Source organism: Streptomyces sp. CNH189, assembly GCF_000527195.1.
On record NZ_AZUS01000003.1, the window covers coordinates 112,769 to 167,471 of the forward strand.

Here is a 54,703-nt window from a genome sequence, read left to right on the forward strand (position 1 = left end):
TGGGGGCAAACGCCGTGGTGATGGACGCGTTCAACACGGACGTGCGTCCGCTTCTCCGGGAGGTGCGGGAGGAGATGGGGCTGGATGCCGATCCCATGGCGGCGTACGCGCGGTCGGGGTGGGCGGAGAGGATCGTGGCCGAGCGGGTGGGGGGTGCGCAGGCGGGCTGGGGGGCGTAGGCGTCTGCCGGGTTTCTGTTTCGTCGCCGGGTGCGGGTTCGTGGGGCTGGTCGCGCAGTTCCCCGCGCCCTTGGAGACGTGTTCTGCTCACCCCCTTTTGTTCAAGGACTGGTTGTCATGGTTCACCGTGAAGTTGCTGCTCTTCTCGCCCGGTCGCATCGGCTCGGGAGCGATCCCCGGAACACCAACTACGCCGGGGGGAACGCCTCCGCCAAGGGGCGGGAGGTCGATCCCGTCACCGGGGGCGATGTGGAGCTGATGTGGGTCAAGGGGTCCGGTGGGGATCTCGGGACGCTCACCGAGGGCGGGCTGGCCGTATTGCGGCTGGACCGGCTGCGGGCGCTCGTCGACGTGTATCCGGGAGTGGAGCGCGAGGACGAGATGGTGTCCGCGTTCGACTACTGCCTGCACGGCAAGGGGGGTGCCGCGCCCTCCATCGACACTGCGATGCACGGGCTGGTGGACGCCGCCCACGTCGACCATCTGCACCCCGACTCCGGCATCGCGCTGGCGTGTGCGGCCGACGGGGAGAAGCTGACCGCCGAGTGCTTCGGCGACACCGTGGTGTGGGTGCCGTGGCGGCGGCCCGGGTTCCAGCTGGGGCTGGACATCGCCGCCGTGAAGGCCGCCAATCCCCGGGCCGTCGGCTGTGTGTTGGGCGGACACGGGATCACCGCGTGGGGCGACACCTCCGAGGAGTGCGAGCGGAACTCGCTGCACATCATCCGTACCGCCGAGCGGTTCCTCGCCGAGCGGGGCCGGCCGGAGCCGTTCGGGCCGGTGGTCGAGGGGTACGGGGCGTTGCCGGAGGACGAGCGGCGGGAGCGGGCGGCGGCTCTGGCGCCGTTCGTGCGGGCGATCGCCTCGCAGGACCGGCCGCAGGTGGGGCACTTCGACGACTCCGACGCCGTGCTGGACTTCCTGGCGCGGGCCGGGCATCCGCGGCTCGCCGCGCTGGGGACGTCGTGCCCGGACCACTTCCTGCGCACCAAGGTGCGTCCGCTGGTGCTGGATCTGCCGCCGTCCGCGCCGCTCGACGAGGCGGTGACGCGGCTGGAGGAGCTGCACGCGGACTACCGGCAGGAGTACGCCGCCTACTACGAGCGGCACGCGGAGCCCGGCTCCCCCGCGATGCGCGGCGCCGACCCGGCGATCGTGCTGGTGCCAGGGGTGGGCATGTTCAGCTTCGGCAAGGACAAGCAGACGGCGCGGGTGGCCGGGGAGTTCTACCGCAACGCGATCAACGTGATGCGCGGGGCCGAGGCGGTGTCCAGGTACGCGCCGATCGAGGAGTCGGAGAAGTTCCGCATCGAGTACTGGGCGCTGGAGGAGGCCAAGCTGCGCCGGATGCCGCCGCCGAAGCCGCTGGCGACCCGGGTGGCACTGGTGACCGGGGCGGGCAGCGGGATCGGGAAGGCCATCGCGCGGCGGCTGGCCGCCGAGGGCGCGTGTGTCGTCGTGGCCGATCTGAACGGGGAGAGCGCGGCTCAGGTCGCGGAAGAGCTGAGCGGGCCCGACAAGGCCGTCGCGGTGACCGTGGACGTGACGGACGAGGAGCAGATCACCGCCGCCTTCCGGGAGGCCGTGCTCGCCTTCGGCGGGGTGGACCTGGTGGTGAACAACGCCGGGATCTCCCTCTCCAAGCCCCTGCTGGAGACGTCCGCGAAGGACTGGGACCTCCAGCACGCCGTCATGGCCCGGGGTTCGTTCCTGGTGTCGCGGGAGGCGGCGCGGGTGATGACCGCCCAGCGACTGGGCGGCGACATCGTGTACATCGCCAGCAAGAACGCGGTGTTCGCCGGCCCGAACAACATCGCGTACTCGGCGACCAAGGCCGACCAGGCGCACCAGGTGCGGCTGCTGGCGGCGGAGCTGGGTGAGCACGGCATCCGGGTCAACGGCGTCAACCCCGACGGTGTGGTGCGTGGTTCGGGGATCTTCGCGGGCGGGTGGGGTGCTCGGCGGGCGGCCGTGTACGGGGTGCCGGAGGAGAAGCTGGGTGAGTTCTACGCGCAGCGGACGCTGCTGAAGCGCGAGGTGCTGCCGGAGCACGTGGCGAACGCGGTGTTCGCGCTGACGGGCGGTGACCTCACCCACACCACCGGGCTGCACGTCCCGGTCGACGCCGGTGTCGCCGCCGCGTTCCTCCGATGAGCGGCGGGGTGGGGGTGTACGCGGCGGTCGACCTCGGTGCGTCCAGCGGGCGCGTCATGGTCGGCCGGGTGGGCCCCGGCAGCCTGGAGCTGATGGAGGCGCACCGTTTTCCGAACCGTCCGGTGCGGGTGCCGGAGGGGCTGCGCTGGGACGTGCTGGGGCTGTACGCCGGGGTGCTGGACGGGCTGCGGGCGGCCGGGGCCGTCGATTCGGTCGGCATCGACGGCTGGGCCGTCGACCACGGGCTGCTCGACGCGGACGGGGCGCTGCTCGGCAACCCGGTGCACTACCGCGACGGCCGGACGGACACGGTCGCCGAGAAGGTGTGGGCGACCGTGCCGGCCTCGGAGCTGTACGCGGCGACCGGGCTGCAGTACGCGCCGTTCAACACGCTGTACCAGCTCGTCGCGGCCCGGGGGACGCGGCAGTTCGCGCAGGCCGAGCGGCTGCTGCTGGTGCCCGACCTGCTGGCGTACTGGCTGACCGGGGAGCAGGGCACCGAGCTGACCAACGCCTCCACGACCCAGCTGATCGACCCGCGCACCCGTACCTGGGCGCACGGGGTGGCAAAGCGGCTGGGCATCGACCTCGGACTGTTCCCGCCGCTGCGCCTGCCGGGCGACCCGGCGGGGATGCTGCGGCCCGGGGTGCTGGAGGAAACCGGGCTGAGCGGGCCGGTGCCGGTGACGGCGGTCGCCTCCCACGACACGGCGTCGGCGGTGGCCGCGGTGCCGGCGGACGGCGAGCGGTTCGCGTACATCTGCACCGGCACCTGGTCGCTGGCCGGGCTGGAGCTGGACGAGCCGGTGCTAACCGAGGAGAGCCGGGCCGCCAACTTCACCAACGAACTGGGCCTGGACGGCACCGTCCGTTACCTGCGCAACATCATGGGGCTGTGGCTGCTCCAGGAGTGCCTGCGGGCCTGGGGTGAGCCGGACCTGGGCGCGCTGCTGTGCGAGGCGGCCGAGGTGCCGGCGCTGCGGGCGGTGGTGGACGCCGGGGACTCCGCGTTCCTCGCGCCGGGGCGGATGCCGGAGCGGATCGCCGAGGCGTGCCGCGCCACGGTTCAGCCGGTGCCGGACTCCCCCGCCGCGACCGTGCGCTGCATCCTCGACTCGCTCGCCCTGGCCCACCGCACCGCCGTCGAGGACGCCCAGCGGCTCGCCGGACGGACGGTGGACGTGGTGCACGTGGTGGGCGGCGGCACCCGCAACGCCCTGCTGTGCCAGCTGACCGCCGACGCCTGCGGGCTGCCGGTGGTGGCCGGACCGACGGAGGCGGCGGCGCTCGGCAACGTCCTCGTGCAGGCCCGCGCCGCCGGACGGGTCGGCGACCTCCCCGGCATGCGGCGGCTGTCGGCCGCCACCCAGCCGCTGACCCGGTACGAGCCGCGCGGCGGCACCCGGCCGTGGGCCGCCGCCCGCGCCCGGCTCGCCCGGGACTGACCGGGTCTCCCCCGTGCCGCCGGCCCCGCACTACCCTGCATCCCACCCGCCGATCGACCGGACGAGGAGCCGCGATGCGCGTCGCCCTGTTCCTGACCTGCGTCAACGACACGCTCTATCCGGACACCGGACGCGCCGTGGTGAAGCTCCTGACCCGGCTCGGTGTCGACGTCGACTTCCCCATGGCGCAGACCTGTTGCGGCCAGGCCCACTACAACACCGGGTACCGGCACGAGACGGAGCCGATGGCCCGCCGCTTCGCCGACGTCTTCCGGGACTACGAGGCGATCGTGACGCCGTCCGGGTCCTGCGGGGCGATGGTGCGGGAGCTGTACCCGCGGATGGGTGAGCGGGCCCGGTCCGAGGGGCGCGGGGACGGTCTCGCGACGGTGCTCGCGCCGGTGGTGCCGAAGACGTACGAGCTGACCGAGTTCCTGGTGGACGTGCTGGGGGTGACGGACGTCGGGGCGTACTACCCGCACCGGGTGACGTACCACCCGACCTGTCACGGGCTGCGCTCGCTGGGGCTGGGCGAGCGGCCGCTGCGGCTGCTGCGGGCGGTGAAGGGGCTGGAGCTGGTGGAGCTGCCGGGCGCGGACGAGTGCTGCGGGTTCGGCGGCACCTTCGCGCTGAAGAACGCCGACGTGTCGGCGGCGATGGGCGCCGACAAGGTGCGCAACGCCGAGTCGACGGGCGCCGAGGTGCTGTGCGCGGCGGACAACTCCTGTCTGATGCACATCGGCGGCACGATGACGCGGCTGCGGACCGGTATGCGGCCGGTGCACATCGCGGAGATCCTGGCGAGCACGGAGGAGGAGCCGGCCGTATGAGCGGAACGTTCGTCGGTATGCCCGCTTTCCCCGCGGCGGCCCGGGAGGCCGTGCGGGACAGCACCCTGCGCGGCAATCTGCGGCACGCCACGCACACGATCCGCGCCAAGCGGGCGCGGGCGGTGGCGGAGCTGGACGACTGGGAGCGGCTGCGGCAGGCGGGGAAGCGGATCAAGGACCGCACGCTGCGTCATCTCGACCGCTACCTGGTGCAGTTGGAGGAGTCGGTGACGGCGGCGGGCGGCACCGTCCACTGGGCCGCCGACGCCGACGAGGCCAACCGGATCGTCGCGGAGCTGGTGAGGGCGACCGGCGAGACGGAGGTCGTCAAGGTCAAGTCGATGGCCACGCAGGAGATCGCCCTGAACGAGGCACTGGAGGCGCAGGGGATCCGCGCATACGAGACCGATCTCGCCGAGCTGATCGTGCAGTTGGGCAGGGACCGGCCGTCGCACATCCTCGTTCCGGCGATCCACCGCAACCGCGGGGAGATCCGGGAGATCTTCACCCGGGAGATGGGCGAGTGGGGCCGTCCCGCCCCGGAAGGGCTGACGGACACGCCCGCCGATCTCGCCGAGGCGGCGCGGCTGCATCTGCGGGAGAAGTTCCTGCGCGCCAAGGTCGGCATCTCCGGCGCCAACTTCATGGTCGCCGAGACCGGCACGCTGGTGGTGGTGGAGTCCGAGGGCAACGGGCGGATGTGCCTCACCCTGCCGGAGACGCTGATCTCGGTGGTGGGCATCGAGAAGATCGTGCCGACCTGGCAGGACCTGGAGGTGTTCCTGCAGACCCTCCCCCGCTCCTCCACGGCCGAGCGGATGAACCCGTACACCTCGATGTGGACCGGGACGACGGACGGGGACGGTCCGCGTACCTTCCACCTCGTCCTGCTGGACAACGGCCGCACCGACACCCTCGCCGACGAGGTCGGCCGGCAGGCGCTGCGCTGCATCCGCTGTTCGGCCTGCCTGAACGTCTGCCCGGTGTACGAGCGGGCCGGCGGCCACGCCTACGGTTCGGTGTACCCCGGCCCGATCGGCGCCATCCTCAGCCCTCAACTGCGGGGCACGGGCAGCGAGATCGACGCGTCCCTGCCGTACGCCTCGTCGCTGTGCGGGGCCTGCTACGAGGTGTGCCCGGTCGCCATCGACATCCCCGAGGTGCTGGTGCATCTGCGGGAGCGGGTGGTGGAGGGCGGCGAGGCCGTCCGTGAGGGCAACAAGGTGCGGCTTCGGCCGGCGAAGGGGCACGCCGCCGAGCGGGCGGCGATGCGCGCGGCCCGCTGGGCGTTCACCCGCCCCGGGGTGCTGCGCACCGGCCAGCGGCTCGCCTCGCACACGCGTCGGCTGCATCCGCGCACCCTGCCGGGGCCCGGCCGGGCGTGGAGCGGGACCCGGGACCTGCCGCCCGTGCCGGCGGAGCCGTTCCGGGACTGGTGGCAGCGGACGCACGGCGGGAAGGGCGGTGGCTCGTGAACAGCAGGGAGCGGATCCTGGGCCGGGTGCGGCGCGCGCTGGCGGACGTACCGCCCGGTGAGGACCCGCCGGTCGAGCGCGGCTACCTGCGCGAGCACGGGGAGCGGACCGCCGAGGAGACGGTGGACCTGCTGGCGGAGAACCTGGCGGACTACCGGGCCGTCGTGCACCGCACGGAAGCCGGCGCGCTGGCCGGAGTCCTCGCCGGGCTGCTGGCGGCGCGGGGCGCGTCGACCGTGCTCGTGCCGCCCGGACTGGACGAGGGGTGGCTCGCGGCGGCCGAGGTGACCCGGGTGCCGGACGAGGGGACGAGCACCCCGCACGAACTGGACCGGGTCGACAGCGTCGTCACCGCCTGCGCCGTGGCCGTCGCCGAGACCGGCACCCTCGTGCTGGACGGCTCCCCCGACCAGGGCCGGCGCCGGATCAGCCTCGTCCCCGACCACCACATCTGCGTGGTCCGCGTCCCGGACCAGGTGGTCGTGTCCGTCCCGCAGGCCCTGGAACGCCTCGACCCCACCCGCCCGTTGACCTGGATCTCCGGCCCTTCGGCGACCAGCGACATCGAACTCGACCGGGTCGAGGGCGTGCACGGGCCGCGCACCCTGGAGGTCGTCCTGGTCCGGTGACCCCCCTCCCGGGGGTGTCGCTGCGTACACCCCCGGGACGGGCCCTGCGCCCCGTGTGGACCGCTCGCCTCCTCCGTAGCGTCGTGACCAGGGCACAGGGCGTGCCGGACGGAGGAGATGACGATGGTGCGCGACAGGGCACGGCACACGCCCGGCACGGAACCCGCCGCAGAGGCGCTGCGCCTGGTGAAGGTCACCAAGTCGTACGGCGCGGACGGCAGCGCCGTGACCGCCCTCGACGGGGTGACACTCGGCCTCGCGCGGGGCACGTTCACGGCGGTGATGGGGCCGTCCGGCTCGGGCAAGTCGACGCTGCTGCAGTGCGCGGCGGGCCTGGAGCGGCCGGACAGCGGGATCGTACGGGTCGACGGGACCGAGCTGACGGGTGCCGGCGAGACGGAGCTGACGAAGTTCCGGCGCGGGCGGGTGGGGTTCGTGTTCCAGCAGTACAACCTGCTGGAGACGCTGACCGTCGCGCAGAACACCGTGTTGCCGCTGAAGCTGGCCGGCCGGCGGGTGGACCGGCGGCGGGCCACGGAGATCCTCACCGCCGTAGGGCTCGGCGACCGGCTCGGACACCGCCCCGGCCAGCTGTCGGGCGGTCAGCGGCAGCGGGTGGCGATCGCGCGGGCCCTGGTCACCGAGCCGCGGGTGATCTTCGCCGACGAGCCGACCGGCGCGCTGGACACGCGCAGCGCGCGGGAGGTGCTGGAGCTGCTGCGGCAGGCGGTGCGGGCGCACGGGCGGACCGTGGTGATGGTGACGCACGACCCGGTCGCGGCCTCCTGGGCGGACAGTGTGCTGTTCCTCGCGGACGGCAGGCTGGCCGGGCGGATGGACGCGCCGACGGCGGACGCGGTGGCGGAGCGGCTGGCGCACCTCGGCGACGAGACGTCCGTGGGGGTGTGAGCGATGCTCGTACTGGCTCTGCGGTCGGTCCGGCAGCGGCCCGGACGGTTCCTCGCGACGCTGCTGTCCGCGTTCCTGGGCGCGGCGATCGTCATGACGTTCAACTCGATGCACGACACCGCCGGGCAGCCGGGCGTGGACCCGGTGAGCTCGGAGACTCTGCGCACGGCCGCCGGTGTGGTCGGCGGTTACGGGACGCTGCTGGTGTTCTTCGCCGTCGCCTCGGCGCTGACGGTGAACGTGCGGCAGCGGGCGGCCGAGCTGGAGCTGCTGCGCTGCTCGGGGGCGACGCCCGGGCAGCTCCGGCGGATGGTGGTGGGCGAGGCGGTGGCCGTGGCCCTGGTGGGCGCGGCGGTGGCGACGCTCCCGGCGGTGCTGGGCGGGCGGCTGCTGCTGGAGGTGTTCCAGGACACCGGGCAGGTGGCGGGGTCGGTGGATCATTCCTTCGGTGCCGTCGCGCTGTCGTCCGGCGTCGGCATCACCCTGGCCGCCTCGGCGGGTGCGGCACTGCTGGCGCTGCGCCGGGTCACGCGGGGGCGGCGCCCGCGGGGCGCGGGACGGCGGCGGCCGTTCTTCGCGTACGCGGCGCTGGTGGCGGGCGGGGCCGCGGCGTGCTCCACGTTCGCGTTCTCCGCGACGGACGACACGCTGATGGCGTTCCCGGCGCAGGGCGCGATCCTGCTGTCGGTGGGGTGCGCGCTGATGGCGCCGCGGCTGCTGACGGGCGTGCTCGGCCGGCTGGCGCCGGGCGGGGCGAGCGGCTGGCTGGCGGTGCGGAACCTGCGGCAGCGGGCCGACGAGCCGGCCGGGACCCTGATGGCGCTGATCCTGTTCACGGCGGTGTCCACGGCCACGCTGACCATGCAGGCGGTGGAGAGCGACGAGGTGGCGGCCTCCGGCCTGGTGAAGTCCGTCGACGCCAGGAACCTGGAGACCCTCAACTACACGGTGGTCGGCATCGTCGTGGTGTTCGTCTGCGTGATGCTGGTCAACGCGCTGTACGCGGCGACCACCTACCGGAGCCGGGAGTTCGGGCAGCAGCGTCTCGCCGGGGCGACGCCCGGTCAGGTGCTGGGCGTGGTGGGCGCCGAGGGGCTGGTCCTGACGGTCGTCGGGCTGCTGTTCGGCACCCTCGCGGCACTGGCCGGGATCGTGCCGTTCACCGTGGTCCGCACCGACGCGGTGCTGCCGGGGCAGCTGACGGGCGTGTGGATCGCTGTCGCCTCGGTCGGTGCCACGGCGACGCTGGGCACGCTCCTGTTCACGGCGCGGCGCGTGCTGCGCACCCCGGCGGTGCGGGCGGTGGGCGCGACCGCGTGACACAGCGGTGAGCAAGCGCTTAGATAGGTGTCCGGGCATCCTCGGGGTGCCCGGACACCGCCGTTCCCGCGCCCAGCCGGAGGCCGCAGTTGTTCACTTCCGTCGACGACGTCTCCGCGCGCCTCGCCGAGACCGGCTATCTCGCCTCCCCGGCGGTCGCCACCACCGTCTTCCTCGCCGCCCGGCTCGGCAAGCCGCTGCTGGTGGAGGGCCCCGCCGGGGTGGGCAAGACCGAGCTGGCCAAGGCCGTCGCCCGCGCCTGCGACGCCCGGCTGGTCCGGCTCCAGTGCTACGAGGGCGTGGACGAGTCACGCGCGCTGTACGAGTGGAACCACGCCAAGCAGCTGCTGCGGATCAGCGCGGGGAGGGGCGAGACGTGGGACGAGGCCCGCACGGACATCTTCGGTGAGGAGTTCCTCCTCCCCCGTCCGCTGCTCACCGCGATCCGCGGCGACGACCCCAAGGTGCTGCTGATCGACGAGACCGACAAGGCGGACGTCGAGATCGAGGGGCTGCTCCTCGAAGTGCTCGGCGACTTCCAGGTGACGGTCCCCGAGCTGGGCACCGTCGCAGCGACCCGGCGGCCGTTCACCGTCCTCACCTCCAACGCCACCCGCGAGCTGTCCGAGGCGCTGCGCCGGCGCTGCCTGTTCCTGCACATCGGGTTCCCCGACGCCGGGCTGGAGCGGCGGATCGTCCGACTGAAGGTGCCGGACATCGACGCCGCGCTGGCGGAGTCCGTGGTGCGGGTGGTGGGGGCGCTGCGCGCGATGGACCTGCGCAAGGCGCCGTCGGTCGCCGAGACCGTCGACTGGGCCCGCACCCTGCTGGCGCTCGGCGCGAGCACCCTCGACGAGACGGTCGTACGGGACAGTCTGGGCGTGGTCCTCAAGCACCAGGACGACATCCAGAAGGCGGCGGCCAAGCTCGGCCTGGACGCGCTGTGAGCACCGCCGCGGACACGGACCTGGTGACCAGGCTGACCGGCCTGGTCGACGTGCTGCGCGGGCACGGCCTGCGGATCGGCACCGGGGAGACCGTGGACGCGGCGCGCGCGGTGGAGGCGCTCGGCCTCGACGACCGGGAGCTGCTGCGCGAGGGCCTGGCGGCGACCCTGCTGCACGGCGCCGACGCGCGCCCGGTGTTCGACGCGGTCTTCGACCTGTACTTCCCGCGAGGGGTGGGCCTGCCGGAGACCGGCCGCGACACCGGCCGCGACGCGCTGCGCGACCGGCTGGCCGAGGCGCTCGCCGCCGACGACACCGCGGCGATGGCCCGGCTCGCGGTGGAGGCGGTCGACGGCTTCGGCGGGTACGGCAGTGCACCCGGTTCGGACGGCTGGTCGTCGTACCAGGCGCTGGACCGGCTGCGCCCGCAGACACTGCTGGCCCGGGTGCGCGACGAGGTGCGCGGACGGGACGGGTCCGGGAGCTTCGCCGACCGGCTGCTGGAGGACGAGATCCGTCGCCGCATCGAGGAGTTCCGGCGGCTGGTCACCGCGGAGGCGCGGCGCCGGGTCGCGGAACGCCGGGGCCGCGACCAGGTCGCCCGCCGCGCGGTCGCCCCGACCGCCGACCGGGTCGACTTCCTGTTCGCGGGCAAGGACCGGCTGGCCGAGCTGCGCCGCACGGTACAGCCGCTGGCCCGCAAACTGGCGACGCGAATGGCCGCACGGCGCCGCAGGGCCGCCCGCGGCACCATCGACCTGCGCCGGACGCTGCGCGGCTCACTGTCGACGGGCGGGGTGCCCGTACGTCCGGTGCTGCGCCGGCGCCGGCCCGCCCGGCCCGAACTGGTGCTGCTGTGCGACGTGTCGGGCTCGGTGGCCGGGTTCTCCGACTTCACGATGCTGCTGGTGCAGGCGCTGCACGACCAGTTCTCCCGGGTGCGGGTGTTCGCCTTCGTCAACCGGGTCGACGAGGTGACCCGCCTCCTGGTGCACGGCGCGGCCGACCCGGAGGGCCTGGGCGCCCGCATCCGCGCGGAGGCCGAGCTCACCGCCTGGCACGGCAGCAGCGACTACGGCGCCGCCCTGGGCGAGTTCACCGAGCGGTACGGCGACGCGGTGGGCCCGCGCACCACGGTGTTCGTGCTCGGTGACGCCCGCACCAACATGGCCGACCCGAACCTGCCGGCCGTCCGCGACCTGACCCGCCGCGCCCGCCGCGTCCACTGGCTCAACCCCGAACAACGCGCCCTGTGGGGCACCGGCGACTCCGCCGCCCCGGCGTACGCGGAACTGGTGGACATGCGGGAGTGCAGGAACGTACGGCAACTGAACGCGCTGGTGGGGCGGTTGCTGCCGGTGTGAGGAGGACCTGTCGACAACGGTGCTGGTCACAGCCGTGACACCACACTCAGGGAATCCGGCAATCGGCTAGCATCCCGCCATGTCCGACACCCCCGCGCAGCGCCGGCTGCGCACCGACGCGCGGACCGCGACCGCCGCGGTCCGTCAGTTCCCCCCGGTCCCGGTCATCGAGGCGGAAGCCCTGTTGCGCGCCTTGGGCGCCAAGGAGACCGTACTGGCCCTGTACCGCCAGGGTCCGGGGCATGCCGCGCTGACCGCGGACGCGCTGATCCTGCTGAACCGGAGCACCGTGACCCGTGTGCCCCGGCCCCTGGAGATCCGAGGCCCGGCCTACGGCGCACGGCGCAACGTCGACGTGTCGGTGTACGGACAGTACGTCACCCTCTGGGGGTCGCAGGTCGACAAGAACGGGGACCTTCTCGTCCGGGCCGCGGCGCCGGATGACGTCCCGCCGGCTCACCAACCGACCGTCGCCCCGGCGGCCGCCGACGGGAGCGACAGCGTTCCGGACAGCCACAAGGGCGTGCTGGCAACGGCACTGCGACCGGGCGAGAAGGTGCGGGCCGTCTACCACGACGGCTGGGGCCGCGCCGTCCTCACGGACAGCGGGCTCATCCTGCTGCACAGCCTCGTGTCTCCTCGGGCCACTCGGGTTCCAGGGCCTGTGCACATCCTGCGCCGGGCATCGGGGTTCCTCGATTCCGTCGAGATCCTCGTCGACGGACGGCCGCACAAGCTGTGGGGCTCGAAGACCGACCCGAAGGGCGCCCTCCTCGAGGCGGCCGGCGGCATGGTGCCCGCCGGCTCCCCGCTGCGGCCGGGGCGCCGAAGGCGGATGCTCACCTGGGCACGCAGACATCCCGTTCTGACGACGTTGCTCGCGGTCCCGGTCGCAGCCGGCGTCATAGGCAGCGCGACCGGGGCCGACGGAGAGGCAGGCGCGGCCCAGGACGCACGGACCAGCACGGAGATCCTGGTACCGGACTACGGGGGCACCGCGCTCACCACAGCTACAGCACGCGCTCGCGCGGCAGGCTGGGCGACGGTTGCCGCGTCCGACGCCACCTCGGCCCTGCGGACCGTCGCGCCCGGCGACATGGGCTGGCAGGTCTGCTTCCAGCTTCCCACCTCCGGCGAGACCGTACGTCCTGCCTCCCGGACGCTGACCCTGTACGCGGTCCCCGAGCGCGAGGAGTGCCCGGAGCGGCTGCACGGCCCCGGCCGGATCGTGATGCCCGATCTCGTCGGAACGCCGTTCGGTGAAGCCTCGGACACGCTCGACGGTCTCGGTGCCCGTAACGTGCTCGCCCTGCACGCGCACACGGGTGGGCGTCTCCTCGACGGAGAACGGGACCTGGACGACTGGCCGGTGTGCCGACAGGACCCGGAGGCCGACTCGGAGACGACCACGAACGCCTTCGTCCGTCTGTGGCTGGTCAGGCCCGGCGAGCCCTGCGCGAAACCCAGCCCCACGCCGACGCCCGCCCCCGAGCCCAAGCCGAAGCCCAAGCCGAAACCGAAGCCCTCGTACGGCGGCGGCTCGGGCGGAAGTTCGACGGGTGGGAACAGCGGCGGTTCCGACGGCACGAGCTCGACGAGTGGCGGAGGGTCCACCGGAGGAAGCACCTCGAGCGGGGGCACCTCCGGTGGGTCGGGGTCCGGCGGGGGCGGCCAAGCCGGCATCGGCTTCGGTCAGTTCTGCTCACCTGTGGGTGCCACGGCGACGACCGCGGACGGCCGTCCTGCCAAGTGCTTCATGGGCAGGGACGGCCAGGCACGCTGGGGGTACAACTCCGGCTGAGGGCGGTGCGGTCAGGCCGCCGTCGGCGTCCAGCGCTGGGCGTCGGTGGCGTTGCAGTCGTAGATCTGGAGCTGGGTGCCGTCCTCGGTGCTTGCGGCCGGGTCGTCCAGGCAGCGGCCCGACTGGGGGTTGATCAGGGACGAGTCGGGGCCGGTGACCCAGCGCTGGGCTCCGGTGCCGTTGCACTGCCAGAGCTGGACCTTGGTGCCGTTGGCGGTTCCGCCGCCGCTGACGTCGAGGCAGCGGCCCAGGGCGCTCAGCGTGCCGCCCGGGCCGGGCAGGAACGTCCACCGCTGGGCCGCCGTGCCGTTGCAGGTCCAGAGCTGCACGGGGGTGCCGTCGGCGGCGTTGGAGGCGCGGACGTCGACGCACTTGCCGGGGACGGCCGAGCGGAAGGTGGCCGTACGGGTCAGGCCGTCGGACGCCAGGGCGGACCGCACCAGCGCGGCCGCCGCGCTCATCCCCGCCTCGTTGGGGTGGTAGGTGGAGCGGCCCGCGGCCGGGCGGTAGGACTCCACCCACGGGCTCGCGGAGCACGCGTCGTGGCCGCGGCTCGCCCCGGCCAGGTCGACCAGGGTCGCTCCCGTCGCGGCTGCCGCGTCGGCGGTGGCGGCCGCCAGGCGCGCGGCGATGCTCCGTTCGTACGCCGCCTGTTCGGCGGTCAGCGGCGCGTCGGCACACCCCCCGGAGTCCGGCAACAGGGTGAAGTAGGTGACCAGGTGGACGCGGGCCTCGGGCGCGGCGGCACGGACCGCCTGCACGATGTCCGCGATGCGGCCGGGCAGTTCGGGGAAGGTCCGCTCGATGGCGTCGCGGTTCACCGTCGGGCAGGTGGTGCCGCCGCTCGCCTGGCAGGAGTAGGCGTTGATGCTGCCGAGGTAGTTGACGTCGTTGCCGCCGATCGTGATCGTGACCAGGCGGGTGCCCGGGGTCACGGCCCGGATCTGCGGCGGGCGGGTGCCCTGCCGGTCCCGCAGCACGTGCCAGGTGGTCGCCCCGCTGCACGACACGTCCGTCAGGTCGGCGCCGATGGAACGGGCCACGATGCCGGGGTAGTTGTTGGCCGACCGGGCGCAGTCGGAGGCTCCGTCGCTGGACTGGAGGGGCGGGATGCCCGGTCCCGCGGCGAACGAACTGCCCAGCGCCACATAGTCCGTCCCCGCGTCGGCGTCCACGGACTGCGGCTGCGCGGAGGCGGGGACGGCCGGTGCGGCGACGACCGCGGCCCACGCCGCCGCCAGGGCGCACACGGCTCGCGCCCACGTCCGGACCGGTAAGCGGTGTGTCGCGCGCGAACCCGGCATCGGCAACTCCTCCACGCAGAGCGGGCAACCGTCACAACGTTGTAAACGGACCCTAGCCGTGTGTCCGGGTCACGCCAAGACCGCCTGCGCGCCGTATCGGGAGAGGATCGGTGCATGGACGCATCCTCAGCGCAGATCGACGCCCTGATCCTCGACGCGACGGACCCCGAACGGCTCGCCGCCTTCTGGTCGGACGTGCTCGGCCGGCCGGTCGTGGGGCGCACGGGCCCCTACGTCTGGCTGCGCCGCGAGAACGGCCTGACCCTCGGCTTCCAACGCACCGACGCCCCCAAGCCGGGCAAGAACCGGATGCACGTCGACATCGCCGCCCCCGATCCCGCCGCCGAGCAGCGCCGCATCGAGGCGCTCGGCGGGCGTCGCCTGGAAGGCTACGAGGACGGCGGCTTCCTGGTGATGGCGGACCCCGAGGGCAACGAGTTCTGCGTCATCCCCACGGGGCCCGTCGACCTCGACGACGAGGGCCGCGCCCACTACCTCGACTGACGTCGCGAGGGGCGAGCCCGGCACGTGTACCGAAGAAGATCTCGGAGCGGTCGTCCAGCCTCTCCGCCACGGTGCGGCCATGGCGAGCTTCATGCTGGTCGCAGGCGCGCGACTCGGATCGTGGGCCTGGGCCCCCGCTCCTTCCCGTCACCGGCCCGGCGGGACGAGGGCCGGCTCCTACCCCTTCATCGTCCGCCCGTCCACTCGGGGCGCCGTCCGGGTGAGGGGGCCCGCGCGGGCGCGTTCAGCCGGCGGGGCCGCAGAGCCGGGCGAAGCGTGCGGCGTCCACGTTGCCGCCGGACAGGATCAGTCCGACGCGGGGCGGGAGCGGGCCCGCGCGCCCGGTGAGCAGCGCGGCGAGCGGGGTGGCGCCGCTCGGTTCGAGGACGATCTTCAGCCGGGTGAAGGCGAACCGCATCGCGTCCTTGATCGCCTCGTCGTCGACCAGCACGACACCGTCCAGCAGGCGGCGGTTGACCGCGAAGGTCAGTTCGCCCGGGGCGGGGACGGCCTGGCCGTCGGCGATGGTGCGCGGCACGGGAACGGTGATCCGCCGTCCGGCCTCCAGGGACCGCTTGGTGTCGTCCCCCGCCTCCGGTTCGACGCCGGTCACCCGGGTCGCCGGGTGCAGGCCCTTGACCGCGGTGGCGCTTCCGGCGACCAGTCCCCCGCCGCCGACCGGCACGACCAGCGCGCCCAGCTCACCGGTCTCCTCGACGAGTTCGAGCGCGGCGGTGCCCTGCCCGGCGATGACGTGCGGATGGTCGTAGGGCGGTACGAGGGTCAGGCCCCGTTCGGCGGCGAGGGCCTCGGCGACGGCCGCGCGGTCCCCGGTGTACCGGTCGTAGGTGACGATCGTCGCGCCGTACCCCTCGGTGGCCGCGCGCTTGGACGGCGGGGCGTCCTCGGGCATGACGACGACGGCGGTGGTGCCCAGTTCCCGGGCGGCGAGGGCGACGGCCTGGGCGTGGTTGCCGGAGGAGTAGGCGACCACGCCCCGGGACAGTTGCCCGGGGGTGAGCCGGGACACGGCGTTGTAGGCGCCGCGGAACTTGAAGGCGCCGACCCGCTGGAAGTTCTCGCACTTCAGGTGCACCTCGGCGCCGACGAGCGCGTCCAGGGTGCGGGAGCGCAGTACGGGGGTGCGGTGGGCGACGCCCCGAAGACGGGCGGCGGCGGAGCGGACGTCGTCCAGGGTGATCGGCGGGGTGGTGGTCGTCACGCGGTCCCTCCGGAGGAAGTCGGTGACTTCAGCCTACGCATCCGGCGTCCGGCGACGTGCCCGGTCACCGCGGTCCGCGCCGGGGAATACCGGGGTGACCGGTCCGGTTGTCGGGCGCGAAGGAGGTGCCGAGTGGACACGACGTACTACGACCACGGAACGCCCGCCGAGCGCTGGGAGCGCGCCGGGATGTTCTTCGACGCCAAGGACTACACCGCCGCCGCACGGGTCCTGGGCAGCCTGGTCGAGGAGGTGCCGGAGCAGACCGGACCGCGTCTGCTGCTCGCCCGCGCCTACTACCACTCGGCCCAGCTGCGCCGCGCGGAGGCCGAGTTGCGGTTCCTCGTGGACCGCGACCCGGTGGAGCACTACGCCCGGCTGATGCTGGGCCGCACCCTGCAGCGGCAGGGGCGGGACGACGAGGCGCAGTCGCATCTGCGGCTCGCGGCCGCGCTGGGCGGGGAGTTCGACGACGTGTAGGCCGAAGGCCCGCGACACCGGTGCCCGGTTCCCCTCGGGGGGGCCGGGCACCGCGCGTTCAGGGGGCCGCGGGGGCGCCGCCGTGCGGCAGACGGCGGCGCGCGATCCGTGGTCCAAGGGCCGTTGCGCTCCCTGGGAGACGCGTGTGAGCTGCGGCGCGCGCCGGCGTCGCGTGCGATCCTGGCGGGATGGGAACTCCGAGCGATCGCGTGCCGTTGGCCGAACGGGTCGAGCAACTGCTCGACGGAGAAGGTCCGTTGCGCATCGTCGCGGCGGGCGATCCGGTGCTGCGGGGCGGCACCGAGCCGTACGACGGCCAGCTGGACCCCGCGCTGCTGGCGCGGTTCGTGCAGGCCCTGCGGATCACCATGCGGACGGCCCCGGGTGTCGGACTGGCCGCGCCGCAGGTGGGGGTGGCGCTGCGGATCGCGGTGATCGAGGACCCGGCGCCGGTGCCCGAGGAGGTGCGGATCGCGCGCGGGCGGGTGCCGCAGCCGTTCCGGGTGCTGGTGAACCCGGCGTACGAGCCGGTCGGCGCCGAGCGGGCCGCCTTCTTCGAGGGGTGTCTGAGCGTGCCGGGCTACCAGGCGGTGGTGGCGCGGCCCGCCGCGGTGCGGCTGACCGGGCAGGACGAACACGGACGGGCGCTGGACGAGGTGTTCACCGGCTGGCCCGCCCGCATCGTGCAGCACGAGACCGACCACCTGGACGGCACGCTGTACCTGGACCGGGCCGAGCCGCGCTCGCTGTCCTCGAACGATTCGGCGGCCCGGAACTGGGCGCAGCCGACGGCGGAGGAGGCGGCGCGGGCGCTGGGCTTCGACCTGCCGTGACCCGCGCACGGCCGGTTCGCGGACGCCCGCCCCGGCCGATTGGTTTCCGCGCGCGCCCGCCCCTCCCCACCAGCACCGTGCGTCCGGCCGGTGAGACCCTGCGGCCGTCCGCCCCGCCGCATGCCCGCTCGGTGAGGTTCCGCGGGCGCGCCCCCGCCCGGTGGAATCTTGCCGCCGTCCACCCCGCCTCCCGCCGGCCCGGATGCGACGGCCGAGGCTGCTGCCCGTGACGGCCCCCGGAGCCCGGGACGTCGAGGAGACGGTCAGGTTCCGCGGGCGCCCTCCCCTGGCGCGCGTCCGGCCGGTCAGGCGTCCCGGTAGGCCTCCAGCAGGCGCAGCCACACCTCGCTGATGGTGGGGTACGACGGGACGGCGTGCCAGAGCCGGTCGACCGGGACCCGGGCGGCCACCGCGACCGTCGCCGCGTGGATCAGCTCGCCGACGCCGGGGCCGACCAGGGTGAGGCCGCGCAGGATCTCGTCCTCGAGGTCGACGACCATGCGGGCCCGGCCCCGGTAGTCGTCGCCGTACAGGCTCGCGCCCGCCACCGAGGACAGGTCGACGTCCACGGCCCGCACCCGGTGGCCGGCCTGCTCGGCCTCCGCCAGGGTGAGGCCTACGGACGCCACCTCCGGATCGGTGAAGACGACCTGCGGGACGGCCGCGTGGTCGGCGGTGGCGGCGTGCGCGCCCCAGTCCTCGGCGCGCACCGGCTCCCCCGCGGCCCGGGTGACGATGGCGGCGCCCGCGATGCGGGCCTGGTACTTGCCCTGGTGGGTGAGCAGGGCGCGGTGGTTGACGTCGCCGACGGCGTACAGCCAGTCGTGGCCGGTCACCCGCAGGCTGTCGTCCACGTCGAGCCAGGAACCGGGCTCCAGACCGACCGTCTCCAGGCCGAGGTCGTCGGTGCGGGGGGCGCGGCCGGTCGCGAAGAGGATCTCGTCGGCCTCGATCCGGTCGCCGGTGTCGGTGAGGACGACGACGGTGCCGTTCTCCCGGGTCACGGACTTCACGGAGGTGCCGGTGCGGACCTGCGCGCCGGCTTCGGTGAGGGCCTCGGCGACCAGGTCGCCGGCGAAGGGCTCCATGCGGCCCAGCAGGCGTTCGCCGCGCACCAGGACGGTGACGCGGGAGCCGAGCGCCTGCCAGGCGCAGGCCATCTCGGTGGCGACGACCCCGCCGCCCACCACGACCAGCCGGCCGGGCGCGGAGTGCGCGCTGGTGGCCTCGCGGCTGGTCCACGGGCGGACCTCGTCCAGACCGGGCAGGCCGGGCAGCCGGGCCCGGCTGCCGGTGCAGACGGCGACGGCGTGCCGGGCGGTGAGGACGGTCCGGTCGCCGTCGGGGCCGGTGACCGTGACGGTGCGCGGTCCGCTGAGCCGTCCCTGCCCGCGGTACAGGTCTGCGCCGGTGCCCTCCAGCCACTGGACCTGGCCGTCGTCCTTCCAGCCCGAGGTGAAGGAGTCGCGCCGGGCGAGCACCGCGGCGGTGTCCAGGGGGCCCTGGACGGCCGCGCTCAGACCGGGCAGGCGGCGGGCGTCGGCCTGGGTGAGGACCGGGCGCAGCAGGGCCTTGCTGGGCATGCACGCCCAGTAGGAGCACTCCCCGCCGACGAGTTCGCTCTCCACCACCGCGGTGCTGAGCCCGGCGGCGCGGGTGCGGTCGGCGACGTTCTCGCCCACCGGCCCGGCGCCGATCACCACGACGTCGTAGGCGGTCGCTTCCGTGTGCGTCGATTGCGTTTCCGTCATGGCGTCAGTCTGGTGGGTGGTGTGCCGGGTGGCCACATGGGTAGGGGCGCGGAATACGTGACCGGTCGGCCGTGTTGTGCCGACGCCCGAGCCGACAGCAGGAAGAGGGACCAGACCATGAGCACCACCGTCGAACTCACCAAGGAGAACTTCGACCAGACGGTCACCGACAACGAGTTCGTGCTGATCGACTTCTGGGCGGACTGGTGCGGGCCCTGCAAGCAGTTCGCACCCGTGTACGAGAAGGCGGCCGAGGCCAACCCGGACCTCGTGTTCGGCAAGGTGGACACCGAGGCGCAGCCGGAGCTGGCCGCCGCCTTCGGCATCCAGTCGATCCCGACGCTGATGATCGTCCGCGACCAGGTCGCCGTGTTCGCCCAGCCGGGTGCCCTTCCCGAGGCCGCGCTGACGGACGTCATCGGACAGGCCCGGAAGCTGGACATGGACCAGGTCCGCCAGCAGGTCGCCGAGCAGCAGGCGCAGCAGGGCGAGAACCCGGGCGCCTGACAGCAGGCCGAACACCCGCACGCCTGACGCACTCGGGGCACGGCACGTCCTGAGACGTCAGAAGGGGTAGCGCGCCACGTCCGCGCGCACCGTGGTCCACCGCAGCTCGGTGAACGCCTCCAGGTTGGCCTCGCCGCCGAAACGGGCGCCGGTACCGGACGCGGCCACTCCGCCGAAGGGCGCGACGGCCTCGTCGTTCACGGTCTGGTCGTTGATGTGCACGATGCCCGTGGGGATCCGGTCCGCCAGCTCCAGGGCGCGCGCCGGGTCCGCCGCGACGATGCCGACGGCCAGTCCGTAGGGGGTCGCGGTGGCCAGGGCGACCGCCTCCTCGGCGGTCGTGAAGGACCGCACCGGGGCCACCGGACCGAAGACCTCCTCCGTGTAGGCGGGCGTGAGGTCGTCCGCCTCGGCGAGCACGGTGGGCCGGTAGAACAGCCGCTCGTGGGTGCCCCCGGCCGCCAGCCGGGCGCCGCCCGCGGTGCTGGACTCGACCAGACCGCGCACCTTGCCGAGCTGGCCCCCGTCGATGAGCGGCCCCAGCTGGACCTGCTCCCGGTGCGGGTCGCCGACGCTCAGCGCGTCCGCGTGGGCGGCCAGCCGGTCGACGTACTCCTCGTACAGCGACGCGTGGACCAGATGCCGGCCCGTCGTCATGCAGATCTGCCCCTGGTGGAAGAACGACCCCCAGGCGGCCGTGGAGGTCACCGCGTCCAGGTCGGCGTCCTCCAGCACGACGAGCGCGGAGTTCCCGCCCAGTTCCAGGTGCGCCCGCTTCAGGTGCCGGCCCGCGGCCTCCCCCACCGCGCGGCCCGCGGCCGTGGAGCCGGTGAAGGAGATCACCGGGATGTGCGGGTCGGTGACCATGGCCTGTCCCGTATCGGCCCCGCCGGGCAGGACCCGCAGCAGGTCGTCGGGCAGGCCCGCCTCGGCGAAGACGGCGGCCAGGGCCAGTCCCCCGCACACCGCAGTACGCGGGTCCGGTTTGAGGACGACCGCGTTGCCGAGGGCGAGGGCCGGGGCCACGGAGCGGATCGACAGGATGAGCGGCGCGTTGAACGGGGCGATCACGCCCACCACGCCGGCCGGCACCCGGCGGGTGTAGGACAGGCGGGGTTCCTCGGTGGGCAGCACCTGTCCGGCGGGGCGGGAGGCGAGGGCGGCGGCCTCGTAGCACTCCTGCGCGGCGACGTGCAGCTCGAAGTCGGCCTTGCCGGGGATGCTGCCGGCCTCCCGGACCAGCCACTCCCGCAGCGCGGCGTGGCCGTCGAACAGGTCACCGGCCTTGCGGAGCACCGCGGCCCGCCGGACGTGCGGGGACCTCGCCCAGTCCGCCTGGGCGGCATGCGCGGCCTCCGCGGCGGGCTCGACGTCCTCGGCGGCGGCGAGGGTGACGGTGCCGAGGGTCTCGCCGGTGGCGGGCTCGGTGACGGTGTGCTCGGGCCCCTTCAGCGGGCGGGACGATCCGGTGGTGAGGTCGGGCCAGGTCATGACGCCTCCTCCGTCGGGTCCCGGCCCGGCGCGGGGTGCGGCGCCCGGACCGGGTCGGTCCTCAGCCGCGTACCCCGCAGGCGAGGCGGACAACACCGCGCGGGCGTGCGCGGCATAGCAACGAGCCGGGGGATGTCGCGCAACCCGGCGCTCACGGGGTGCCGTCGCGCCCACCCTCCCCCATCGCCCCAGCGGCACGACTGCCCGCAGAGCGGCGCCCCCAAGGGGCGCGAGGAACTGCGCGACCAGCCCCCGACCACCCGCACCCGGCACACAGCAGCACCCGACACCCCAGTAGCCGTCAGGGGCGGGACAGCGCCCCCAAGGGGCGCGAGGAACTGCGCGACCAGCCCCCGACCACCCGCACCCGGCATCCGCCGGCCCCCGGCACTCCAGTGGCCGTCGACTCGGGACGCGGGCGTCAGCTGGACTCCCGGTGCACGACAGAAGCGCCGAGCACCTTGTGCGCCTCCGGCGCGGCAGCCGGATCGCGGACCGCGCGGTCGACGAGGTCGGCCAGTTCCTGGCCGGACGGCAGTTCGAGGTGGACGGTGCTCAGCCGGGGCCGCAGCAGCCGCCCCAGCATCAGATTGTCCGCGCCGACCACGGCCGTCTCCTCGGGGACGCGGATCCCCTCCTCCTGGAGCGCCCGCATCAGCAGCATCGCGTACTCGTCGTTGTACGTGAACACGGCGTCCAGGCCCAGGTCCCGCCAGCGGGCGGCGAGCCGCGCGGCGGACTCCTCGTCGTGGTCGAGCGGCAGCTCGGTCACGGTCGCGTCGGTGCCGCGCACGGCGGCGCGCACCCCGGCGAGGCGTGGCGCGGAGAACGTGTCCAGGCCCGGCTCCCCCGGCACGACCACGCCGATCCGCCGGCGGCCCCGGTCGAAGAGGTGGGCGCCGGCGCTGTATCCGACGACGTCGTGGTCCATCAGCAGGGCGTGCGCGCCCTCGACGGTCTCGGGGCCGAGGGTGACGACGGCCCGCGCGCCGGAGCGCTTGAGCACCTCCACACCGCGCGGCCCGAGCCCGGAGCCCGGTACCAGCACGGCCACCGGGCGCAGCTCCGCCCAGGCGCGGGCGGCCTCGTCGTCATGCACGCCGACGGTGCCGTGCTGCACGACCGTGTAGTCGAGCAGGCTCAGCGCGGACTGGAGGTCGTTGATGAACTGGCTGTACAGGGGGCCGACGGGGAACGCGGGCGCGGGCATCAGGACCATACGGCTGTGCCCGGCGCGCAGGCTGCGGGCCGCCGCGTGCGGCACGTATCCGAGTTCCCGCGCGGCCTCGCGGACCCGGCGGCGGGTGGGTTCGCTGATCCGGACGGCACCGGCGTTGTTCAGCACGTAGGAGACGGTCGCGCGCGAGACGCCGGCCAGGCGGGCCACATCGGCGCTCGTGGGCACGGAGCGCGTCGGTGCGGGGGGCGCGGGGGCGGGCGGGTTCGGTATCTGCACCATGACGTACGGCATCTTCGCAGAAGCCGTAACGCGGTCTCCCCTCGGGGGAGTTGAGGGCGCGGACCGACACGAAGGGCGTGGTCAGGCGGTGGTGCCGGTGACCCGGTCGACCAGGTCCACCCAGGCGTCCTCCAGCCGCTGCGGGGGCATGCCGCACCCGTGGATCAGGTGGTGGACCAGGGCGGGGTCGAGCCGGGCCAGGAGCGTGTGGGCGAGCAGCTCGCAGTCGGCGTCCGGGACGGCCTGGCGCAGCAGCAGCGTGACGTGGTGCAGCCGGACCCGGTAGGGCGGGACGGTGAAGCGGCGGCCCGCGTCCGGTTCGGCCGCGAGCTGGAGCTCCAGGTCCTCCACGGTGCGGCGCAGGGCGGCGCGGCCGAAGGCGCGCAGCCGCTCGACCGGGGGCGCGCCCGGGCCGAGGGGCGGGGGCCCGGTGAGGAACGCGGCCTGGAGCTTCTTCTCACTGTGGTCCAGGAGTGCCATCAGCAGGCCGGTGCGGTCGCCGAAGCGGCGGAAGACCGTGCCCTTGCCGACGCCGGCCGCCGCGGCGACCTCTTCCATGGTGACGGCGTCGGCCCCGCGGGCGGCCACGAGCGAGGCCGCGGCCTCCAGCAGACGGGCCCTGTTGCGGGCGGCGTCGGCACGCAGGCAGGGCTCGTCGTCGTCGAGGCCGAGGCGTAGCAGCTGCTGGGGCTCGACCGGCTCCTGAGGCGGCGGGACGGACGGCGGGGCGGCGGACATGGAGCCAGCGTAAAGCATCCGGAATGAAACTGGACCCTGGTCCGTTTGGAGTGCTACAACTGCAAAGCGGACCCCGGTCCGCATTGTGTCGCAGGTCTCACAGTCCACCCCCTGGAGTTCCCTCATGTCTGTTCGCATCCTCGCCCTCGTCGGCAGCCTTCGCGCCGGTTCGCACAACCGTCAGCTCGCCGAGGCCGCGGTCAAGCTCGCTCCGGCGGGCGCCGATGTCGCGCTCTACGAGGGGCTCGCGGAGATCCCGTTCTACAACGAGGACGTCGACGTCGAGGGTGGCGTCCCGGCCGCCGCGGCGAAGCTGCGCGAGGCCGCGGCCGACGCGGACGCGCTGCTGCTCTTCACGCCCGAGTACAACGGCACCATCCCGGCCGTGCTGAAGAACGCCATCGACTGGCTGTCCCGCCCGTTCGGCGCCGGCGCCATCAGCGGCAAGCCGGTCGTCGTGGTCGGCACCGCCTTCGGCCAGTACGGCGGCGTGTGGGCGCAGGACGAGGCCCGCAAGGCCGTGGGCATCGCCGGCGGCAAGGTGGTCGAGGACATCAAGCTGTCGATCCCCGGCTCCGTGACCCGCTTCGCCGAGACCCACCCGGCGGACGACAGCGAGGTCGCCGAGCAGCTGACCGAGGTCCTCAACAGCCTCCACGCGCTGGTCGACGCCGAACAGACCGCCGCCTGACCCCACTCGAAGGGCCGGAAGCCACACAGGCTCCCGGCCCTTCGCCGTACGTGCGTGCGGCGGGCCACCCCGCCACCACTGCTAAACCGGGAGTACGCCTCCAGCCGGTCCCAGCGGCTTGAACATGTGCACGTCCGCGTGGCCACCGGGGATGCCCAGGGTTCGGCCGGTCTCGACATAGCCGTGCCGCTGGTAGAAGCCCGGGGCCTGGAAAGTGAAGGAAGAGACAGCTACGCGGTCACAGCCGCGTCGCCGGGCCTCAGCCTCCGCGGCGTGCAGCATCCTGCCGCCCCAGCCGTCCTCGCGGTCGCCCTCACGCACCCACAGCAGTTCGATGCCGCACAAGCCGCCCCAGGTCCAGGCAGCCAGTCCGCCGATCAGCTCACCCACTTCATCGGTCACCTTGACCGAGAACATGTCGCGATCGGCTGAGCCTGTCGCTGCCGCGTTGAAGGCGATGAGTTCGGCAGTCAGACGTTCGTTGAGTTCGGCGTCGCGTGCGCCGGTGGTCAGGGCCGGGCCGGAGCTGTGGTGGGTCGTCACCGCGCGGAGTATGCCAGCCCCGTGGGACCCTCGCAGCCGAATACCGGGGCCTTGATCCACTACGGAGACGCCCGGCCAGGAGCCGCCGCGGCCTCGCCCGGAGCGGGCGGTGCGGGGATGCCGGCGCCCCGCACCGCCCAACGGCCCCGCACCGCCCAACGGCCTCGGCCCGCCACGGGCCCCCTACGCCGCCGGCTGCTCCCGGAGGGGGGCATGGTGGATCGGGGTGGTGGTTGTCGTCAGGGGGGTGCCTGTGCCTCCGTGACGGGTGGCGATGATTTCCGCCGCTATGGAGACCGCCGTCTCCTCCGGGGTGCGGGCGCCCAGGTCGAGGCCGATCGGGGAACGCAGGCGGGACAGTTCCCGCTCCCCCACGCCCGCCTCCCGCAGCCGGCGCAGGCGGTCGGTGTGGGTGCGGCGCGAGCCCATCGCGCCGACGAACGCCACCGGCAGCCCCAGCGCCACCTGAAGCAGCGGCACGTCGAACTTCGCGTCGTGCGTGAGCACGCACAGCACCGTGCGCGCGTCGGTGTGCGTGGTGCGCAGATAGCGGTGCGGCCAGTCGACGACGATCTCGTCGGCCTCCGGGAAGCGGGCCCGGGTGGCGAACACCGGCCGGGCGTCGCACACGGTGACGTGGTAGCCGAGGAGCGACCCCACCCGTACCAGCGCCGCCGCGAAGTCGACAGCGCCGAAGACGATCATCCGGGCCGGCGGGACGGAGCTCTGCACGAACAGCGTCAGACGGTCCGCGCAGTACGGATCCCCGCCGGTCCCGACGGTGACCGTGCCGGTCCGGCCGGCGTCCAGCAGGTCACGGGCCGTGGCGGCCGCCGACCGGTCCAGCTCGGCGGAGTCGCCGAGGCCGCCCTCGTACGTGCCGTCCGGGCGGACGTGGAGCGCTCGCCCGAGCAGGTCCTGTGGGCCCTGGGTCACCCACGCCAGCGCCCCCGCCCCGCCCCGGGCCAGGTCCAACAGCACCGACTCCAGCACCGCCCTGGCGGGGCTGTCCGCGCCGACCGGTGTCACCAGCACCTCGATGGTGCCGCCGCAGGTCAGGCCGACCGCGAAGGCGTCCTCGTCGCTGTAGCCGAACCGCTCGGTCCTGCTCCCCCCGTCGTCGAGGGCTTCGACGCACAGGTCGTACACCGCGCCCTCGACGCAGCCGCCGGACACCGAGCCGATCACCGTGCCGTCCCGGTCGACGGCGAGGGCCGCGCCGGGGCCGCGCGGCGCGCTGCCGCCCACGGAGACGACCGTGGCCACGGCGAACTCCCGGCCCTCGGCCAGCCATCGCCGCAGGTCATCGGCGGGGTCAAGCATGCGGACCTCCCGCCCGCAGCACCCGGTCCGGACGGATCGGCAGGCTGCGGTGACGTACGCCGGTGGCGTGCCACACCGCGTTGGCGACGGCCGCCGCCGCGCCGACGATGCCGACCTCGCCGATCCCCTTGATGCCGACCGGGTCCTCGGGGTCGTGGTCGTCGACCCAGTCGACCTCGATCGCCGGCACGTCGGCGTGCGTGGCGACGTGGTAGCCGGCCAGGTCGGCGCCGTAGAGGCCGCCCGAGGCGGGGTCGCGCACCGCCTCCTCGTGCAGGGCCATGGAGATGCCCCAGGTCAGCCCGCCGACGAGCTGGTTGCGCGCGGTGAGCGGGTTGACGATCCGGCCCGCGGCGAAGACACCCAGCATCCGCCGCACCCGCACCTCGCCGGTGGATACGTCCACGGCGACCTCGGCGAACTGGGCGCCCCAGCTGTGCCGTTCCTTCGCCGCGAGGGCGGCGATCGCCTGGGTGGTGTCGGACCGTACGGTGATGCCCTCCGGCGGTACCGTGCCGCCTGGCACCAGGCGTTCGCGCAGGTCCTCGGCGGCCGCGGCGACCGCCCAGCCCCAGGACCGCGTGCCCATGGAGCCCGCGGCGATGCCCGACGGGCCGAAGTCGCTGTCGCCGAGGTGCACGCGGATCCGCTCCGCCGGCACCCGCAGCGCGTCCGCGGCGATCAGGGTGAGCGCCGTACGCGCCCCGGTGCCGATGTCCGACGCGGAGATCCGGACGGTGAACGTGCCGTCGGCCTCCGCCGTCACCGCCGCCGTGGACGGCAGGGTGCCCGCCGGGAAGGACGCGGCGGCCGTGCCGGTGCCGAGCAGCCACCGCCCGTCGCGGCGCACTCCGGGGCGCGGGTCGCGGGCGTCCCAGCCGAAGCGGCGGGCGCCCTCGCGGAAGCAGGCGGCGAGGTTGCGGCCGGCGAACGGCAGTCCGCTGACCGGGCCGCTCTCCGGCTCGTTGCGCAGCCGCAGCTCGATCGGGTCGACGCCGCACTTCTCGGCCAGCTCGTCGAGCGCGCACTCCAGCGCGAACGACCCCGGTGCCTCCCCCGGCGCCCGCATCCACGTCGGCGACGGCACGTCCAGCCGTACGACGCGGTTCTCGGTGCGGTGAGCGGTGGCGTCGTACATCGTGCGGGCCACGCCCGCGCCCGGTTCGACGAACTCGTAGACCGTGGAGGTCTGGTTGAGCGAGACGTGCTCCAGGGCGCGCAGCCGTCCGTCGGGGCCGGCGCCGAGCCTGACCCGCTGCACGGTGGGGCTGCGGTAGCCGGTGACGGAGAACATCTGGCGGCGGGTCAGCGCCACCCGCACCGGGCGGCCGAGTGCGGCGGCGGCCATCGCGGCGGCCACCTGGGGCGCGCGTACGCCCTTGCTGCCGAAGCCGCCGCCGACGTGCTCGGAGCGGACCCGCACCGCGGACGGGTCGAGGGAGAACGTCCGGGCGAGTTCGTCGGCGACCCAGGTGATGCCCTGGTTGGAGTCGACGACGTCGAGCCGGCCGCCGTCCCACCGCGCCGTCGCCACGTGCGGCTCCATCATGGCGTGGTGCTCCTCGGGAGTGGTGTACTCCTCGTCCAGCACATGGGCGGAGGCGGCGAGTTCGGCCTCCAGGTCACCCTTCTCCGTCGTGCCGGGCATGTGTCCCGCGGCGGGGTAGGCGTCGGGCCGGTCCGCCGAGAGCGCGATGTCGTGCGGCTCCTCGTCGTAGGTGACGGTGAGGGCGTCGGCGGCCGCGCGCGCCTGCTCGGGCGTCTCGGCGACGACGAGGGCGACGGGCCAGCCGGCGTGCGGGACGCGGTCGTGCTGGAAGACCGCGGCGGTCGGGTCCGGCGGCACACCGAGCATGCCGATGTAGTCGGTGGTCAGGCGGGAGGCGTTGCCGTGGTGGAGGACGGTCAGCACTCCCGGCATGCCGAGCACCGGCCCGGTGCCGACGGAACGGATCCGGCCGCGGGCCGCGGTGGACAGCACCAGGACGCCGTGGGCGAGCCCGTCGAAGGGGACGTCCCCGCCGTAGCGGGCGGCGCCGGTGACCTTGTCGCGGCCCTCGACACGGGTGTGGGCGGTGCCGACCGCCCCCGGGGCGGCGGGGCGCTGGGGTGCGACGGTCATCGGGCGGCCTCCTCGGCGAGTTCGGTCAGCACGGCCACGACGAGGTTGCGCAGGAGGGTCACCTTGTAGCCGTTGTGGGGCAGGGGCCGGGCAGCGGCGAGTTCGGCGTCGGCGGCCGCGGCGAAGTACTCGGCGGTGGCCGGGGCGCCAACGAGGATCCGTTCGGCGAGCCGGGCCCGCCAGGGCCGGGAGGCGACCGCGCCGAGGGCGAGCCGGGCGTCGCAGATCACACCGTCCGCCACGTCGAGCGCGCCGGCGACCGAACCGATGGCGAAGGCGTACGAGGCGCGTTCGCGGACCTTGCGGTAGCGGGAGCGGGCCGCGACGCGGGCGGGCGGCAGGGTGACGTGGGTGATGAGCGCGCCGGGCGGCAGGACGGTCTCGCGGTGCGGGGTGTCGCCGACCGGCAGGTAGAAGTCCGTCAGCGGGGTCTCACCGGGGCCGTCGGCGGTCCGCCAGGAGACGACCGCGTCGAAGGCGGTGAGGGCGACGCCCATGTCGGAGGGGTGCACGGCCACGCAGTGCTCGGAGGCGCCGAGGACGGCGTGGTTGTGGTGCTCTCCCTCGACGGCGGGGCAACCGCTGCCGGGGTCACGCTTGTTGCAGGGCCGGGTGATGTCGGTGAAGTAGCCGCAGCGGGTGCGCTGGAGCAGGTTGCCGCCGACGGTGGCCATGTTGCGCAGCTGGCCGGAGGCGCCGGCCAGCACGGCCTGGGTGAGCGCCGGGTAGCGGTCGCGGATCAGAAGGTGCGCGGCGAGGTCGGCGTTGGTGACGGTGGCGCCGATGCGCACCGCGCCGTCGTGGTCGGCCTCGATCCGGTCGAGCGGGAGGGAGCGTACGTCGACGAGCCGGGCCGGGGACTCGACGCCGTTCTTCATCAGGTCGACGAGGTTGGTCCCGCCGCCCAGGTAGCGGGCGTCCGGGTCGGCGTCGAGCAGGGCGACCGCGCCGGTGACGTCGTCGGCGCGCCGGTAGTCGAACTCCTTCATGCGGCGGTCTCCTCGGTGGTGTGCTGTGCGGATGCCTCGGCGGCGGCGCGGGCGACCGCCTGGGCGATCTGTCCGTAGGCGCCGCAGCGGCAGAGGTTGCCGCTCATGCGCTCCTTGATCTCCTCCGGGGTCAAGGGCGGCGGGGCGGCCTCGGAGCCCACGTCCTCGGTGACGGCGCTGGGCCAGCCGGCGGCGTGCTCCTCGATGACGGCGACGGCGGAACAGATCTGTCCGGGGGTGCAGTAGCCGCACTGGAAGCCGTCCAGGTCGAGGAAGGCCTGCTGCACCGGATGCAGGGTGTCCCCGTCGGCGACCCCTTCGACGGTGGTGATCGCGCGTTGCTCGGAGGCGACGGCCAGTTGGAGGCAGGAGACGGTGCGGCGGCCGTCGACGAGGACGGTGCAGGCCCCGCACTGTCCGTGGTCGCAGCCCTTCTTGGTGCCGGTGAGGTCGAGGCGCTCGCGCAGGGCGTCGAGCAGGGTGGTGCGGTGGTCGACGGACAGCGTGTGTTTCTCGCCGTTGATGTTCAGGGTGACGGTGCTGGACGTCGAGAGCGTCATGGAACGGCCTTCTTTCACGGAACTCACGGAGAACTCGGAATTCGGACATACGGACAACTCGGCAGTACGGAGATCTGGGATCGGGACGGCGGGCGTGGTCGTGGCGCTGTGCGAGGCGTGCGGTCCGCGGGATCGGTGACGTGCGCGGGTGCGGTGGCGGGGGTGCACCGGTCGTACGGGGCATGCGGGAGGGCTCCCGTGCCGTCCGGGTACGCCGATACGATGGACCGGTACCGGACAGCTGTCCGGTACTGCGAAAACGTAGTGGACAGCTGTCCGCTTATCAAGGACGGGTTTCGGTCACGACCCGGGAGGAGGACCGGTGGGCGAGCACAAGGACGCGTCCCGGAGCACGGAGACACCCCAGAGGGCGGACGCACAGCGCAACCGCGAGCGCATCCTCGCCGTGGCGGTGACCGAACTGACGCGTGACGCGGACACCCCGCTGAGCGTGATCGCCAAGAAGGCGTGCGTCGGGCAGGGCACGTTCTACCGGAACTTCCCCAGCCGGGAGGCGCTGGTCCTGGAGATCTACCGGTACGAGATGCAGCAGGTCGCCGACAGCGCGGACCAGCTGCTCGGCAGCCGGGAGCCCGACCGGGCGCTGCGCGAGTGGATGGACCGGCTCACGCGGTTCAGCATGACCAAGGCCGGCCTCGCGGACGCCATCCGGCAGGCCACCAGCGGACCGGACAGCCCGGGGAAACCGGGGCACGGCTCGCTCGTCGAGGCGGCGGACCGCCTGCTGCGCGCGTGCGACGAGGCGGGGGTCATCCGTCCGGGGGTCACCGCGGACGACCTGATCCTGGCGATCGGCGGCCTCTGGCACATGGACCCGGCCGGTGACTGGCAGCCCCGTGCCACCCGCCTCCTGGACCTCGTGATGGACGGCCTGCGGGTGGGAGCGCCGGGGCGCGGGGAGGGCGGGGTGCCCGCGTCCTGACACCCGGTTCCCGCACGCGGGACGACGCGGGACGTGTGCGCGTGGACCCCGCGAGGACTCCAAAACGGCGGGCGGACGCGAGGACTCCAAAACGGCGGGCGGACGCCGGGGCGGCCGGGCGTGGGTCAGGTGATCGTTGTGGGGGCCAGGGCGCGTAGTTCGCGGAGGGCAGCCGCGACCGCCGGGCGGGCGTGGCCACCGCTGCGGGTGCAGGTCAGCAGCCTGCGGTGCGGGTCGCCCGCGCACCGCACGCGGCTGATAGGGAGGTCCGGGGTCACCTGGGCCAGCCGCGGGACGAGGGCCACCCCGAGGCCGTGCGCGACCAGGTGGGCGGTCGCGTTCCAGTCGCCGGCGTGGTGCACGACCTCCGGGGCGAAGCCGGCGGCCCCGCAGGCGGCCAAGACCTGGAGCCGGCACGGGCTCTCCGGCACCGGCGCGATCCACGGCTCGCGCGCCGCCTCGGCCAGATCGACCCTCTCCTCCCCCGCCAGCGGGTGCCCGGCCGGTACGACCAGGTCGAACGGGTCGTCCAGCAGCGGCTGTTGATCGAAACGCGTGTCGCTCATCGGCGGGTTGTGCGGGGTGGACTCCACCACGGCCAGATCGGCGGCGCCCGCGAAGAGCAGGTCGAAGATGGCCGGAACCACCGCCTCCGTGATCCGTACGGACAGCCGCGGGTGCCGTTCGCCGAGCCGCGCCGCCATCGGCGCCAGCAGTACCGAGACGGCGACCGGGAACCCGGTGACCCGCAGCACCCCCGCGGGGTCGCCGTGGTCGGCCCGCAGATCCAGCTCGGCCTGGTCCCAGCGCGCCTGGATGGCGTCGGCGTGCGCCAGCAGGCTCTCGGCGGCCGGGGTGAGCCGGATCCCGCGGCCCTGCGGTTCCAGCAGGTCGACGCCGAGGTCCCGGGCGAGCTGGCGGATCTGCTGGGAGGCGGCCGAGGGCGTGAAGTGCAGGGCACGGGCCGCCGCGGTGACCGTGCCGTAGTGGGCGACCGCCCGGAGGACGTGGAGCCGGCGCAGGTCAATCATGTAGCCGAGGCTTCACGGTGGCGTGCACAAAGTCAACCTGGACGTGAAAGGACAGTACGACGCACCCTTGCTGTGTCGGGACAGTCGACAGGGCACACACGTCACGTGAGGCACGTGAGAACCAAGGAGTCGCCATGACCAGCACGACCGGCACCACGGGCACGACCGGCACCGTCTGCCCGTACTGCGGGTGGCCGGACGACGCCGAGCCGTTCCAGATGGTCTCCCGGCACGCGACCGCTTCCGGCAGCACCGTGTGGACACGCTGCGGCTGCGGTTCGCTCCAGGTCCGCGCCGTGGACACGGGCGGCGCCCGCGTCGTGTCCCGCAGCCGGCCCGCCGACGCCCCGGCCGTCCGTACCGACCGCCGGTGAGCGTTGACAGGCGGCTCGCCCCGGCCGTACTAATCGCGTAGTGATCGCGGACCGGTCGCAGTCGGCGGGAAACCGGCGCCCCCGGGGGCAGGCAGGAGGCGTGGACGTGCGGAGACTCCCCTTGTCCGGGGTGACGGTGGTGAGCGTGGAGCAGGCCGTGGCCGCTCCCTACGCCACCCGGCAGCTGGCCGACCTCGGCGCCCGGGTGATCAAGGTGGAGCGGCCGGTCGAGGGCGACTTCGCCCGGCGGTACGACACCACCGTGCACGGCAACTCCAGCTACTTCGTATGGATCAACCGCTCGAAGGAGTCCCTCACCCTGGACCTGAAGGATCCGCGCGGCCGGGACATCCTGCACGAACTGCTGCGGGACGCCGACGTGTTCGTGCAGAACCTCGCGCCGGGCGCGGCCGGCCGGCTGGGTCTGGGGACCGAGGAGCTGGCCCGCCGCCATCCGCGGCTGATCCCCTGCACGATCTCCGGCTGGGGCACCAGCGGCCCGTGGGCCGACCGCAAGGCGTACGACCTGCTGGTGCAGTGCCAGACGGGGCTGGTGTCACTGACCGGGACCCCGGAGGAGACCGCCCGCACCGGAATCTCCGTCGCCGACATCGCCGCCGGGATGTACGCCTACAGCGGTGTGCTCACCGCGCTGTACACCCGCGCCACCACCGGCGAGGTGCACCCGGTGGAGGTCTCCCTGTTCGAGGCGCTCGCCGAGTGGATGGGGCAGCCCGCCTACTACACCCGCCACGGCGGCGGCCAGCCCCCGCGGCTGGGCACGCAGCACGCCACGATCGCCCCGTACGGCACGTTCCGGGCCGCCGACGGCCGCGAGGTGCTGTTCTCCATCCAGAACGAACGTGAGTGGGCGGCGCTGTGCCGGGAGTTCCTGGGGCGCCCCGAGCTGATCGACGACCCGCGGTTCGCGACGAGCTCCGCCCGGGTGGCCCACCGGGCGGAGGTGAACGCGATCGTGGCCGGGCGCTGCGCCCGCGACGACGCGGAGGACCTGCTGGGGGCCCTGGAGGCGGCGGGTATCGCCTGCGCCGGGGTGAACGACGTCGCGGCGTTCCTCGACCACCCGGTGCTCGCGGCGCGCGACCGGTGGCGTGAGGTGGACGTACCGGGCGGCACCGTCGAGGCGCTGCTGCCACCGGCGGACCTCGCCGGCCTGCCGGCCCGCATGGACCCGGTCCCGGCCGTGGGCGAACACACGGAACCGATCCTGCGCGCACTGGGCCGTACCCCCGAAGACATCGCGGCCCTCCGGTCCGACGCCGTGATCTGACGGCCCCGCCCGAACGGCCCGCGGACAGTCCCGGCGGGCGGACCGCCGTCACCGATTGGCCTGGCCCGGGCACGCGTGCGTGCCGCTCCGTCCGCCTGGCCCCGCATGCCGGCACGCGCCCGGGCGCAGTGAGCGCTTCTCCGGCGCCGCCGTCGGGGAGTCGCCGCCCATGGGCGTGAGCTGTCGGGCGGCGCTCCGCCGGCCGGGCGCTACGGCTGTCGCTGTTCGCGCAGCGCTCGCAGGACCTCCTCGTCCGTCAGCTGGTCGAAGGTGTCGTACCACTGGCCGACGGCCATGAAGGCGGCCGGTTCGTGCAGGCAGATCACCTCGTCGGCCTCGGTGCGCAGCGTCGCCACGCCCTCCGGTGAGCCGACCGGGGCGGCCAGCACCAGTCGGCCGGGGTTCCGGACCCGCAGGGCACGGAGGGCGGCGCGGGCGGTGGAGCCGGTCGCCAGGCCGTCGTCCACGACGACCACGGTCCGGCCCCTCAGGTCCGGCGCGGGGCGTCCCTGCCGGTAGAGCCGTTCGCGGCGGAGCAGTTCCGCCCGCTCCCGCTCGACGACCGCCGCGAGGTCGGCCTCGCTCAGGCCCAGGCTGCGCAGGGACTCGCCGTCGTACACGGGCACGCCGTCGCCGGCCATGGCGCCGACGGCGAACTCCTCGTGCGCGGGGGCGCCGACCTTGCGGACGACGAGGACGTCGAGGGGCGCGCCGAGCGCGCCGGCGACCTCGGCGGCGACGGCGACGCCGCCCCGGGGCAGGGCCAGCACGACGGGGTCCGGCAGGGCGCCCGCGTCCTGCCTCTCCCGCAGCCGCGCGGCCAGTTCGCGTCCGGCGTGCCGTCGATCACGGAACCGCATGACGGCTGCCCTCCCTCCGCACCGGGCCGGTGCCGGGTCCACCGTGACGCGGACCCCGGTCGGCACCCGCGTACCCGCTCCCCCGGCACGCGAAGCACCGGCGCGGGGCATGGGCGCCGTGGCGTCGGGCAGTCGTGGTGCATGGTCGGTGACACGAGTGACCCGGGGCAGGCGCCACGACGGGACCTCAGCGGGCACCGCTCGGTGGCGCAGGAGGACGAGGTACGCATCGAGGCCTGGGCGGCGAGCCGGGAGCACTGTCTGGCGGAGGCCGTGGTGGCGATGGTGGAGTGCTTCGCGGACGTGTCCGGGGTGAGACCGACCGGGGTGGGCCGCATCCGGCTGGCCGAGGCGTGCGACGAGGACCTGCTGGCCGCGCTGCTCGACGAGATCCTGTACCGGCTGGAGGCGTACGGGCAGGTACCGGTGGACGTGGAGGCCGACGAGGCGGAGGGCGGACTGGACGTGCGGCTGGCGGTCGCGGGCCTGGCGGACGTACGGGTCACCGGGGAGGTGCCGACGGACGTGGGCTGGGAGGACCTGCGGCTGTGGCCGGGACCGTACGGCTGGTCGTGCGAGATGACCGTGGACGGCTGAACAGGCACGGGACGGCCGCCCGTCCCCCGGCCAGCGGGCCGGCGTGGCCTTGCTGATGTCCGCCGGGCGGGGTGCGGCCCCGCCGCGGCGGCGAGGTCACCGAGGCTGACGCCCACGGCGCAGCCGTCCGCGGCGGGCGCTGGTGGCGGTGACGCCGACGGCCTCAGCCGTGGCTCAGGACGTTGACCACGCGGCCGTCGGGGTCGCGGACGAAGAAGCGGCGGACTCCCCACTCCTCGTCCTGCAGGGGGTGGACGATCTCCGCGCCGCTGTCCCGCAGGACCGCGTAGGCCGCGTCCACGTCGTCCACCTCGACGCTCAGGTCGGGGACGACAGGCGCGGTCCTGTCCTCGGTCATGACGCTGATCTGCGCCGTCCTGCCGTCCGGTGGGGCCAGCGTGACGATCCAGCCGTGGTTCATGACCTCCTTGAGGCCCAGCAGTCCGTAGAACCGCCGGTTCTCCTCCACCGCCTCGGATTGGAGGTTGGGCACGACTCGGCGAACGGTCATCGACGACTCCCTGCGTGGACGGTCCGGCGGGTGGATCTCCCTGTGTACTACGGAACGTCCGGCGACGAGGCGGGTACGGGCGCCCGCGCGTCCAGCAGGCCCTCGCCGCGCAGGTCCGCCGGAGCCGCGCGGGGACGCGGGCGCCGTACGCCGCGCTGTTGCGCCGTACCTCCTCCGGGGTGCGCATGCCGACGCCGACGCCTCCGACGGCGGGGTCGATCCGGTCGACGCCCATCCGCGTGAGCGAGTCCTCGACGCTGCGCAACACCCCGGTCACGATGAAGTCCCACACCTGGCGGTGCGTGGCGGGCACCTGGACGAACTCGTCCGTCCGGCCCCCGGGGTCCTGCGGCTCGAGGAGCCTGCCGACCTTCGTGGGCAGCGTCCACTCCTCGCGCGGCCTGTTCCGCAGAAGGTCACCGACCCGGCGCTCGGAGTGCCCGATGCCGTGGTGCGGGGAGGTGTCGTAGTAGCGGATTCCGCTGTCCCCCGCCGTCTCGAGCGCCTGCGCCGCGGTGTCGTCCACGACCGGTGCGACGAGCCAGCCCGCCGAGGGGACCGCCCCCGAAACCCGGCTCCGTGACGTGTACGTCGCTTCTGCCGAGCCGGTTCTGCTTCACGGGCGGTTCCCTCCGTTCTCGCGGGCTTCTCCGGGCGGTTCGGTCAGACCGCGCCCGGGATCTCCTCCGTGACGCCGTTCAGGGGGGAGTCCGGGTCCGTGCCGTAGGGGCGGGTGAGGATCTCCAGGCCGTGGCCTGCCGGGTCGCGGAAGTACACGCCCCGGCCGCCGTCGTCGCGGTTGAGACGGCGCGGGTACCTGCCGTGCGGGTCGGCCTGGACGGGGACCCGTGCGGCCACGAGCCGGGCGAGGATCGCGTCGAACTCCTCCTCGCCGACGAGGAACGCGTAGTGCTGGACGGGGATGTCGATGTCGACGGTGGCGAAGTCCAGGGTGACGCCGTTGGCGGTGGTCACCGGGAGGAACATCCCGGCGGGCGGTCCGGGCCGCAGGCCGAGGATCTCGGCGACGAAGCGGGCGGACTTCTCACGGTCGGGGGTGAGGACGATGGTGTGGTTGAACTCGACAGGCAAGGTCAATGCCTCCGGGGCATCCGCGGCGCCTCCATGCCTCACCCTGCCGGTGACCGGCACGCGATGCCGCGGGCGACACGTTAGGCGACGGCGTCGGCGGGCGTCGAGCGGATTTCCGGGCGCCCTCTCCCACGTCCCGGTGCGGGCGTTCGACTTGGAGATGTCAGGCCTGGGCCGTGGGCCGGACGACGATCTCGTTGACGTCGACGCCCGCGGGCTGCTCGATCGCGTAGCCGATGGCGGAGGCGATCGCGGACGGCGGCATCGCGATCTCGTCCCGCATCCGGGTCAGGGCGGCGGACACCTCGGGGGAGGCCGTCTTGCCGACCCCCTCGGTGTGGGTGAAGCCGGGCGACACGACGGTCACGCTCAGGCCGGGCCCCGATTCCTGGCGCAGCCCCTCGCAGATCACGTTCACCGCCGCCTTGGTGGCCGCGTAGACGGCCTGCGGGGACTTGACGACGTAGGCCGAGGTGGAGCTGACGGTGACGAAGTGGCCCGATCCCTGCCGACGGAAGACGGGCAGGGCCGCTCCGATGCCGTTGAGCAGGCCGGTGACGTGGGTGGCGACCATGGCGTCCCAGTCGTCCTGGCGCAGTTCGTCGAACGGTGAGACGGCCATGACGCCCGCGTTGGAGACGAGCACGTCGAGGCGGCCGTACCTTTCGACCGCGGTGTCGGTGAGGCGGCGGAGGTCCTCCCGGCGCGTGACGTCGACGATCACACCGGTGGCGGTCCCGCCCTTCGCCGTGATGCCGTCCACCACGGCGGCGAGCCGGTCCGCGCGCCGGGCCCCGAGCACGAGCCGGGCCCCCTTTTCGGCGAGGAAGTGCGCTGTCGCCTCACCGATGCCGCTGCTGGCACCGGTGATCGCGACGACCTTGTCCTGGAGGGTCGGCATGACCGGGGTCCTTCCGAGAGGGGCGCAGGCGCACGAGGTGAGCGGGTCCGCGGGGTGCGCGGGCCCGCACGTGGCCTACTGTGGAAGCGGGGACATCCCCACTTGAACCAAGGTAAGTGGGGAGCTCCCCACTTAGCAAGTCCCAGCCGCCGTGGGCGGCATCCCCGGGAAGGAAAGACGTCAGAGATGGCCGACGAAGCGCACCGCCCGCTGCGCGCCGACGCACGGCGGAACCGGGACAAGATCCTCACCACCGCCGCGCGCGTGTTCACCACGGAGGGCCTGAACGCGCAGATGGACCGGATCGCCAAGGAGGCGGGCGTCGGCAGCGCGACCCTGTACCGCAACTTCCCCACCCGGGAGGCCCTGGTCGAGGCGGTCTACCGCAACGAGGTGGCCCAGCTGTGCGACTCCGTCCCCCCCCTGCTGGCGGAGAAGTCGCCCGACGACGCCCTGCGCGCGTGGACGCGACTCTTCCTGGACTACGTCACCACCAAGCACGGCATGATCGACGCCCTGCGCGCCATCGCCGCGACGGGAGGCAACCCCTACGGGCACAGCAGGGAGATGATCCTCGCCTCCGTCACCACGCTCATGGACGCGTGCGTGGCGGCCGGGACGATCCGTGCCGACATCCCCCCGGGCGACATCAGCGCCGCGCTGGAGGGCATCGCCCTGACGTCGGCGGGCGCGGAGCACCGGCAGCAGGCGGAGCGCCTGCTCGACCTCATGCTGGACGGCCTGAAGACCCGCGCGTGATGGAAGGACCGGCCTCCCCGCGGGTGGGGAGGCCGCTCGGTTCACGCCCCGGGCCGGTCCGTTCACGCCCCGGGCCGGTCCGTTCACGCCCCGGCGGCCACCGCCGCCTCGTCGACGCGTCCGGCCACCCAGGCGAGGAAGGCCCGGACCTCCGCCGTGGGAAGCGTGAGCGCCTCCGCGCGGGGGCGCTCGAAGCTGCGCAGGGCCTCGGTCACCAGGGCCCGGAAGACCGGCTCGGAGGCGGCGACGACCTCGCCCGCCCTGCGCTTGGCGAACCAGTGGCCCGTGCGGCAGTAGACGGCCGCGCGGCAGCCGTTGAGCACCCTGTTGTCCGCCAGGTGCCCCTCGCCGTCGGCGTGCTCCCGCACGGAGGCGCGGAGCGCGCCGAGGACGGCGGTGCGGTCCGGCGCGGCGATCACGTCCCGTGCCGGGGCGCCGTACAGCGGGAGGCCGGCCTGGTGGGCGACGGACCGGTCGATGACGTACCAGAAGGCCGGCGCGTCCTCGGCGTCCCGACTGGCTCGCCCGGGCAGGAGCGGTCCGGTGTTGAGGTCGAGCAGATAGCCCGCCGCGCTCGACGGCCGGGCGGTGAAGCCGGAGCCGTAGACGACCAGTTCCAGCCCGGCCGCGGGGCAGGGCAGGGCGGGGTGGGCGAGCGTTCCGGCCAGCGCGGACAGGGCAGGGCGCGGGAGGGCGGGGTCCACCACGACCGTCACGTCGACGTCGCTGCGGCCGTGCCGGTAGTCGCCCAGGGCGAGGGACCCGACCGCGAGGACGCTCACCAGGTGCGGTCCGCAGACGTCGCCGGTCCGGCGGACCAGCTCCCCGAGATAGGTCCGCAGTTCGGGCGGCGGCAGCGGTGGTCGGCTCATGCCCCCAGTGTCGGTCCCGGCGGGGACGCCGGGGAAGGTCACGCCCACAGTTCGTCGCTGTCGCACACGCGTGCGCCCATGTTGCGTTCCATCATGCGCAGGGCGGCGTCCGCGAGGTCGGCGTGGATGTGCGCGACGGCGTCGCGGGGCACGGTCACGTCGAGGTGCCGGATGTGCGCGTCGAGCGAGGAGTACAGGACGCACTGCTCGGTGACCTGACCGCACATCACGAGCTGGTCGATCCCCTGCTGGGACAGCAGGTAGCCGAGCGGGGTCTCGAAGAAGATCGAGTGCCGGGCCTTGACCACGAAGAGGGACGACTCGTCCGGCACCAGCGGCTCCACCAGGTTCGCGTACGGCCCCGCCAGCGCCTTGTCGAGCAGCTCACCGTGGTGCGAGCGCCACTCGCCGAAGTTGTCGTTGACGTAGATCACCGGCGCGTCCCGCCGGCGCGCCCGGTCCAGCAGGCGGGAGATCACCGGGACCACCGTCTCGGCGGACGGCAGCAGCTGGTCGGCGTCCGGGTGGTCGTAGGTGTTGATCATGTCGATGACGATCAGTGCGGTCTTGCCCATGCGTACCGGGTGCCACCCGCGGGGGCAGGTCAGACATCATTCCGCCGACTGCGGCCCGGAAAACCCACGTGAGCGCCACGCCGGCCCGCACGTGCCCGTCGGCGGAGGGTCCGGCGACGTCGACGGGGCCGTCCGGCCCTGTTCCCGGGGCCCGTGGGCACCGACCATGGGGAGATGTTCCCCAGCGATGGCTTCCGGGCGCTCGACCGGCAGGAGTGCCTGCGCCTGCTCGGCAAGGTGCCGGTCGGTCGCGTCGTGTACACCCGGCAGGCGCTGCCCGCGGTGCTGCCCGTGAACTTCTCCCTGGACACGGCCGGGGCCGTGGTGCTGTGCACCTCCGCGGAGTCCGACCTGGTGCGGGCGGCCGACGGTGTGGTGGTCGCGTTCGAGGCCGACGACTTCCAGGGCGGGCGCCTGACGGGATGGAGCGTGGTGGTGACCGGCCGGGCGGCCGTGGTGAGCGACCCGGCCGAGCACGAGCGGCTGCTGCGCACCGGTCCCCGGTCATGGACGCCGATGCGGGACGGCGTGTTCCTACGGATCGAGAGCGAGATGGTGACCGGCCGGGAACTCACGGGGGGCACGGACCGACCACAGGTGCCCCCTGAGGGGTCAACCGGTCAACCCCCTTGCGCGGCACCGCCGGACGGGTGACGTACGGTTCCGCCTGTGACCGCCTACACCGCTGAGAACGCCCCGGGCCGCCACGGCCCCCACGCCACCGTCGAGACCGAGCCCCGCGCCGTGGGCCGGGTGCGCACCGAGTACTCGCCCGCGCACGACGGCGACCCGGACCCCGGGGAGATCGTCTGGACCTGGGTCCCGTTCGAGGAGAACGACGGCCGCGGCAAGGACCGGCCGGTGCTGGTGGTGGCCCGTGAGGCGGCGGGGTCGTTCCTCGCCGTGCAGCTGACGAGCAAGCGGCACGCGGGTGACCGGGAGTGGGTGCCGATCGGCAGCGGCCCGTGGGACCGCTCGGGCCGTGACTCCTGGGTCGACGTCGACCGCGTCCTGCGACTGCACGAGGAGGGCATGCGCCGCGAGGCGTGCGCCCTGGACCGCATGCGGTTCAACCTGGTGCGGCAGCGCCTCAGGGAGCGCTACGGCTGGGAGTGACCGCCGGCTCGGCCGTCAGGTCCGCGAACGTCCGGGCGAACGCCGCGCGCGTCGCACTGTCGCGGGCGCGGTCCAGGATGCCGAACACCACGTGCTCGAAGACGCCGTGGAAGCGCCCGCCGGGGCCCAGGTGCACGCGGAACGCCTCCGCCACCTGCGCCGGGTCGTTGCGGAACACCCCGCAGCCCCAGGCGCCGAGCACCAGCCGCCGGTGGCCGTGGGCGCCCGCGGTCTCCAGGACCCGCCCGGCGCGGCGGGCCAGCACGGCGGACAGCTCCTCCGCGCGCTCCGGCGCCTTGGCGCGGATCACGCCCGCGTTGGGCGCCGGAGAGGTGAGGAAACCGGCCGTGAACGGCGCGTCGAGCAGGCGGCCGCGGTCGTCCCGGAACACCGGCACGGCGGGTGAGTGGATCACGCGGTCGGTGTAGAACGGATCGCGGTGGGCGCGGTGGTGCGCGTAGAACTCGGGGGCCCGCAGCAGGCAGGTGTACAGCGCCGAGGCGCGGCACAGCGCCTCCTCCTGGGCCTGCGCGCCGTTGAGGTAGCCCCCGCCCGGGTTGCGCGCCGAGGCGAAGTTCAGCACGGCCGCGGGACGTGCGGCGTCCGGGCCGGTGAGGCGCCGGGCGGCCTGCAGGCTGCTCTCGCCGGTCACCTCGAACCGCGTCGCCACCGGCTCGAAGGCCGGTACCGGGACCGGCTCGGGTCCGTACAGCCGCGTGCCCTGTCCGGCCGCCTCGACCGCCGCGGCGACGGACACCGTGTGCCCGCCCGGTGCCCGGTAGGCGCCCTCCGCCACGATCCGTTCCGTCTCACGGGCGATGCCCCGCAGGCGCGCGCTCACGGCGCCACCCCCGTAGCCGCCGTGAGCGCGCCCCACGGGTTCCCCCTCGTCGTGCTCATGCACGCATCCTGAGCGATGCTGGTGACGCGGCGCAACGCGGTTTTCACCGGCCCCGGACGGTCCGGGCCGGTGCGCCGAAACCCCCGGTGACGGGCGGAACGAAAGGATGACCGACCCCTTACGCCGCCCCAGGCGCTCTTGTGCCGGGCGATCCGAGGGTTTTGGGTGGACGCGTTGGTGCCGGCCGGGACCGACCTGACTCCGGGCCGGCGACATGGTGGTGTCTCAGGAGGATTCCCGCATGTCCGATCCGTCGAGCGGTTGTGCGCCTTCCCGCACGGCCGTCACCGAAGCCGGGGCGGAGGCCCTGATACGCGGCATCTGCTTCAAGACCGGTCCGCCCCGCCTTCTCGGTGTGGAAGTGGAATGGCTGGTCCACGAGCTGCGCGACCCGCGGCTTCCCGTCCCTCACGAACGACTCGAGGCGGCCTACTCCGTTCTGCGGAACGTACCCCTCCGCTCGGCGCTCACCGTCGAGCCCGGTGGTCAGCTGGAGCTCAGCTCGCCGCCCGCCGCGACCCTCACCGAGTGCGTCGACACCGTCTCCGCCGATCTGGACGCCGTGCGCGCCGTCCTGCGCGAGGACGGCCTGGTGCTGTCCGGCATGGGCCACGATCCCTGGCGGACCCCCCGCAGGTTCCTGCACCGGCCGCGCTACGACGCGATGGAGGCCGCCCTGGACCGCACCGGCGCGGGCGGCCGTTTCATGATGTGCGCCTCCGCCTCGGTGCAGGTGTGCGTGGACGCCGGGCACGAGGAGCCCGGGCCGCTCGGTCACGTCCGGCGCTGGTGGCTGGCCCACCTGCTGGGCGCCGTCCTGGTGGCGGCCTTCGCGAACTCGCCGCTCTCCGCGGGCCGGCCGACCGGCTGGCGGTCCACGCGGCAGCTGCGCTGGGCGCAGATCGGCACGGGACGGGCGGGCGCCCCGGCGCTGGACGCCGACCCGCGCGCCACCTGGGCCCGGCACGTGCTGGACGCGCCCGTGATGTGCGTGCGCCGGGACGACGACCGGCCGTGGGACGTGCCGGACGGCCTGTCCTTCCGGCACTGGACGCGGCAGCGCACACCCCGCGTCCCGACCCACGACGACCTCGACTACCACGTCACGACCCTGTTCCCGCCGGTCAGACCCCGGGGCCATCTGGAACTGCGGATGATCGACGCGCAGCCCGGCGAGGACGGCTGGACGGTGCCGCTGGCCGTGACGGCGGCGCTGTTCGACGACCCGGAGGCCGCCGAGACCGCCTACCGGACGGTGAAGCCCCTGGCCGAGCGGACGGCGGGCCTGCCCGCGCCGCACAACCCGCTGTGGCGGGACGCGGCCCGGGACGGACTTGGCGACCCGGAACTGCGCGAGGCCGCCGCCGTCTGCTTCGCGGCGGCCCTCGCCGCCCTGCCCCGGCTGGGGGCCGCGCCCGCGCTGGTCGACAGGGTCGCCGCGTTCCGGGACCGGTACGTCGCCCGGGGCCGCTGCCCCGCCGACGACCTGCTCGACACCTGGCGCGCGGGGCACGACGGGCGTGCGGCCGCATCCGGCGCGCCCTCCCCCTCCACCCACCCGCACGGGAAGGACACCCCCTCATGACCGACCCCGCCCTCGACGCCGAGACCCTGCGTGAGCGCGCGGTCGCCTCGCTGGTCGTCGCCCGGGACCGCACCACGCTGCTGACCAGCTGTGTGGAGGAACCCGACCTGACCGCGCAGCATTCGCCGCTGATGTCACCCCTGGTGTGGGACCTGGCGCACATCGGCAACCAGGAGGAGCAGTGGCTGCTGCGGGCGGTCGCCGGCCACGAGGCGATACGCCCGGAGATCGACAGCCTCTACGACGCCTTCGAGCACCCGCGGGCCGCGCGTCCGAGCCTGCCCCTGCTCTCGCCCGAGGAGGCCCGCCGGTACGCGTCCGACGTGCGCGGGCGGGCGCTGGACGTGCTGGAGCACACGGCGTTCGACGGCACGCGACTGACGGAGGCCGGCTTCGCCTTCGGGATGATCGCCCAGCACGAGCAGCAGCACGACGAGACGATGCTGATCACGCACCAGCTGCGCCGGGGCCCGGCGGCCCTCACCGCGCCCGACCCGGAGCCGGTGACGCCGTTCACCGGGCCGGCTGAGGTGCTGGTGCCGGGCGGCCCGTTCACCATGGGCACCTCGTCCGAGCCGTGGGCGCTGGACAACGAACGCCCGGCCCACCGCCGCGAGGTGGCGCCCTTCTTCATCGACACGACGCCGGTGACGAACGGCGCCTACCAGGCGTTCATCGAGGCCGGCGGGTACGACCAGCAGCGCTGGTGGACCCCCGAGGGCTGGGCCCATGTGCGCCGCAACTCCCTCACCGCGCCGCTGTACTGGCGCCGGGACGGCGGGCAGTGGCTGCGGCGCCGCTTCGGCGTCACCGAGCCGGTGCCGCCGGACGAGCCGGTGGTGCACGTGTGCTGGTTCGAGGCCGACGCCTACGCCCGCTGGGCCGGGCGGCGGCTCCCCACCGAGACGGAGTGGGAGAAGGCCGCCCGGCACGACCCCGCCACCGGCCGGTCGACGCGCTACCCCTGGGGCGACGCCGACCCCACCTCCGCGCACGCCAACCTGGGCCAGCGCCATCTGCGTCCCGCACCGGCCGGCAGCTACCCGGCCGGGGCGTCGCCGCTGGGCGTGCGGCAGCTGATCGGGGACGTGTGGGAGTGGACGGCGAGCGACTTCCTGCCGTACCCGGGCTTCCGGGCGTTCCCGTACAAGGAGTACTCGGAGGTCTTCTTCGGGCCGGAGCACAAGGTGCTGCGCGGCGGTTCCTTCGCCGTGGACCCGGTCGCCTGCCGGGGCACCTTCCGCAACTGGGACTATCCGATCCGGCGGCAGATCTTCTCCGGGTTCCGCACCGCCCGCTCGGTGGAGGACGCCTGATGTGCCGGCACCTGGCCTACGTGGGGCCCGAGGAGCCGTTGGGCGCGCTGCTGGTGCGGCCGGCGCACGGCCTGTACCGGCAGTCGTGGGCGCCGCGCCGGCAGCGCCACGGCACGGTCAACGCCGACGGCTTCGGCGTCGGCTGGTACGCCGACGGCGACCCGGTCCCGGCCCGCTACCGGCGGGCCGGGCCGGTGTGGGCGGACCTGTCGTTCACGGATCTCGCCCGGGTGGTGCGCACCCGGGCCCTGCTCGCCGCCGTACGGGACGCGACGCTGTCGGGTGCCGACGCGGAGGCGGCCGCGGCGCCGTTCGCCTCCGGCACCTGGCTGTTCAGTCACAACGGCGCGGTGCCGGGGTGGCCGGGTTCGCTGGCGCCGCTGGCGGCGACACTGCCCGCCGAGGACCTGCTGTCGCTGGAGGCCCGTAACGACTCGGCGTTCGTGTGGGCGCTGGTGCTGGCCCGGCTGCGGGCCGGCGACACCATGGGCCAGGCGCTGGCCGACACGGTCGCCGAGGTCGCGGAGGCGGCCCCCGCCGCCCGGCTGAACCTGCTGCTCACCGACGGCGACACCGTCACCGCGACCGCCTGGGGCGACACCTTGTGGTACCTCGCCCGGACGGGCGGCGGCACCGTCGTCGCCTCCGAGCCCTACGACGACGATCCGCACTGGCAGGAGGTGCCCGACCGCACCCTGCTGGCCGCGAGCCGCACGGACGTGCTGCTCACCCCGCTCAAGGAGCCCCTCACGTGAGTCCGTTCCATCTCACCCGCACCCTCCCCGAGGACGCCACCGGCGCCGCCCTGCGCGCCGACGTCCGGGCGGGACTGACCGGCAGCCCCAAGACGCTGCCGCCCAAGTGGTTCTACGACGCACGGGGCAGCGAGCTGTTCGAGGAGATCACCGCGCTGCCCGAGTACTACCCGACGCGCGCCGAGCGGGAGATCCTGCTCGCCCGCGCGGACGAGATCGCCGCCGCGTCCGGCGCCCGCACCCTGGTGGAGCTGGGCTCGGGCTCCTCGGAGAAGACGCGGCACCTGATCGCCGCCCTCACCGGCCTGCACACCTACGTCCCGGTCGACGTCAGCGAGTCCGCGCTGACCGGCGCCGGGCGGGCGCTGGGCGCCGAGCGGCCGGGTCTGGACGTGCACGCGCTGGTCGCGGACTTCACCGCGCGGCTGACACTCCCGGACACCCCGGGCCCGCGTCTGGTGGCGTTCCTCGGGGGCACGGTCGGCAATCTGCTGCCGGCCGAGCGGGCCGCGTTCCTCGCCTCCGTGCGCGCCCTGCTCGCCCCGGGCGACGCGCTGCTGCTGGGCACGGACCTGGTGAAGGACGAGCGGGTGCTGGTCCGGGCGTACGACGACGCGGCGGGAGTGACGGCCGCGTTCAACAAGAACGTGCTGAGCGTGGTCAACCGGGAGCTCGGCGCCGACTTCGACCCGGACGCCTTCGCCCACGTGGCCCTGTGGGACGCCGGGCACGAGTGGATCGAGATGCGGCTGCGTGCGCGCACCGCGCAGTCCGTGAAGATCCCGGCGCTCGAGCTGGTGGTGGACTTCGCGGAGGGCGAGGAGCTGCGCACCGAGGTGTCGGCGAAGTTCCGGCAGGAGGGCGTACGTGCCGAACTGGCCGCCGGGGGGCTGGAGCTGACGCGGTGGTGGACGGACGCGGAGGCGCGGTTCGCGCTGTCACTCAGCATCGCCCGCTGACCTGGCCGCCGGGCAGGGCCACGGGAGGTCCCCTGGCGCAGCCTGTCCGGCACGGTCCGCCGGACAGGCGCCAGGGTCCTCCCGCATGATTCGGACGAGAGGCCTCAGTCGAAGGCGAGGGTGTCCGTGACGCGCCGTGCGGCGCGTTCGGCCTCCTCGGCGGGGTCGGCGCCGGTGAGCACCTTCGTCATGTACTCCTTGATCGGGTTGTCGGCCTCGACCACGCTCCACCGGGGCGTGGCCGGGGTCGCCCGGCCCCGTGCGGCGCCGGCCGCCATGGCCTCCAGCCCCTCCTCCCCCGCGACCGACTCGGCGAGGCCGGCCTTGTTGGGGACGTAGTTCATGGTGCGGGCGAGTTCGGTGTTCCACCGGGAGCCGGTGAGGGCGGCGACCACCTCGACGGCGGCGTCCTCGGCGTCGGTGTTGGCGGGGACGACGAGGTCGGAGCCTCCGGTGAAGACGGCCCCGGGCCGGCCCGCCTTCTTGCCGGGCACGGGGAAGTAGCCGATCAGGTCCGCGAGTTCGGGGTTCTGCTTGACGATCGTGGGGACCAGGCCGGGGACGGCCACGATCTGGGCGACCCGGCCCTCGGCGAACACGCCCGCCTGCGGAGGGTGTTCCTCGTCGGCGTCGGCCGGTCCGTCGCCGAGCTGCTGGAGCCGGCGGTAGAAGTCCATGCCGCGCAGCGCGGCCGGGCTGTCCAGCGCGCCCCGCCAGACGCCGTCGCGCTCGGTGGCGAGTTCGCCGCCCTCCTCCCAGATGAAGCCGGCCAGCGTGTACCAGTCCTGTCCGGCGAGGTAGATGCCCTGGGTCCGGTCGGTGTCGAGCCGTTCGGTGATCTCCAGCCACTCGTCGCGGGTCTCCGGCGGGGCGGTGACGCCGGCCGCGCGGAACAGGTCCTTGCGGTAGACGACGACGCGGTTGGCGGCGTACCAGGGGATGCCGTACTGCTGGGAGCCCCAGCGGCCGGGTTCGGCGAGGCCGGGCAGCCAGTCGTCGCGGCCCCAGTCGCGCATCGACTCCAGCGTGAGGTCGAGCAGCCCGTCGCCCTCCGCGTAGGCGGACACCTGGGTGTTGCCGACCTCGATGACGTCGGGCCCGTCCGCGTCCCGGCCGCGCAGGGCCTGCTGGACCTTCTCGCCGATGCCGGTCCACTCCTGGACGCGGATGTCCAGGTCGATTCCGTCGTGTTCGCTCTCGAACTCCTCGGTGAAGCGGTCCAGGAAGTCCTGCGAGGCACTGTGCTGCATCAGCCACACGGTGACGGTGCGCCGCTCCGCCGCGCTGTCGGAGATCAGACCGCAGCCGCCGAGGAGGAAGGCGGACACACAGACGAGGGCGAGCAGACGGCGTCTCACGTGGGGTCCTGTTTCTGTCTGCGGACAGGGCGGGGCCCGGCGTGGGGGGCGAGCCGGAGCTCGGACGGGTGCCCAGCATCTTGGTATGGACCAATGCTCGGGTCAAGGCCGTCAGGCGAACGGGGCCGACGTCTCGCGCCCGGCCCGCAGGTGGGGCACGGTGGAGTGACGTGTGCCACAGGCGGTGGGAGCCACCGCGAGAGGAGCGAGACATGTCGAACCACACCTACCGGGTCACCGAGATCGTCGGCACGTCGCATGAGGGCGTCGACGCGGCCGTGCGCAACGGCATCGAGCGGGCGTCGCAGACGCTGCGCAATCTGGACTGGTTCGAGGTGACGCAGGTGCGCGGGCAGATCGAGGAGGGGCAGATCGCGCACTGGCAGGTGGGGTTGAAGGTGGGCTTCCGGCTGGAGGGGTCGGACTGAACCACCTCCAGGTCAGGTCCGCCCCTCACGCTCCTGAGCGTCCTTCAGCTCGCCCGAGGGCGACGTCCACCGGGCGTGGACGACGGTGAATCCGGCCCGCCGGGCGTCCGCGCAGACCAGTTCGTCGTCGTCGACGAGCACACGCACCTCGCGGGTCCGGGCCAGGCGGCGCAGCACGGCGAGCTTGGTGTGCCGGGCGGGGCGGCGGTCGGCGTTGCCGCGCATGTGCACGTCCCCCTCGGGCAGCCCCTGCGCGGCCAGCCAGCCCAGCGTGTCGCGGCGGCAGCGCTCGGGCCGTCCGGTGAGGTAGACGATCTCGCACTCCTCGGCACTCTCCCGCACCAGGGCGACACCCTCGGCGAGCGGCGGATCCTGGGGCGCGGCGGCGAAGAAGCCGTCCCAGTCGCGCGGCCCGCGCTCCAGGAAGTGCTGCCGGTGCGCGGTGTCGGCGAGGGTGTTGTCGAGGTCGAACACGGCCAGCGGACGGTCGGCGCGGCGCGTCGGGCCGGTTCGGCGGTCGCGGTCGGTGTGGTCGGTGCGGTCGGTCACGCTGCCACCCTAGACAGCGGCCGCAGGAATCCTGGCGGCCGCGGGGCGTTGAAACCGGTATGAGTTCCGTGATCGCCGCGACCCGCTTCTCCGTCCTCGACCGCTCACGCGTCCGCGAGGGGCACACCGCTCCCGAGGCCCTGCGGGACACGGTGGCCCTCGCCCAGGAGGCGGAGCGGCTCGGGTACCACCGGTTCTGGGTCGCCGAGCACCACGGCGTGCCCGGTGTGGCCGGTTCGGCGCCGACCGTGCTGGCGGCGGCCGTCGCCGGGGCGACCCGCACCCTGCGCGTGGGCACCGGCGGGGTGATGCTGCCCAACCACCGGCCGCTGGTCGTGGCCGAGCAGTTCGGCGTGCTCGCCTCGCTGTTCCCCGGGCGGATCGACATGGGCCTGGGCCGCTCGGTCGGGTTCACCGGCGGGGTGCGCAAGGCGCTGGGGCGGGACAAGGAGGACGCGGAGGACTTCGCCGCCCAGCTCGACGAACTGCTCGGCTGGTTCCACGGCACCTCGCTCACGGGCGTGCACGCCCGGCCGTCCGAGGGCCTGAGCGTGCCGCCGTTCGTACTGGCGATGGGCGAGGGCGCCACGATCGCCGCCCGCGCCGGACTGCCGATGGTCATCGGCGACCTGCGCGACCGGGACCGGATGCGCCAGGGCATCGACCGCTACCGGCAGCTGTTCCGGCCCTCCGCGTGGGCGAGCGAGCCGTACGTGATCGTCTCCGGCACCGTGGCGGTGGCGGAGACGGCCGAGCGGGCCCGGCGGCTGCTGGTCCCGGAGGCCTGGTCGATGGCGTACTCCCGCACCCACGGCAGCTTCCCGCCGCTGCCGCCGGCCGAGCGCGTCGAGGCACTGACACTGACCGGCAAGGAGCGCGACCTCTACGAGGCGGGCCTGACCGGACAGCTCGCGGGCACCGAGGAGCAGGTGATGGAGGGGCTGGAGTCGCTGCTGAAGGACACCGGGGCGCAGGAGGTGCTCGTCACCACCAGCACCTACGACCGCGAGGCGCTGCTGGAGTCCTATCGGCGCCTCGCCGTCATCGCCGGACTCCCGGGCAGCGCGACGCGCCGGTGACGGGCACCGGCGCGTGCGGGAGAGCGGGAGTCGGGGGCTGCTAGCGGCCCTTGCCAGGGACATCGCGACCCCGGCCCGGTACGTCACGGCCGCGGCCCGGGACGTCGCGGCCCCGGCGGCCTGATTCCTCGGTCATCTCCGTCTCGGCCTCGATGCGCTCCTTGCGCACCTGGCCGTGCACGGTCTCGTTCGTGGTCGTCTCCTCGGTGGTCATCCGGACCCGCTCGACCGGTACCGCCTCGGTGGTGACCACGGGGCGCTCCTCGTGCAGCGTCACCTCGTGCTGATCCTCCTTGAAGTCGGGACCGGACACGGCGTCGCCGCGGTTGGCGTCGGTGATCGGCTCGCGCTCCACGCGTACTTCCTCGTGGCGGACCGGGACGGTCTGCTGGACCTCCTCGGTCACCACGTACTTGCGCAGCCGCGCCCGGCCGGACTCGTGCCGCTCGACGCCGACGTGCATCCGCTCCTCGGAGCGGGTCATCGCGTCACCGCTGTCACGCCCCTTGGCCTCGCGGCCACGCGTCATGGACTCGCCCCGGCCGGACATGGCGCCCGCGGCCCCGGCCGAGCCGGCGCGTTCGGACATGCCAGCGCGCTGGGACGTGGGGGGTGCGCCCGTCCTGCCGGCGATGTCACCCCGGCGTCCGGTCGACGTCCCCGCGGCTCCCGCGGCACCGGCCGCGCCCGCGGCGCCCGCCGCTCCGGCCGCGCCCGAGGGCCCGGCCTTGCCCTTGGTCCCGCCGCTGTCGTCGGGATCGGTCAGGACGTTGTCCCAGTTGATGCCGTAGTACTCGTACAGCCGGTGCTCCTCGTCCACCGACAGGTGGCCGCCCGCGTCGATGTCGACGTTGGGCGCACCCTTGACCTTGTCCTTGGGGTACGGCACCTCGAGGTGGTCCTGCACCATGGAGGCGTCGCGGATGGGCACGAACGACTCACTGGAGCCGAACATCCCGGTCTTGACGGTCACCCACTCGGGGCGTCCACTCGCGTCGTCGAGGAAGACGTGCTTCGCGTCGCCGATCTTGTTGCCGTCCCCGTCGTACACGGGGTGATCCAGCAGGATCGAGATCTCATCGCGGGTGATCATCTGACATCACCCTCCTCTCGGGTCACTCCTCTCCGGTTCTCCTGATCAGAGGGCTGAAAACGGTACAAAGGTAACTAATCGCACTTTATTTTCGACAGTGCTGACCGTGAGTGACCGCCGAGGACGCGAGACGGGGCCGGAAGGAGCACCTTCTTCCGGCCCCGCCCGTCCGCACCTGCCGGCGAACGTCGGTGAGGAGTGGCTGCCCGGGCGGCTACCGCTTGCCCGCCTTGCGGGTCGCCCGCAGCCACTCCTTGTTCATGCCCGTGATGGAGGTCAGCGGGATGCCCTTGGGGCAGGCGGTGGCGCACTCCCCGGCGAGGGTGCAGCCGCCGAAGCCCTCCTCGTCCATCTGCGCCACCATGTCCAGCACCCGCGTCTCGCGCTCGGGCGCGCCCTGCGGCAGCACGTTGAGGTGGTTGACCTTGGCGGAGGTGAACAGCATCGCCGCGCCGTTGGGGCAGGCCGCGACGCACGCGCCGCAGCCGATGCACTCGGCGTGCTCGAAGGCGAAGTCCGCGTCCGGCTTGGGCACCGGCGTGGCGTGGGCCTCGGGGGCGGAGCCGGTCGGCGCGGTGACGTAACCGCCGGCCTGGATGATGCGGTCGAAGGCGGAGCGGTCGACGACCAGGTCCTTGACCACCGGGAAGGCGGCGGCCCGCCACGGCTCGACGTCGATGGTGTCGCCGTCCTCGAAGGACCGCATGTGGAGCTGACAGGTGGTGGTGCGCTCGGGCCCGTGGGCGTCGCCGTTGATGACCAGCGAGCAGGCGCCGCAGATGCCCTCGCGGCAGTCGTGGTCGAAGGCGACCGGGTCGTCGCCCTTGAGGATGAGCTCCTCGTTGAGGGTGTCGAGCATCTCCAGGAAGGACATGTCGGGTGAGATGCCGTCCACCTCGTACGTGGACATGGTGCCGTCGGCGTCGGCGTTCTTCTGCCGCCAGACGCGCAGGGTGAGCTTCATGCGTAGCTCCGCTGGGTGGGGTGGACGTACTCGAAGACCAGGTCTTCCTTGTGCAGGGTGGGCGCCTCGCCGGTGCCGGTGAACTCCCAGGCGGCCGCGTAGGCGAACTCGTCGTCCCTGCGGGCCGCTTCGCCGTCCGGTGTCTGGGACTCCTCGCGGAAGTGGCCGCCGCAGGACTCGGCGCGGTGCAGCGCGTCGAGGCACATCAGCTCGGCGAGCTCCAGGTAGTCGACGATGCGGTTGGCCTTCTCCAGCGACTGGTTGAACTCCTCACCGGTGCCGGGGACCTTGATCCGGCGCCAGAACTCCTCGCGAATCTGCGGAATGCGCTCCAGGGCCTTGCGCAACCCGGAGTCGCTGCGGGCCATGCCGCAGAACTCCCACATCAGTTCGCCCAGTTCGCGGTGGAAGGAGTCGGGGGTGCGGTCGCCGTCGACGGACAGCAGCAGGTTGAGCCGGTCCTCGGTCTCGGCCAGCACCTCCTGCACGGCGGGGTGCTCGTCGGTCACCTCGCCCTGGCGCGGATTGCGGGCCAGGTAGTCGTTGAGGGTCGCCGGCAGCACGAAGTAGCCGTCGGCCAGGCCCTGCATCAGCGCGGACGCGCCGAGCCGGTTGGCGCCGTGGTCGGAGAAGTTGGCCTCACCGATCGCGAACAGGCCGGGGACGGTGGTCTGCAGGTCGTAGTCGACCCACAGGCCGCCCATCGTGTAGTGCACCGCGGGGTAGATCCGCATGGGCACCTCGTACGGGTCCTCGTCGGTGATCCGCTGGTACATGTCGAAGAGGTTGCCGTACTTGGCCTCGACCGCCTCGCGGCCCATGCGCCGGATGGCGTCGGCGAAGTCCAGGTAGACGCCCTGGCCGCCGGGGCCCACTCCCCTGCCCTCGTCGCAGACGTTCTTCGCGGCGCGGGATGCGATGTCGCGGGGCACCAGGTTGCCGAAGGAGGGGTAGATGCGCTCCAGGTAGTAGTCGCGCTCGTCCTCGGGGATCTGCGCGGGCGGCCGGGTGTCGCCCTTGGCCTTGGGCACCCAGATACGGCCGTCGTTGCGCAGCGACTCGCTCATCAGGGTGAGCTTGGACTGGTGGTCGCCCGTGCGCGGGATGCAGGTGGGGTGGATCTGGGTGAAGCACGGGTTGGCGAAGTACGCCCCGCGCCGGTGCGCGCGCCAGACGGCGGTGGCGTTGGAGTTCATGGCGTTCGTCGACAGGTAGAAGACGTTGCCGTAGCCGCCGGTCGCCAGGACGACGGCGTCCGCGAACCAGGTGGAGATCTTCCCGGTGATCAGGTCGCGGGCCACGATGCCGCGGGCCCGGCCGTCGACGACGATCAGGTCGAGCATCTCGGTGCGCGGGTGCATCTCCACGTTGCCGGCCGCGATCTGCCGGCTGAGCGCCTGGTAGGCGCCGAGGAGGAGCTGCTGACCCGTCTGACCGCGGGCGTAGAAGGTGCGGGAGACCTGGACGCCGCCGAAGGAGCGGGTGTCGAGCAGGCCGCCGTACTCGCGGGCGAAGGGCACGCCCTGCGCGACGCACTGGTCGATGATCTCCACCGAGATCTGCGCGAGGCGGTGCACGTTGGACTCGCGGGCGCGGAAGTCGCCGCCCTTGACGGTGTCGTAGAAGAGACGGTGGACGGAGTCGCCGTCGTTACGGTAGTTCTTCGCCGCGTTGATGCCGCCCTGCGCGGCGATGGAGTGGGCCCGGCGCGGGGAGTCCTGGTAGCAGAACTGGACGACGTGGTAGCCCTGTTCGGCCAGCGTGGCCCCGGCGGAGCCGCCCGCGAGGCCGGTGCCGACGACGATCACGGTGTGCTTGCGCCGGTTGGCGGGGTTGACCAGCTTGGCCTCGAAGCGGCGCGTGTCCCAGCGTTCGTGGACCGGTCCTTCGGGGGCCTTGGTGTCGGTGACCGGCTCGCCGGTCGTGTAGTCGGTGTACGAGGTCATGGTCAGCTCACCACTCCGGTCATGACGCCCACGGGTACGGCGACGAAGCCGGCCGTGAGCAGCAGCGCAAGGGCGTTGGCGGTGGTCTTGAGGGCGCGGTCGCGGGTGCGGCTGCCGGCGCCGAGGGTCTGGGCGGCGCTCCAGAAGCCGTGCCGGACGTGCAGGCCGACGGCCAGCATCGCGACGATGTAGAGGGTGTTCCCGTACCAGGTGGAGAAGGTGTCCACGACGTTCTGGTAGGGCTTTCCGGACTCGAAGCCGCCGGAGTGGACGGTGCCGGTGGTCAGGTCGAGGACGTGCCAGACGATGAACAGGGCGAGGATGACCCCGCCCCAGCGCATGGTGCGGGTGGCGTAACTGGCGCGCGCCTTCTTGTGGACGTACTTGGTCGGGCGCGCCTTGATGTCGCGGCGGCTGAGCTGGTAGGCGGAGACGGCGTGGGCGACCACGGCGAGGACGAGCACCACGCGGACGACCCACAGCGTCCACTCGTAGTGCATGAACGGCTCGCCGACCGTCCGCAGCCAGTGGGCGTAGTGGTTGAACTCGCCGGCCCCGAAGAAGATCTTCAGGTTCCCGATCATGTGGACGACCAGGTACAGCAGCATCATCAGGCCGCTGACCGCCATCACTGTCTTCTTGCCGACGGTCGAGTCCCACACGGTGCGTGCCATGGACGGCCGTCGGTCCGTCCGCGTTGCCAGAGCCATGTCACCAGACGCTAGGGCCGAAGGGCCTCATCGGTCCAAGACATGGTCCGGCTCGTTTCGATAGGAGTCGCCTATCATGGCCGGGTGCACTTCCAGCAGCTCCAGTACTTCGTGGCCGTCGCCGAGACACGGCACTTCACCCGCGCCGCGGAGCTGGTCCACGTCGCCCAGCCGTCGCTCTCGCAGCAGATCAAGGCGCTGGAGCGGGAGCTGGGGGCGGATCTGTTCCGGCGGGCGCGCGGCAACATCACGCTGACCGACGCGGGCGAGGCGCTGCTGCCGCTGGCCCGGCGCATCCTGGCCGACGCGGACACCGCCCGGCACGAGGTGCAGGAGGTGGCGCAGCTGCGCAGCGGCCGGGTGCGGCTGGGCGCGACCCCGAGCCTGTGCACGGGTCTGCTGCCGGACGTGCTGCGCGCCTTCCACGACCGCTATCCGGGCGTACGGCTGCTGGTCGAGGAGGGCGGCTCGCACGACCTGGTGCGCGAGCTGGCCCGCGGCGCCCTGGACCTGGCGCTGGTCGTGCTGCCGCTGCCCACCCCCTCCCCCGCGCTGACCACCGTGGAGC

55 protein-coding genes and 1 pseudogene (2 of these 56 cut by a window edge) are annotated in these 54,703 nt (G+C 73.7%); 30 read left to right on the top strand and 26 right to left on the bottom strand.

Going from position 1 to position 54,703, the window contains the following annotated elements; all coding sequences use genetic code 11:
• The 11 genes from rhaI to B100_RS0105775 form a co-directional block, all read left to right on the top strand.
• Window positions 1-179, top strand: the final stretch of a protein-coding gene (gene rhaI, locus B100_RS0105725) for an L-rhamnose isomerase (RefSeq protein ID WP_024883483.1). It extends 982 nt beyond the left edge of the window; the window shows 179 of its 1,161 coding nt (coding positions 983-1,161); its start codon lies off the left edge, out of view; it ends in the stop codon at window positions 177-179.
• A 117-nt stretch (window positions 180-296) separates the two neighbouring features.
• Window positions 297-2,333 carry a bifunctional rhamnulose-1-phosphate aldolase/short-chain dehydrogenase gene (locus tag B100_RS0105730; RefSeq protein WP_024883484.1) on the top strand — a complete coding sequence of 679 codons (2,037 nt, stop codon included), beginning with the start codon at window positions 297-299 and terminating at the stop codon, window positions 2,331-2,333.
• The gene (locus B100_RS0105735; RefSeq protein WP_024883485.1) at window positions 2,330-3,778 is read left to right on the top strand and encodes a rhamnulokinase; all 1,449 of its coding nucleotides are present in this window, start codon (window positions 2,330-2,332) and stop codon (window positions 3,776-3,778) included. The genes B100_RS0105730 and B100_RS0105735 overlap by 4 nt, the downstream gene beginning before the upstream one ends.
• A gap of 74 nt (window positions 3,779-3,852) precedes the next feature.
• A complete protein-coding gene (locus B100_RS0105740; protein ID WP_024883486.1) occupies window positions 3,853-4,608 on the top strand; it encodes a (Fe-S)-binding protein in 756 nt (251 codons plus the stop codon).
• Window positions 4,605-6,083: a LutB/LldF family L-lactate oxidation iron-sulfur protein gene (locus B100_RS0105745; RefSeq protein ID WP_024883487.1), complete on the top strand. Its 1,479-nt coding sequence runs from the start codon at window positions 4,605-4,607 to the stop codon at window positions 6,081-6,083. Before B100_RS0105740 ends, B100_RS0105745 begins: the two co-directional genes overlap by 4 nt.
• A complete protein-coding gene (locus B100_RS0105750) occupies window positions 6,080-6,712 on the top strand; it encodes an LUD domain-containing protein (RefSeq protein WP_024883488.1) in 633 nt (210 codons plus the stop codon). Before B100_RS0105745 ends, B100_RS0105750 begins: the two co-directional genes overlap by 4 nt.
• 117 nt (window positions 6,713-6,829) lie before the next feature.
• Window positions 6,830-7,621: an ABC transporter ATP-binding protein gene (locus B100_RS0105755; RefSeq protein ID WP_037722463.1), complete on the top strand. Its 792-nt coding sequence runs from the start codon at window positions 6,830-6,832 to the stop codon at window positions 7,619-7,621.
• A gap of 3 nt (window positions 7,622-7,624) precedes the next feature.
• Window positions 7,625-8,941 carry an FtsX-like permease family protein gene (locus B100_RS0105760; RefSeq protein ID WP_024883490.1) on the top strand — a complete coding sequence of 439 codons (1,317 nt, stop codon included), beginning with the start codon at window positions 7,625-7,627 and terminating at the stop codon, window positions 8,939-8,941.
• Between the two features lie 89 nt (window positions 8,942-9,030).
• Complete coding sequence (locus tag B100_RS0105765; protein WP_024883491.1) at window positions 9,031-9,888, top strand: AAA family ATPase; 858 nt, start codon at window positions 9,031-9,033, stop codon at window positions 9,886-9,888.
• Window positions 9,885-11,252, top strand: coding sequence for a VWA domain-containing protein (locus B100_RS0105770; protein WP_024883492.1), 1,368 nt, complete (start codon window positions 9,885-9,887; stop codon window positions 11,250-11,252). Before B100_RS0105765 ends, B100_RS0105770 begins: the two co-directional genes overlap by 4 nt.
• Window positions 11,253-11,331: 79 nt before the next feature.
• Window positions 11,332-13,053, top strand: a complete 1,722-nt coding sequence (locus B100_RS0105775; protein WP_024883493.1) for a hypothetical protein — start codon at window positions 11,332-11,334, stop codon at window positions 13,051-13,053.
• 11 nt (window positions 13,054-13,064) lie between these two features.
• Here B100_RS0105775 and B100_RS0105780 read toward each other — a convergent pair whose 3' ends face one another.
• Window positions 13,065-14,357, bottom strand: coding sequence for a ricin-type beta-trefoil lectin domain protein (locus tag B100_RS0105780; protein WP_051489936.1), 1,293 nt, complete (start codon window positions 14,355-14,357; stop codon window positions 13,065-13,067).
• Window positions 14,358-14,471: 114 nt separating this feature from the next.
• Here B100_RS0105780 and B100_RS0105785 point away from each other — a divergent pair, with 114 nt between their 5' ends.
• The gene (locus B100_RS0105785) at window positions 14,472-14,861 is read left to right on the top strand and encodes a VOC family protein (RefSeq protein ID WP_024883495.1); all 390 of its coding nucleotides are present in this window, start codon (window positions 14,472-14,474) and stop codon (window positions 14,859-14,861) included.
• A gap of 244 nt (window positions 14,862-15,105) precedes the next feature.
• Here the strand turns inward: B100_RS0105785 and B100_RS0105790 are convergent, their stop codons facing one another.
• Window positions 15,106-16,083: a pyridoxal-phosphate dependent enzyme gene (locus tag B100_RS0105790; protein WP_024883496.1), complete on the bottom strand. Its 978-nt coding sequence runs from the start codon at window positions 16,081-16,083 to the stop codon at window positions 15,106-15,108.
• 132 nt (window positions 16,084-16,215) lie between these two features.
• On the opposite strand from B100_RS0105790, the gene B100_RS0105795 reads away from it, so the two are divergent.
• Both B100_RS0105795 and B100_RS0105800 read left to right on the top strand, forming a co-directional pair.
• Window positions 16,216-16,563 carry a tetratricopeptide repeat protein gene (locus B100_RS0105795; protein ID WP_024883497.1) on the top strand — a complete coding sequence of 116 codons (348 nt, stop codon included), beginning with the start codon at window positions 16,216-16,218 and terminating at the stop codon, window positions 16,561-16,563.
• Between the two features lie 188 nt (window positions 16,564-16,751).
• On the top strand, window positions 16,752-17,396 hold the full coding sequence (locus B100_RS0105800) for a peptide deformylase (protein ID WP_024883498.1): 645 nt from the start codon (window positions 16,752-16,754) through the stop codon (window positions 17,394-17,396).
• Window positions 17,397-17,701: 305 nt separating this feature from the next.
• Here the strand turns inward: B100_RS0105800 and B100_RS0105805 are convergent, their stop codons facing one another.
• Window positions 17,702-19,147, bottom strand: coding sequence for a dihydrolipoyl dehydrogenase family protein (locus B100_RS0105805; RefSeq protein ID WP_024883499.1), 1,446 nt, complete (start codon window positions 19,145-19,147; stop codon window positions 17,702-17,704).
• A gap of 36 nt (window positions 19,148-19,183) precedes the next feature.
• On the opposite strand from B100_RS0105805, the gene trxA reads away from it, so the two are divergent.
• Window positions 19,184-19,654, top strand: coding sequence for a thioredoxin (gene trxA, locus B100_RS0105810; RefSeq protein WP_486585591.1), 471 nt, complete (start codon window positions 19,184-19,186; stop codon window positions 19,652-19,654).
• Window positions 19,655-19,711: 57 nt separating this feature from the next.
• On the opposite strand, the gene B100_RS0105815 is transcribed toward trxA, so the two are convergent.
• The 3 genes from B100_RS0105815 to B100_RS0105825 all read right to left on the bottom strand — a co-directional run bounded on the left by B100_RS0105815 (window position 19,712) and on the right by B100_RS0105825 (window position 23,342).
• Window positions 19,712-21,145: an aldehyde dehydrogenase family protein gene (locus B100_RS0105815; RefSeq protein ID WP_024883501.1), complete on the bottom strand. Its 1,434-nt coding sequence runs from the start codon at window positions 21,143-21,145 to the stop codon at window positions 19,712-19,714.
• Window positions 21,146-21,566: 421 nt separating this feature from the next.
• Window positions 21,567-22,604, bottom strand: a complete 1,038-nt coding sequence (locus B100_RS0105820) for a LacI family DNA-binding transcriptional regulator (RefSeq protein WP_024883502.1) — start codon at window positions 22,602-22,604, stop codon at window positions 21,567-21,569.
• Between the two features lie 81 nt (window positions 22,605-22,685).
• On the bottom strand, window positions 22,686-23,342 hold the full coding sequence (locus B100_RS0105825) for a TetR/AcrR family transcriptional regulator (RefSeq protein ID WP_024883503.1): 657 nt from the start codon (window positions 23,340-23,342) through the stop codon (window positions 22,686-22,688).
• A gap of 124 nt (window positions 23,343-23,466) precedes the next feature.
• On the opposite strand from B100_RS0105825, the gene B100_RS0105830 reads away from it, so the two are divergent.
• On the top strand, window positions 23,467-24,033 hold the full coding sequence (locus B100_RS0105830; protein WP_024883504.1) for an NADPH-dependent FMN reductase: 567 nt from the start codon (window positions 23,467-23,469) through the stop codon (window positions 24,031-24,033).
• Window positions 24,034-24,114: 81 nt separating this feature from the next.
• On the opposite strand, the gene B100_RS0105835 is transcribed toward B100_RS0105830, so the two are convergent.
• From B100_RS0105835 to B100_RS0105855, 5 genes are all read right to left on the bottom strand, one after another.
• Complete coding sequence (locus tag B100_RS0105835) at window positions 24,115-24,576, bottom strand: GNAT family N-acetyltransferase (RefSeq protein WP_037722464.1); 462 nt, start codon at window positions 24,574-24,576, stop codon at window positions 24,115-24,117.
• A 183-nt stretch (window positions 24,577-24,759) separates the two neighbouring features.
• Window positions 24,760-25,899, bottom strand: a complete 1,140-nt coding sequence (locus tag B100_RS0105840; protein WP_024883506.1) for an XdhC/CoxI family protein — start codon at window positions 25,897-25,899, stop codon at window positions 24,760-24,762.
• Window positions 25,892-28,021 (bottom strand): xanthine dehydrogenase family protein molybdopterin-binding subunit, encoded by a 2,130-nt coding sequence (locus B100_RS0105845; RefSeq protein ID WP_024883507.1) that lies wholly within the window; start codon window positions 28,019-28,021, stop codon window positions 25,892-25,894. Before B100_RS0105845 ends, B100_RS0105840 begins: the two co-directional genes overlap by 8 nt.
• The gene (locus B100_RS0105850; protein WP_024883508.1) at window positions 28,018-29,010 is read right to left on the bottom strand and encodes an FAD binding domain-containing protein; all 993 of its coding nucleotides are present in this window, start codon (window positions 29,008-29,010) and stop codon (window positions 28,018-28,020) included. The genes B100_RS0105845 and B100_RS0105850 overlap by 4 nt, the downstream gene beginning before the upstream one ends.
• The gene (locus B100_RS0105855) at window positions 29,007-29,570 is read right to left on the bottom strand and encodes a 2Fe-2S iron-sulfur cluster-binding protein (protein WP_024883509.1); all 564 of its coding nucleotides are present in this window, start codon (window positions 29,568-29,570) and stop codon (window positions 29,007-29,009) included. Before B100_RS0105855 ends, B100_RS0105850 begins: the two co-directional genes overlap by 4 nt.
• A 322-nt stretch (window positions 29,571-29,892) precedes the next feature.
• Here B100_RS0105855 and B100_RS0105860 point away from each other — a divergent pair, with 322 nt between their 5' ends.
• Window positions 29,893-30,513, top strand: a complete 621-nt coding sequence (locus tag B100_RS0105860; protein WP_024883510.1) for a TetR/AcrR family transcriptional regulator — start codon at window positions 29,893-29,895, stop codon at window positions 30,511-30,513.
• Window positions 30,514-30,638: 125 nt separating this feature from the next.
• On the opposite strand, the gene B100_RS0105865 is transcribed toward B100_RS0105860, so the two are convergent.
• Window positions 30,639-31,544, bottom strand: a complete 906-nt coding sequence (locus tag B100_RS0105865; protein ID WP_024883511.1) for a LysR family transcriptional regulator — start codon at window positions 31,542-31,544, stop codon at window positions 30,639-30,641.
• Window positions 31,545-31,678: 134 nt separating this feature from the next.
• On the opposite strand from B100_RS0105865, the gene B100_RS0105870 reads away from it, so the two are divergent.
• Complete coding sequence (locus B100_RS0105870) at window positions 31,679-31,918, top strand: hypothetical protein (RefSeq protein WP_024883512.1); 240 nt, start codon at window positions 31,679-31,681, stop codon at window positions 31,916-31,918.
• Window positions 31,919-32,018: 100 nt separating this feature from the next.
• The gene (locus B100_RS0105875; protein WP_024883513.1) at window positions 32,019-33,209 is read left to right on the top strand and encodes a CaiB/BaiF CoA transferase family protein; all 1,191 of its coding nucleotides are present in this window, start codon (window positions 32,019-32,021) and stop codon (window positions 33,207-33,209) included.
• Window positions 33,210-33,418: 209 nt separating this feature from the next.
• Here B100_RS0105875 and B100_RS0105880 read toward each other — a convergent pair whose 3' ends face one another.
• A complete protein-coding gene (locus tag B100_RS0105880) occupies window positions 33,419-34,069 on the bottom strand; it encodes a phosphoribosyltransferase family protein (RefSeq protein ID WP_024883514.1) in 651 nt (216 codons plus the stop codon).
• A 141-nt stretch (window positions 34,070-34,210) separates the two neighbouring features.
• On the opposite strand from B100_RS0105880, the gene B100_RS0105885 reads away from it, so the two are divergent.
• The gene (locus B100_RS0105885; RefSeq protein ID WP_024883515.1) at window positions 34,211-34,666 is read left to right on the top strand and encodes an archease; all 456 of its coding nucleotides are present in this window, start codon (window positions 34,211-34,213) and stop codon (window positions 34,664-34,666) included.
• Window positions 34,667-34,829: 163 nt separating this feature from the next.
• On the opposite strand, the gene B100_RS0105890 is transcribed toward B100_RS0105885, so the two are convergent.
• From B100_RS0105890 to B100_RS0105900, 4 genes and pseudogenes are all read right to left on the bottom strand, one after another.
• Entirely contained in the window at window positions 34,830-35,177 is a 348-nt protein-coding gene (locus B100_RS0105890) for a VOC family protein (protein ID WP_024883516.1), read from the bottom strand.
• Window positions 35,178-35,451: 274 nt separating this feature from the next.
• Window positions 35,452-35,703: pseudogene (locus B100_RS37490) on the bottom strand (aldo/keto reductase); the annotation flags it as partial.
• Between the two features lie 137 nt (window positions 35,704-35,840).
• A complete protein-coding gene (locus B100_RS0105895; protein WP_024883517.1) occupies window positions 35,841-36,269 on the bottom strand; it encodes a VOC family protein in 429 nt (142 codons plus the stop codon).
• 163 nt (window positions 36,270-36,432) lie between these two features.
• Window positions 36,433-37,170 (bottom strand): SDR family oxidoreductase, encoded by a 738-nt coding sequence (locus tag B100_RS0105900; protein ID WP_024883518.1) that lies wholly within the window; start codon window positions 37,168-37,170, stop codon window positions 36,433-36,435.
• 186 nt (window positions 37,171-37,356) lie between these two features.
• Here B100_RS0105900 and B100_RS0105905 point away from each other — a divergent pair, with 186 nt between their 5' ends.
• Window positions 37,357-37,929 carry a TetR/AcrR family transcriptional regulator gene (locus tag B100_RS0105905; protein WP_024883519.1) on the top strand — a complete coding sequence of 191 codons (573 nt, stop codon included), beginning with the start codon at window positions 37,357-37,359 and terminating at the stop codon, window positions 37,927-37,929.
• A gap of 83 nt (window positions 37,930-38,012) precedes the next feature.
• Here B100_RS0105905 and B100_RS0105910 read toward each other — a convergent pair whose 3' ends face one another.
• Together B100_RS0105910 and B100_RS0105915 are read right to left on the bottom strand one after the other, a co-directional pair.
• Window positions 38,013-38,801, bottom strand: a complete 789-nt coding sequence (locus B100_RS0105910) for an aminoglycoside adenylyltransferase domain-containing protein (protein WP_024883520.1) — start codon at window positions 38,799-38,801, stop codon at window positions 38,013-38,015.
• A 38-nt stretch (window positions 38,802-38,839) separates the two neighbouring features.
• A complete protein-coding gene (locus B100_RS0105915; protein WP_024883521.1) occupies window positions 38,840-39,376 on the bottom strand; it encodes a cysteine hydrolase family protein in 537 nt (178 codons plus the stop codon).
• A gap of 174 nt (window positions 39,377-39,550) precedes the next feature.
• Between B100_RS0105915 and B100_RS0105920 the strand changes: the two genes are divergently transcribed.
• Both B100_RS0105920 and B100_RS0105925 read left to right on the top strand, forming a co-directional pair.
• Complete coding sequence (locus B100_RS0105920; RefSeq protein WP_024883522.1) at window positions 39,551-40,030, top strand: pyridoxamine 5'-phosphate oxidase family protein; 480 nt, start codon at window positions 39,551-39,553, stop codon at window positions 40,028-40,030.
• 15 nt (window positions 40,031-40,045) lie between these two features.
• A complete protein-coding gene (locus B100_RS0105925) occupies window positions 40,046-40,492 on the top strand; it encodes a type II toxin-antitoxin system PemK/MazF family toxin (RefSeq protein ID WP_024883523.1) in 447 nt (148 codons plus the stop codon).
• Here B100_RS0105925 and B100_RS0105930 read toward each other — a convergent pair.
• Entirely contained in the window at window positions 40,467-41,333 is an 867-nt protein-coding gene (locus tag B100_RS0105930) for a TIGR02452 family protein (protein WP_024883524.1), read from the bottom strand. The two genes, B100_RS0105925 and B100_RS0105930, sit on opposite strands and share 26 nt — an antisense overlap.
• Window positions 41,334-41,634: 301 nt before the next feature.
• On the opposite strand from B100_RS0105930, the gene egtA reads away from it, so the two are divergent.
• Genes egtA through egtD form a run of 4 tightly spaced genes read left to right on the top strand, consistent with a single transcriptional unit; the run spans window position 41,635 to window position 46,008 of the window.
• The gene (gene egtA, locus B100_RS0105935) at window positions 41,635-42,978 is read left to right on the top strand and encodes an ergothioneine biosynthesis glutamate--cysteine ligase EgtA (RefSeq protein ID WP_024883525.1); all 1,344 of its coding nucleotides are present in this window, start codon (window positions 41,635-41,637) and stop codon (window positions 42,976-42,978) included.
• A complete protein-coding gene (egtB, locus tag B100_RS0105940) occupies window positions 42,975-44,294 on the top strand; it encodes an ergothioneine biosynthesis protein EgtB (protein ID WP_024883526.1) in 1,320 nt (439 codons plus the stop codon). The genes egtA and egtB overlap by 4 nt, the downstream gene beginning before the upstream one ends.
• A complete protein-coding gene (gene egtC / locus B100_RS0105945) occupies window positions 44,294-45,049 on the top strand; it encodes an ergothioneine biosynthesis protein EgtC (RefSeq protein WP_024883527.1) in 756 nt (251 codons plus the stop codon). Before egtB ends, egtC begins: the two co-directional genes overlap by 1 nt.
• Entirely contained in the window at window positions 45,046-46,008 is a 963-nt protein-coding gene (gene egtD, locus B100_RS0105950; RefSeq protein WP_024883528.1) for an L-histidine N(alpha)-methyltransferase, read from the top strand. The genes egtC and egtD overlap by 4 nt, the downstream gene beginning before the upstream one ends.
• A gap of 104 nt (window positions 46,009-46,112) precedes the next feature.
• Here egtD and B100_RS0105955 read toward each other — a convergent pair whose 3' ends face one another.
• Window positions 46,113-47,366, bottom strand: a complete 1,254-nt coding sequence (locus tag B100_RS0105955; protein ID WP_024883529.1) for an extracellular solute-binding protein — start codon at window positions 47,364-47,366, stop codon at window positions 46,113-46,115.
• Between the two features lie 212 nt (window positions 47,367-47,578).
• Here B100_RS0105955 and B100_RS0105960 point away from each other — a divergent pair, with 212 nt between their 5' ends.
• Window positions 47,579-47,794 (top strand): dodecin, encoded by a 216-nt coding sequence (locus B100_RS0105960; protein WP_024883530.1) that lies wholly within the window; start codon window positions 47,579-47,581, stop codon window positions 47,792-47,794.
• Between the two features lie 12 nt (window positions 47,795-47,806).
• On the opposite strand, the gene B100_RS0105965 is transcribed toward B100_RS0105960, so the two are convergent.
• On the bottom strand, window positions 47,807-48,274 hold the full coding sequence (locus B100_RS0105965; RefSeq protein ID WP_037722488.1) for a phosphatase domain-containing protein: 468 nt from the start codon (window positions 48,272-48,274) through the stop codon (window positions 47,807-47,809).
• A gap of 128 nt (window positions 48,275-48,402) precedes the next feature.
• Between B100_RS0105965 and B100_RS0105970 the strand changes: the two genes are divergently transcribed.
• Entirely contained in the window at window positions 48,403-49,422 is a 1,020-nt protein-coding gene (locus B100_RS0105970) for an LLM class flavin-dependent oxidoreductase (protein ID WP_024883532.1), read from the top strand.
• Between the two features lie 40 nt (window positions 49,423-49,462).
• On the opposite strand, the gene B100_RS0105975 is transcribed toward B100_RS0105970, so the two are convergent.
• The 4 genes from B100_RS0105975 to B100_RS0105990 all read right to left on the bottom strand — a co-directional run bounded on the left by B100_RS0105975 (window position 49,463) and on the right by B100_RS0105990 (window position 54,099).
• A complete protein-coding gene (locus tag B100_RS0105975) occupies window positions 49,463-50,515 on the bottom strand; it encodes a PRC and DUF2382 domain-containing protein (protein WP_024883533.1) in 1,053 nt (350 codons plus the stop codon).
• 214 nt (window positions 50,516-50,729) lie between these two features.
• Window positions 50,730-51,479 carry a succinate dehydrogenase/fumarate reductase iron-sulfur subunit gene (locus B100_RS0105980; protein WP_024883534.1) on the bottom strand — a complete coding sequence of 250 codons (750 nt, stop codon included), beginning with the start codon at window positions 51,477-51,479 and terminating at the stop codon, window positions 50,730-50,732.
• Window positions 51,476-53,425: a fumarate reductase/succinate dehydrogenase flavoprotein subunit gene (locus B100_RS0105985; RefSeq protein WP_024883535.1), complete on the bottom strand. Its 1,950-nt coding sequence runs from the start codon at window positions 53,423-53,425 to the stop codon at window positions 51,476-51,478. The genes B100_RS0105980 and B100_RS0105985 overlap by 4 nt, the downstream gene beginning before the upstream one ends.
• Before the next feature lie 2 nt (window positions 53,426-53,427).
• Window positions 53,428-54,099 carry a succinate dehydrogenase gene (locus tag B100_RS0105990; RefSeq protein WP_024883536.1) on the bottom strand — a complete coding sequence of 224 codons (672 nt, stop codon included), beginning with the start codon at window positions 54,097-54,099 and terminating at the stop codon, window positions 53,428-53,430.
• Window positions 54,100-54,219: 120 nt separating this feature from the next.
• Between B100_RS0105990 and B100_RS0105995 the strand changes: the two genes are divergently transcribed.
• On the top strand, window positions 54,220-54,703 hold the 5' portion of the coding sequence (locus B100_RS0105995) for a LysR family transcriptional regulator (RefSeq protein ID WP_024883537.1). The gene runs 401 nt beyond the window's last position; only the first 484 of its 885 coding nucleotides appear in the window; it begins with the start codon at window positions 54,220-54,222; its stop codon lies off the right edge, out of view.

Excerpts from the sequence above, each read along its gene's own strand:
- B100_RS0105870 (WP_024883512.1), top strand. The coding sequence starts at position 31,679 with ATGACCAGCACGACCGGCACCACGGGCACGACCGGCACCGTCTGCCCG.
- B100_RS0105855 (WP_024883509.1), bottom strand. The coding sequence starts at position 29,570 with ATGACGCTCTCGACGTCCAGCACCGTCACCCTGAACATCAACGGCGAG.
- B100_RS0105745 (WP_024883487.1), top strand. The coding sequence starts at position 4,605 with ATGAGCGGAACGTTCGTCGGTATGCCCGCTTTCCCCGCGGCGGCCCGG.
- B100_RS0105880 (WP_024883514.1), bottom strand. The coding sequence starts at position 34,069 with ATGCGGTTCCGTGATCGACGGCACGCCGGACGCGAACTGGCCGCGCGG.
- B100_RS0105970 (WP_024883532.1), top strand. The coding sequence starts at position 48,403 with ATGAGTTCCGTGATCGCCGCGACCCGCTTCTCCGTCCTCGACCGCTCA.
- B100_RS0105775 (WP_024883493.1), top strand. The coding sequence starts at position 11,332 with ATGTCCGACACCCCCGCGCAGCGCCGGCTGCGCACCGACGCGCGGACC.
- B100_RS0105785 (WP_024883495.1), top strand. The coding sequence starts at position 14,472 with ATGGACGCATCCTCAGCGCAGATCGACGCCCTGATCCTCGACGCGACG.
- B100_RS0105910 (WP_024883520.1), bottom strand. The coding sequence starts at position 38,801 with ATGAGCCGACCACCGCTGCCGCCGCCCGAACTGCGGACCTATCTCGGG.
- B100_RS0105850 (WP_024883508.1), bottom strand. The coding sequence starts at position 29,010 with ATGAAGGAGTTCGACTACCGGCGCGCCGACGACGTCACCGGCGCGGTC.
- B100_RS0105735 (WP_024883485.1), top strand. The coding sequence starts at position 2,330 with ATGAGCGGCGGGGTGGGGGTGTACGCGGCGGTCGACCTCGGTGCGTCC.
- B100_RS0105915 (WP_024883521.1), bottom strand. The coding sequence starts at position 39,376 with ATGGGCAAGACCGCACTGATCGTCATCGACATGATCAACACCTACGAC.
- B100_RS0105985 (WP_024883535.1), bottom strand. The coding sequence starts at position 53,425 with ATGACCTCGTACACCGACTACACGACCGGCGAGCCGGTCACCGACACC.
- B100_RS0105885 (WP_024883515.1), top strand. The coding sequence starts at position 34,211 with ATGGTCGGTGACACGAGTGACCCGGGGCAGGCGCCACGACGGGACCTC.
- B100_RS0105920 (WP_024883522.1), top strand. The coding sequence starts at position 39,551 with ATGTTCCCCAGCGATGGCTTCCGGGCGCTCGACCGGCAGGAGTGCCTG.
- B100_RS0105900 (WP_024883518.1), bottom strand. The coding sequence starts at position 37,170 with ATGCCGACCCTCCAGGACAAGGTCGTCGCGATCACCGGTGCCAGCAGC.
- egtA (WP_024883525.1), top strand. The coding sequence starts at position 41,635 with ATGTCCGATCCGTCGAGCGGTTGTGCGCCTTCCCGCACGGCCGTCACC.
- B100_RS0105865 (WP_024883511.1), bottom strand. The coding sequence starts at position 31,544 with ATGATTGACCTGCGCCGGCTCCACGTCCTCCGGGCGGTCGCCCACTAC.
- B100_RS0105805 (WP_024883499.1), bottom strand. The coding sequence starts at position 19,147 with ATGACGGAAACGCAATCGACGCACACGGAAGCGACCGCCTACGACGTC.
- B100_RS0105730 (WP_024883484.1), top strand. The coding sequence starts at position 297 with ATGGTTCACCGTGAAGTTGCTGCTCTTCTCGCCCGGTCGCATCGGCTC.
- B100_RS0105960 (WP_024883530.1), top strand. The coding sequence starts at position 47,579 with ATGTCGAACCACACCTACCGGGTCACCGAGATCGTCGGCACGTCGCAT.
- egtB (WP_024883526.1), top strand. The coding sequence starts at position 42,975 with ATGACCGACCCCGCCCTCGACGCCGAGACCCTGCGTGAGCGCGCGGTC.
- B100_RS0105845 (WP_024883507.1), bottom strand. The coding sequence starts at position 28,021 with ATGACCGTCGCACCCCAGCGCCCCGCCGCCCCGGGGGCGGTCGGCACC.
- B100_RS0105825 (WP_024883503.1), bottom strand. The coding sequence starts at position 23,342 with ATGTCCGCCGCCCCGCCGTCCGTCCCGCCGCCTCAGGAGCCGGTCGAG.
- B100_RS0105820 (WP_024883502.1), bottom strand. The coding sequence starts at position 22,604 with ATGGTGCAGATACCGAACCCGCCCGCCCCCGCGCCCCCCGCACCGACG.
- B100_RS0105975 (WP_024883533.1), bottom strand. The coding sequence starts at position 50,515 with ATGATCACCCGCGATGAGATCTCGATCCTGCTGGATCACCCCGTGTAC.
- B100_RS0105815 (WP_024883501.1), bottom strand. The coding sequence starts at position 21,145 with ATGACCTGGCCCGACCTCACCACCGGATCGTCCCGCCCGCTGAAGGGG.
- trxA (WP_486585591.1), top strand. The coding sequence starts at position 19,184 with ATGGGTAGGGGCGCGGAATACGTGACCGGTCGGCCGTGTTGTGCCGAC.
- B100_RS0105800 (WP_024883498.1), top strand. The coding sequence starts at position 16,752 with ATGGGAACTCCGAGCGATCGCGTGCCGTTGGCCGAACGGGTCGAGCAA.
- B100_RS0105740 (WP_024883486.1), top strand. The coding sequence starts at position 3,853 with ATGCGCGTCGCCCTGTTCCTGACCTGCGTCAACGACACGCTCTATCCG.
- egtC (WP_024883527.1), top strand. The coding sequence starts at position 44,294 with ATGTGCCGGCACCTGGCCTACGTGGGGCCCGAGGAGCCGTTGGGCGCG.
- B100_RS0105980 (WP_024883534.1), bottom strand. The coding sequence starts at position 51,479 with ATGAAGCTCACCCTGCGCGTCTGGCGGCAGAAGAACGCCGACGCCGAC.
- B100_RS0105990 (WP_024883536.1), bottom strand. The coding sequence starts at position 54,099 with ATGGCACGCACCGTGTGGGACTCGACCGTCGGCAAGAAGACAGTGATG.
- B100_RS0105755 (WP_037722463.1), top strand. The coding sequence starts at position 6,830 with ATGACGATGGTGCGCGACAGGGCACGGCACACGCCCGGCACGGAACCC.
- B100_RS0105905 (WP_024883519.1), top strand. The coding sequence starts at position 37,357 with ATGGCCGACGAAGCGCACCGCCCGCTGCGCGCCGACGCACGGCGGAAC.
- B100_RS0105840 (WP_024883506.1), bottom strand. The coding sequence starts at position 25,899 with ATGCTTGACCCCGCCGATGACCTGCGGCGATGGCTGGCCGAGGGCCGG.
- B100_RS0105780 (WP_051489936.1), bottom strand. The coding sequence starts at position 14,357 with ATGCCGGGTTCGCGCGCGACACACCGCTTACCGGTCCGGACGTGGGCG.
- B100_RS0105760 (WP_024883490.1), top strand. The coding sequence starts at position 7,625 with ATGCTCGTACTGGCTCTGCGGTCGGTCCGGCAGCGGCCCGGACGGTTC.
- B100_RS0105890 (WP_024883516.1), bottom strand. The coding sequence starts at position 35,177 with ATGACCGTTCGCCGAGTCGTGCCCAACCTCCAATCCGAGGCGGTGGAG.
- B100_RS0105830 (WP_024883504.1), top strand. The coding sequence starts at position 23,467 with ATGTCTGTTCGCATCCTCGCCCTCGTCGGCAGCCTTCGCGCCGGTTCG.